This is a genomic window from Emticicia sp. MM, assembly GCF_001649495.1.
In genome coordinates, this window is record NZ_LXHX01000112.1 from 1 (window position 1) to 57,671 (window position 57,671).

The window sequence follows — 57,671 nt, forward strand, 5'->3', positions numbered from 1 at the left end:
TTTCACAGAGCGTATAAACAACTAACTGGTTCTGAAAAATGCCAGTGTCGTGCTGCTCGTTCACAAAGAAACCACTTAGCTTGTTGTTATCATGCTTGGTTATCTCTTAAAATAAAAGCCAAAGAACTTAATCAATCTTTATATCAAATTAGAAGTGGAGTATTTACAGATTTTTTGAAAATGCAATTAAGAAAACCGAAAATTCAAGCTCTTTAAATATCTCCAAGCGAAAGTCCTAAATAAAAATATGGCAGTTTTTAAATAAAATGTGGTTCACTTTTGAAGTGGACCACATTTTATTTAAAATAATTTGTTTTTCTGAACACCGTTCATTTTATTTGCATCGTTAATTAAAGAATAGTATAGCTCCATGGGTGTTGCAGATAGAAAAGAAAGAGAAAAAGTAGAAATGAGGCGGCAAATATTAGCCGCCGCTCAAAAACTATTTTTGGAACAAGGCTACGAAAAAACCAGCATCCGTAATATTGCTGAAGTAATTGAGTATAGTGCGGGTACAATATACCTTTATTTCAAAGATAAAAATGAAATTCTTTTTGCCTTGCATGTAGATGCCTTCAACGCTCTCATGCATGCTATGCAAGCAGGTATTGGCGTAGAAACTGACCCTTTCGAACGCTTAATTTCATTAGGGAAAAGTTACCTCAAATACGCCTTTGAAAACCCCGAATTGTATGATTTAATGTTTGTGATGACCGCCCCCATGGAAACCCTCGAATGCAGAGATGAAATTTGGTGTGACGGCGAACGAGCATTTAATACACTTAAATTAGTGGTAGGAGATTGCATGCAAGCAGGGTATTTCGCTGGTGAAAATGTCGAGACCGTTTCGGTCATGATGTGGAGTTTAGTACATGGCCTTGCAACCTTACATTTACGCCGCCGAACCATGATTTTTCCAGAAGAACGCCGTATTCAACTTCTAGAAGAAGTCTATGACCGATTTGTTGAAATGGTAAAAACATACAAACGCAAATAAGAACCAAATAATGAACCACGCTTTAGAATTTTTTAAACAACACATCGGGAAAAATGCCTCAGAAGTAAGTCCATCTCCGCTAGGTAGATGGCTAAACGGCAAGCTAATTTCAGCAGAAGAAGGCTCTTTAATAGTAGAATTTACCGTTCGTGAAGAGATGACTAATCCTGGTAGAATCTTACACGGGGGAACAATGGCGTCAATGCTTGATGATGTGATGGGAATGACAGTCTTTTCACTTGGTAAAGAAAACTTTTACTCTACTATCAACCTCAATGTCGATTACCTCTTACCTGCCCAAGTTGGAGAAAGTATTTTCGTGAAATCGAAAATTATTAGAGCAGGAAAAACAGTAGTAAATGTCGTATGTGAAGCACGTAATGCACAACAAAAACTATTGGCACAATGTAGTTCAAACTTAGTTGCCACTAGTATAAAAGTATAAGAATTTGGGGTCAGGCCTTAGTCAGGCCCTTTTTTTTGAAACTTCTACTTAACAGTGTTCAGAAACTAATAATTGATTAATGGTGGCTAATAAAGCTAAAATTAACTAAAAGCCTCTTAGAAGGTGATTTTATCCTATGAAAAAGCTATTTTTATTTTATCTATTATTTCCATTGGCCGCGGCAGCACAAACCTCCCCTATACTTGAATCATACATTCAAGAAGGTTTAAAACAAAACTTAGGCTTGAAGCAAGAACGCCTCGAAATCGAGAAATCGCTTGAAAATATCAACCAAGCCAAAGCGAACTTTATGCCTAAGCTTACTTTCAATCCGAATTACACCTTAGCTGCGGGTGGTAGAAAATTATCTTTCCCGATTGGAGATTTACTAAATCCAGTTTATTCAACACTCAATCAACTTACCAAAACAAACAATTTCCCGCAGGTAGAAAACGTGAATCAATTATTAGCACCTAATAATTTTCATGATACAAAGTTTAATTTTCAATATCCTATTTTCAATACTGATATTCGCTATAACCTACTTATTCAGAGAGATTTACTAACTGCACAAGAAGCCAAAAAAAGAATTTTAGAAAACGAAATTCGATACAGTATCACTACCGCTTATTTGCAGTATCTGCAAACACTTGAAGCACAAAAAATCTTTGATGCCTCAAGAAACCTCCTCACTGATTTTGTGAAACTCAATGAAAAATTAGTGGGCAATAATGTGGCCACCAAAGATGTCATCTATTCGGCTGAATATGAAGTAAGTAAACTCGACCAGCAAGTGGCCGTTTTGGAAAAGAATAGAGAAACAGTAAAGGTTTTCTTGAATTATTTGATGAATCGAGAATTAATGACTGAAATAGTTGCTGATACCAATTTAGTAAATAAAATCGGACAAACAGCCGCCCTACCCCAACTTAAAGAAGATGCTCTCAGTAATCGACAAGAACTGAACATGTTACGCACAAACATAAAAGTTAGTGAAACAGCCATTAAATTACAAGAAATGAATGCCCTCCGTCCGCAAGTATTTGTAGGTGGAAGTACGGGTTTTCAGGGTTTTGGCTATACATTCAAAGACCAAGCTTACATTTTAGGACAAATTGGCCTAAGTTGGGATATTTATCATGGCTACGAGAAAAAATCAAAAATACAGCAAGCCAAAATTCAAAAAAACATACTCGATACAAAGTTCGAGGAAGTACAAAAACAAATACAATTGCAAGTTTCTCAGGCATATTTTGAGTTAGAAGCTTCCAAAAAAGCCTTAAATACCGCCAAAGAAGGAACCCTGAAAGCTGAGAAATATTTTAAGGTAGTAGAAAGCAGATACCGAAACGGGCAGGCGATCATGATTGAGTATTTACGTGCCTCGAATGAAGTTATCACCGCTCGTTTGCAAGAGTCAGTAGCTCGATATGATATACTTTTAAAGCAAGCGAATTTGGATAAAGTTGGAGCGGTAAAGTAAATTTATCGAAAGACTCATACCGAGAAAATTGGATTAAAAAAATTGAAAAACTAGGATTCGAACAAAAATAAAATCTATGAAAAATTATATTTTATTAACAACTACAATCGCACTTTTGGCCATTTCTTGTGGAAAAAAACAAGAAACCAAAAAAGAAGAAACCGACGAAACTCTCACGGTTGAAGTTCAGCCTGTAAGCAAAAAATCGTTGAGCGAACCCATCATTGCCAGTGGTGTACTTTCATCAAAATCTGAAATGAAACTAGCCTTTAAAACAGGTGGCATGATTCGTCGAGTATATGTACAAGAAGGACAATTCGTGAAAGAAGGTCAACTATTAGCTGAACTTGATTTATCTGAAATTGATGCACAGGTTCGTCAAGCAAAATTAGGCTTAGAAAAATCTGAACGAGATTTAGAAAGAGTCAAAAAACTTTATGCCGATGAAGCCGCTACCCTCACCAACGTGCAAGATGCCACAACAGGCTATGATGTAGCCAAACAGAGTGTGCAAGTAGCTGAGTTTAACCAAAAATTATCGAGAATTTATGCCCCAACAAGTGGCCGTATTCTTAGAAAAATTTCTGAACAAGGCGAGCTTATCACTCCATTTGCTCCTGCCTTTATTCTTGGTACTGGCGAAAGTGCCTACCTCGTAAATGTTGGTTTAGCCGATAGAGATGTAGTAAAGGTAAAGCTCGGCGATGCTGCAACAGTTTATCTCGATGCCTACCCCAATGAGCCATTCCATGCACGCGTAACCCAAATTGCTCAAACAGTCAATCCTGCTACTGGCACATTTGAAGTAGAATTACAACTCACCCCGAATGGTAAAAAATTAATTTCGGGTTTTGTGGCTAAAGCAGAAATTTCTTCAGCCAAAGGAGCAGCCACATTATCCGTGCCGATTGAGGCATTAGTTGAAGCCGACAAAGACAAAGCTTTTGTCTTCACTCTCAATCCAAACCAAACTGTCAATAAAACACCTGTAAGAATTGGCCATATTTTCGGAAGTAACGTAGCCATAACGTCTGGCATAACTGAGGGCACGCAAATCATAACCAAAGGAGCAAATTTTCTGACCGATAAAGCGAAGGTTAAAATAAATCATAATGAATAATGTAAAATTCATAATGCAAAATGGGTCAAGAAAATAAGCCAAATATCATTTTAGAAAAGTCTTTTGCTTTTTCAGTGCGTATAGTAAAACTATATAAATGGTTTTACAAAAATCATTCTGAAGTCTTACCCTTAGCAAAACAATTACTGAGAAGTGGGACATCAATAGGTGCGAATGCTGAAGAAGCTGATAGTGCATATTCGAAAAAAGAATTTTCCGCAAAGTTTGGTATTTGCTTAAAAGAAGCAAAAGAAACTAAATACTGGATTCGCTTGCTCTATGCTTCAGAATATTTGGATGAAAACATGTTTATTTCACTCAAAAATGATGTTGAGGAATTACAGAAAATAATAACAGCAATATTAAAATCATCAAAAGAATAGTAGCAATGGTATTTTATACATTTTACATTCTTCATTATACATTAAAACCATGCGTTTAGTCGACTTTTCTGTTAAGAACTACCAATTCACTATTATCATCTTCATCATGATTATGGCCATTGGTGTGAGTTCTTTGCTCAATATGCCCAAAGCAGAAGACCCCGCTTTGAAGGCAACTTTTAATAGTATCGTGGTAGTTTACCCTGGTACTTCGCCTGCCGATATGGAGAAACTTATCGTTGACCCAATTGAAGATAAAATGTCTGAAATCAGCGATATTAAGAAAGTTATTTCTACTGCTGATGAGGGGGTTGCACAAGTTCGTTTGGAGTTTGTCCATTCTATTAATTCTGAAGAAAAATACAATGAAGTTGTGCGTGAATTAAACGCCATTCGTTCGAAGCTTCCCTCGGATATTTATAGCATGGATGTACTCCGCTTTACGCCCGAGGGTGTAAATATTATCCAATGTGCTGTAATGTCGGAAACTGCTCAGTACAAAGATTTGGAAAAAGAAGCTGATAGATTGAAAGATAAACTTTTGAAAGTAAAATCAATCAAAACGGCTGAAATCTGGGCATTCCCGAAACAACAAATCACGATTTCGGTGAATTTGGATAAAATGGCTCAGTTCAGAATTCCGTTAAATCGAGTTTTAGGTTCTATTCAGTCCGAAAATGCGAATATTCCTGCGGGAAATATAGAAATCGGTAGTCGTAAATTCAGCGTAAAAACCTCGGGAAGTTATGAAAATATTGAAGAAATAAAGAATACCATCGTAAGTTCATCAGGCACGACCGTTACTTATCTTCGAGATGTAGCCGATGTAAAATTCGATTATGAAGAAGAAACTTACTTGGGTCGTTTAAATGGTAAACGTGCCGTTTTCGTGACGGCAACCATGAAAGATGGAAGCAATATTTTTACAACGGGCGATCAAATTCGACCAATTATTGATGATTTTGCCAAAAGTTTACCAGTCGATATGCGATTCGAACAAAGTTTTGACCAAGTAAAAAGTGTTTCACACCGCCTTTTTGGTTTAGCTCGTGACTTCGGAATTGCTATTCTTTTGGTGCTCATTACCCTTATTCCACTGGGTATCCGTCCGGCCATTATCGTAATGATTTCTATTCCATTATCGTTGGCAATGGGGCTTACGATGCTCGATTTGGCTGGCTTTGGCATCAACCAATTGAGTGTAGTAGGGCTTGTGATTGCCCTTGGCTTATTGGTTGATGACTCTATTGTGGTAGTTGAAAATATTGCTCGTTTCTTACGCACAGGTATGCCACGCCAGCAAGCGGCCATTGAAGCCACCAAACAAATTAGCTTAGCGGTCTTAGGCTGTACGGCAACATTGATTTTCGCCTTCTTACCCCTTTGCTTTTTACCAGAATCGGCTGGAGATTTTATTCGAAGCCTACCGATGGCTGTCATCATGACCATTATTGCATCGCTTTTTGTTTCGCTTACGATTGTTCCTTTTTTAGCGAGTTTACTCATGCCTCGTGAAGAACACGGCGAAAATATCGTACTTCGTTTGATGAAAAAAGGTATTGAAGGTTCATACCGTAAGGTTCTGCACAAAGCACTTGAATACCCCAAAACAGCTTTATTGATTGCACTTTTGATTTTTGGAGGAAGCTTAGCCCTTATTCCTGTCGTTGGTACGAGTGTATTTCCACGTTCAGAGAAACCTCAATTTTTGATTAATATCGAAACTCCACTCGGTACAACACTCCAAGAAACCAATCAAGCAGCTCGTTTTGTAGAAAATGAATTATTAAAACATAAGATTGTCAAGAATTTTGCCACTAACGTTGGAAAATCTAACCCTCGAATTTATTACAATACTTTGCCTATCGGTGGAACTTTATCGAATTATTCGCAACTTTTCGTACAACTACAAGATCATGTAGAAGTGCCTGAGCGTGAGCAATTTATTGATAAACTTCGTGCTACCTTTGATTCTTATGCAGGAGCAAAAATTCGTGTGATTCAGTTTGAGCAAGGAGCTCCATTCGAGGCACCATTGGCTGTGAGAATCATGGGTGAAAATCTTGACTCATTACGTGTTATTTCGGCAAAAGTTGAAAAAGTATTCAAAGAAACCAAAGGTACAATTTACGTAAATAACCCACTTTCTGCACAAAATGTAGATTTACGTGTAAATATCAATAAAGATAAAGCAGGTATGTTGGGCATTCCAACGGCTGATATTGACCGTACTATCAGGATGGGTATTGCTGGTGTGAATCTTGGGATTTACAAAGAAAAAGATGGTGAAGAGATGAATCTTAATGTAAGTTTACCAAGAAATGAACGCCCAAGCATGGATGTGTTTTCTAAGGTATTTGTTACTAACCAAATGGGAACACTTGTGCCTTTGAGCCAATTGGCCACAGTGGGTTTTGAAACTTCACCAAATCGAATTAATCACTATGACCGTGAGCGTTATTCTACGGTTTCGGCCTTTATTAAGAGTGGTTTTCTTACACCAGAAGTAACGAAAGAAGCTGTTGAAAAACTCAAACAAGTAAAATTACCAAAGGGCTATGAAATAAAAATGGCAGGGGAAGTAGAGCGTTCGGCCGAAACTTTTGGTGGACTTGGCACAATCATCATTATCACAATCTTTGGTATTATTGCCATTCTGATTCTTGAATTTAAAACCTTTAAAAGTACGCTTATTGTACTTTCGGTTATTCCATTGGGCTTAATTGGAGCAATTTTAATTTTATTATTTACCGGAAACTCCCTTTCATTTACGGCAATCGTAGGTATCATCGCTCTGGCGGGTATTGAGGTAAAAAACTCTATTTTACTCGTAGATTATACCAATTATCTGCGTAAAGAAAATGGACTTTCGATTGATGAAGCTATCGAAGAAGCGGGCGAAACGCGATTTATACCAATTGTACTAACAACTATGACCGCCATTGGAGGTATGATTCCGCTCATTATGGAGCATTCGCCGCTTTACTCGCCGCTGGCTTTAGTAATTGTTGGGGGTTTAATTTCATCATTGATTCTAACCAGAATTGTTACACCAGTGATGTATAAATTACTTCCACCAAGTTTGAAATAATATTCAAAATGAAAAGTTTTTTATATATTTTGAAATAAATATTAAATTTTCATGGAAAACGAAGATTTCAAAAGTATTTATCTTGAAAACCGAAACGCATGGAGAAGTTGGTTGATAGAAAACCACGCTTCTGAAAAGAATATTTGGATAAAAATATATAAAAAACAAAGTCAAACACCCAGCGTTTATTATGATGAAGCAGTTGATGAAGCCCTGTGCTTTGGGTGGGTAGATAGCTCAATTAAGAAAGGAAACGATGAGTTTTATTATCAGTTTTTTGCCAAAAGAAACCCCAAAAGCAACTGGAGCAGAATAAATAAAGCAAAAGTTGAAAAACTCCTTAGCGAAGGCTTAATGGCCGAAGCTGGCCTAAAAATGGTTGAAATTGCGAAAGAGATAGGTACTTGGACAGCTTTAGATGATGTTGAAAATCTCATCAGTCCGTCCGATTTGCAAGAAAAATTAGACCAAAATCCAACTGCTAAAGGTTATTTTGAAGCTTTTCCGCGTTCGGTAAAACGAGGAATTTTAGAGTGGCTTCTTAATGCCAAACAAGCAGAGACTCGCCAAAAACGTATTGAGGAAATTGTAAGTTTAGCCGAAAAAAACGAACGAGCAAATCAGTATAAACCAAAGGTTTAGATAATAAACATCAATTTATTTAATGTAAAAAAAGTAGTTTAGTTTTAAACCATTTAGTCCGTAGGACTTTCATATTGGTTGTATAAAACCAAAAAAGTATGTTTAGAATGCCGTAGGTATTCAACAAATAGGAACGTTCTCTAATAAAAAATGGATAATTGTAAATATTAAGATACTGTTTTGTAGCACTTAAATTTTCAATTATCCATTCTTATTTATTGATTAGTCTTAGAATGACTTTGCAATATTTGTAAACTCTCTTGATTTTAAAGAAGCACCACCAACTAAACCACCATCAACATCTGGACAAGCGAAAAGTTCTTGAGCATTGGCTCCGTTTACGCTTCCACCATAAAGGATAGAAATTTCATCTGCTACTTCTTGGCCATATTTTGATGCTAGATGGTCTCTCAAAACTTTGTGCATTTCTTGTGCTTGGTCGTTCGATGCCGTTACGCCAGTACCGATAGCCCAAATTGGTTCGTAAGCAATCACGGTCTTCTTCAAATCTTCAGCCGATAAGTGGAAAAGGCTGTTTGTAATCTGACCACAAACGAAATCGAAATGAATACCTTCATTGCGTTGCTCTAAAGTTTCGCCACAACAGAAGATTGGCGTAAGACCTTCTGCTAAAATAGCATCTACTTTCTCAGCCAAAAATGCATCTGATTCATTGAAATATTGACGACGCTCGCTGTGACCAATGATGATGTAGCTTACGCCTACCGATTTCAACATCGGAACAGAAACTTCACCTGTATATGCCCCCGAAGCCTTCGGATAACAGTTTTGTGCACCTAAAGCAACTTTTGGCGTATCAATCATTTTTCCGAAAGAGCTTAAATAAGGAGCAGGTACACAAACAATCACCTGTACATTAGGGTTTGTTACCTCGTCTTTTACCATATTTACTACTTCTGAAAGTAAGATTTGACCTTCTTCAAAAGTTTTGTTCATTTTCCAGTTACCAGCGGCGATTTTTTTTCTCATTGCTCTTAGAATCTTTGGTTAATTTCTAGCCGATAGACTATCTATAACTATCGACATTATATTTTCAACTAATTGATTGTAAACTATTTAAAAACCTATTTTTCTTAAATAGCCTCGCAAAGATACTTGTTTTTTTATTTGTTGGGTAAAACAATTTTCTAAATTGTTTGATTATAGCACAATTCAGAGAATTGTGCTATAACCAAATTTCCATAGCTACATCAGCACGCTCATAAGGCGAGGTAAAGTTTTCTATCCTACTAAAACCCAGTTTTTTATACAAAGCCAATGCAGGAGCAAGCGTCGAATTGGTTTCGAGATAAACACGCTTTGCACCTAAATCACGAGCTTTTTGCACAATTGCCTCACCAATCAACTTGCCAACTCCCAAGCCTCTTGCAGCCTCGGTTACACCCATTTTACAAAGTTCGTAGGCATCATTACCTATTGGTTTTAGTGCAGAAGTGCCTAAATATTCTTCACATCTACGAGCTAAAAGAACCGCTCCACCTGTACTTATAAAATATTTTTCAGGATTTTCGAGCGAGTCTAAATCGCCTTGTTCAACCTTAAAATACTTTTTTATCCACTCATAATTTATCTGCTTAAAAGCCTGTTTATGAGTCTCATTTGATGGGTCAAGTTCTATGATTTCTATTGTTTGCATTTGATTCAGAAATTATAATTTTGCTGCTACATCTCGAATTGTATCTAATAAATACTCGATAGATTGCTCGGTTTTACGGTGGTTGATAATACACGCCCGCAAGACAAATTCACCATTGAGTTTTGTACTCGTAATAAATACTCGTCCGTCGGCCTCAAGGGCAGGAATGAGTTGTTGATTCAATGCCGTGATTTCTTCTTCAGCTGTTAAATTTCCTTTGTATCTAAAACAAGCAACCGCCAAATCAGCCTTCGATTTTAACTCAAAATCGGATGATTCTTCCACAAGTTTGATTAAATAATTGGTCAAATCAATGTCTTTCTGAATCATTTGTTGAATACGGTCAAAACCATAGGCCTTTACCGACATCCAAGCCTTAAATGCTTTGGCATTGCGAGACAGCTGGAAATAATGTTCATTAAACTCTAATCGAGCATTGGCATTTTCTTGCAGTTCGGTAGCTAAATAATCGGCTTCTTTGTAATAGGTATCACGCATGATTCTCCAATTTCTAACCAAAACACAACCAATTTCGAAGGGTTGATAAAGCCATTTATGGAAATCAAGTGCCACGGAGTCGGCTCGCTCCAAACCAGCATATTTTGCTTTTAATGAGGGCAATGATGAAGCCAAACCACCATAAGCCCCATCAATATGTAGCCAAAGATGATATTTTTGGGCAATATCGGCCAACGCATTGAGGTCATCAATTGCTCCAGTGTTTACAGTTCCCGCATTGCCAACAATACAAAATGGTTGAAAACCTTGTTCAATATCTACTTTAATCTGATTTTCGAGAGCCTCTACATCAATCGTTAAATCATTTTGGGTTTTCACTCTACGCAAATGGTCGGTGCCGATACCAATGAGTGATAAGCTCTTATCTACACAATTATGTGTTTCGGTCGAGCAATAAACGGTAAAGGGTTTTACGCCAAATAAACCTTTGCGTTTAATATCAAATTTCTTGAAAAAGATATTTCTTGCCACAGTCAAACCTGCCAAGTTAGCTTCTGAGCCTCCACTTACCATTGCACCGCCTGCTTCTGATGTGTAATCAATCATTTCGGCTGCCCATTTTATCACACGTTTTTCGATTTCGGTCATAGCAGGAGCCAAATGCCATTTCGTATTATTTTGATTTACAGTTGAAAGCAACAACTCAGCAACCGTTGAAATTTGATTTCCCCCCGACATCACATAGGCATACATGTTTTTACCTAAATTACCCGTTGCACTATCAAAAACCTTGGTTTTTACTTCATCAAGTAATTCAAAACTATCTTTTCCTGTTCGTGGTAAAGGTTCATTAAACCAGCCCTCCACCTCTTCTTGTGAACTTACATTAAACCCTTTTATCTCATCTAAATGCTCATATTTATCTAGTACCATTGCAGATACTTTTTGGAGGATATTTGCAAACTCTTCATTACTAAAATCTAAAGTATTATTATTCATAGGTCATTTATTTTATCAATAATCGGTAAATTTTTAGGCCAGAAATCTTTGGCAATTTATAACTTGATGGTGCACTTTCGGGGGGCATGAGGTCAAAGCCATTTCGCTCGTAAAATCTATGAGCCGCCTTTGCCGGTGGCGGCGTATCGAGCCACAATGCCTCATAACCTTTTCCTTTGGCATATTGAAGCAGGGTTTCAAACAATCGTTGGGCTAAATTTTCATCTTTATCTCCACGCATTGATTTATTCAAAAACATTTTTCGAAGAACAGCCTGCCCATCAGTCAGAGGTTCAATACCAATGGTTCCCATCACTTGATTTTCATTATTAAGAGCAATCCAAAAGCAGCCATTTTTATAAAATTCTGCAATATTGGGTAAGTCTGGTTGGTCTTGGGCAGTCAAACCTAAACCAAATTCATCGTTCTGAACACCTAAAACTAAGGTTTCTACCTGTTTTTGGTAACTTTCAGTATATGTTTGAATGGATGTTTTCATATAATTTTCTTTTAGATTTTATTTTGTAGGACAGGTTTCCAACCTGTCAGTATTACTTCGACAGGTTAAAAACCTGTCCTACTTTTTTGATTCCAAGTATTCTTTCATGCGTTCGGTGTGAGATTTTATTGCAAAATATGCCTCCATTTCTTCCAATGCCTTCAAAATATTAGTTGGCTGAGCTTCAACTACTTGGCGGTTTACTTCCCTAATATCATCCCAAATGAGTTGCAATTGGGGCAACATACTGAGGCCTTTTTTGCTTAGTTTTAAAAGGCGTTTGCGAGCATCTTCTTTCGATTTTGTAGAAGTTATCCAGCCTTTTTTCTCTAATTCTTTAGCTAACTGAATCACGCCAGGGTGTGAAATATTCAATTTTTGGGCAATATCCATGATTCCCAACTCCTTTTCTTGCGAAAGCAAATAATAAAGCGGAAACCATTTGGGTTCAAACTCTACTCCATTGCTCCGATAAAACTCTTCACCCGCACGCATGATATAATCACTCATTCGCTTAAGTCGACTGGCAACAATGAGCGGACCTAATTTTGAAAAAACATCTTGCATTGTGTAATTAATTACGTAATTGATTACGTAAATTAAAACCTAATTTTTTATATTTCAAAATAAGCCTTAATTTTTTCAGTATTCAAGCTGAATATTGCTTTGAATTGAGCAATATTCGGGTGGTTAGGGGCTGATTTTTAGGAGATTTTTGTAAAAAATATATTAAAAGAATTATGCTCGAAAAAATGAATACTGACTCGATGGCACGAAGCCTAAATGAAAATGGATATGCTTTGCTCACAAACGTTGTAACCGATGAAATTTGTAACGAATTGGCTCAAAACTATGATGATTCAAAGCTATACAGAAGCTTAATAAACATGAAACGCTACCAATTTGGGAGTGGAGAATACAAGTATTTTAAATATCCACTGCCTCAGATAATCGAACAACTACGCCAGCAGTTCTATGAAGTTTTGGCTCCAATAGCCAACGAATGGATGATTAAATTAGGTATTGATAAGCATTTTCCACCAACACTCGGTGAATTATTAAATGAATGCCACCAAAATGACCAAAACCGACCAACACCATTGATTTTGAAATATGAAAAAGGCGACTGGAATGCTTTGCATCAAGATTTATACGGAGAAGTATATTTCCCTTTTCAAGTGGTCTTTTTTCTAAGTCAAGCCAATGTAGATTATACGGGAGGAGAGTTTTTAATGCTCGAAAATAGGCCAAGAATGCAGTCGAAAGGAATTGTTTTACAAGCAAATAAAGGTGATGCAGTGATTTTTACCACTAATTTTCGACCCACATTGGGTACTCGTGGGTATTATCGAACTTCGATGCGGCACGGTGTGAGTGAAATCCGAAGCGGAAAAAGAATTAATTTGGGTATTATTTTTCATGATGCAAAGTAAGTTTAAAATAGCCAAAAACAGAATTCATTGCCGTCTGCTTTAGCCGACGGATACTATAAAAGAAAACAATATTGGCTTTATAGCTTAAATTAAAGCTTGGGCTAAAGCCAGTTCAATTATTTTACTTTCTTATCCCTTCAGTTAAAACTGACGGCAATGAATAAAACTAATTACTCTGAATATTTACACAATTTGGAAAATTGTGCTACGCCTTGGCCATTTCCCAGCCTATAATTGCTTTTTTACGGGTTGTTCCCCAACGGTAGCCACCAATCCCTCCTACTTTTTGTAGCACCCGATGGCACGGTATGATATACCCCAAACGGTTACTTCCAATGGCCGTTCCGACTGCTCTTTGGGCGGTGGGTTTTCCTATGGCATTGGCAATGGTCTCGTAGCTTACGACTTGTCCAAACGGAATTTTTAGCAGGGCTTCCCACACTTTTATCTGAAAATTTGTTCCACGTAAAAGCAATGTAATTGGCTCTGATTGACTTTGGTTTAAGTAGAAAATTTGGTCGATTAATGGCTTTGTATAGTCATTATCAAAAATGAGTTTAGCTTTTTCAAAATCTTGTTGTAGTTCGGCTATTATATGCTCTTTGCTTTCTGTTTCAAGGAATCGGAAGTCAGTAATTCCTCGGTCAGTCAAGGCAATGAGGCACTCACCAAAAGGTGTTTCATGAATTCCGTATCTTACCGTCAGCCCTTCACCTTTGGCTTTAAATTCGGCGGGCGTCATCGCTTCATACGTTACAAATAAATCATGTAATCGGCTTGAACTTGATAACCCAGACTCAAAAGTAGCCTCAAGAATATTTGCACTGTCGAGCAGTTTTTCTTTAGCAAATTCTTTGGTGAGAAATCGCATAAAACGTTGTGGACTTGTACCCGCCCACTTACTAAAAAGTCTATTAAAATGAAATTCGGAAAGGGCTACATGGTCGGCAATTTCTTTCAAACTTGGCTGAGATTGAAAATTATCTTCAATAAATTGAATAGCTTTTTCAATTCTACGGAAATCTATATTTTCTTGAATTTCTGACACTTCCATTGTATATGATTTTAAATTCTGAATCAAAATTACGGTGGATAGTGCTATTCTACAATCTGATTTTTGCGGAGTTAAGTGGTAAAACGCTGGCAAGGTTTTGAACTTTACCAGTGTTAAAACTGATTTTAAACTAATTCTTTCTTGGCAAAAAGTTGTTTAAGTTTAGCGGAAAGGCTTGGTTTTTCGGCCATTTTAAATTTGACTTTATACTTTTTAATAATTCGAGCGGAAAGAATTCCAAGAATGACACCGGGAGCTGTCCAGGTAAGAATAAACACGAAACTTGGGGTGTTATCAGGTAGGAATCTTGGAACAATATTTACACAAAAAGCAGTAATTGCAGCGGTATAAGCTCCCATCATTTTTCCTGCATGGGCAAAAAACCAGTGCATTTTCTCAGGTTTTACGTAGCCTAAGTATAATCTAAGGTCGCCGTAGGCATTCAAAACACTTACTGTTCCGAAAATAAAAAATAATATATTAAGTGAGCCAAATTGTTTGGCAGGATTAATCGTTAGAAATACACCATAAGCCCACATACAAATACCTGAAATACCTATACTCCAAGCACCTACTTTATCGGTTAAGGTAGGAATTAAGCCTTTTTTCATGGCCAACATACGCTTGCCCGACCAATTTGGATAAAAACTCACAATGCCTATGCCTAAGAAGAACTGATATTTTAGGTTTGTAGGATAAAGTATAAAGAAAATACTTGTTGTAATAAATATCATAAACATCGACCAGTAGAAAACCATTCCCGCGCGATTATGTACCTTTCCCCCTTTATTGGTAATCATAGCTACTAAGCCTGCCAGCAACGACAAGATTCCACACAATACATGAACTGCAGTTGAAGCTTTATAAATGAGCGTTTCCATTGTTAAATATCTTTTGTGTATATGAATAGTTAAAAAGAAAATAAGCTAATAGCAATATTTTTATCTTCGTTTAAATCAAAAGCACATTGCTCGAAATTTGGTGGCCCCATAAGCATAGTTAGGTTTGAAAAACCAAAAGGTTCGGCAGGCATTTGTCCATTCATATCGAGTTTATTATCACCGTTCAAATCTTGGAATAAAACAATGGCATATTTACCTTCCAATATTCCTTCAAACTTTAAGATTATTTCTCCCTCTTTTGTTAATTCGGCAGTGGCTGATTTTATTCCTCCACCTTGTGGAAAACTATTTTCATCATTAGAAATGGTAGCAAAAATTTTTCCTGTTCTTTGTTGAATACCTTTTACTGTGACTACCACACTGTATTTACTTTGAGCAAAAATATTAAATGATATTAGTGTTAAAAAAGTAATAAGGATAGTTGTTTTGAAGAGCGTTTTCATTTGAGTAATCTTTTTTTGTGTTATTTGACTGACACAAATGTAGAATAGCTCAAAAAAATGCACAAATGAAAGGGCTGTGTATCAATACTTTGGGAAGTTTGACAATAAGCAGGGAAGAATAGCAAGCTTTTGGGATGAATATCAAAGCCTTATTTTAAGCGTTCAACTATTTCAGAATATTTTCGGGCAACTGGCACTTGTAATGCAGGAACCTCAAGGTGAAGTTTATAACCTTGTGCATTGCCCGTAACGTTTGCTACTTTATCAAGATTAACAATAAACGAACGATGACAGCGAACAATATTGGGATAATTAATTTGACCTTCAAGACGAGTGAGGCTACTACGGAGAAGTTCTTTTTGAAGGACTCCTTCTTTTTCAAAAACTATAGTCGAGTAATTATCAGATGATTCAATGTAAAGAAGTTTGGTAGCCGAAAGCTCTATAAAATCTTTCTCGTTTTCAGCAATTAATTTAATCGTACTTGATGGGGTGAATGGCTCAGCATGGTGATGTACTTCAATTGGTTGAGTATATTTTTTTAGTTGCACGATATAATTGAGCATTACTCCAAAAGTTGCTGGAAAAACGCCAATAATCATCACGCCAATAAACATCCAAAAGAATGTACCAAAACTAATTTTTAGATGAAAAGCAAAATTGCTATACAGTAAGTTACCGAATGCAATCATCAGAATTAGTAACATAATTGCAAGAATCTCCCGACCAACATTCCAAAATGCTTCATTATGATATTTGGGGAATGTTTTAAAAATTCCCAAACGCAAGATAAGTCCGCATAGAGTTGTAATTAGGCCAAAGCCTATCAAATGCCAAACCTTATTTGGGTCATGCCATTCGCTAACTCCTAACGGTTGAAATACGATTAAAAATAATGCAATAAAAGCACCTTCGCCCAAACTTTGCAGTAGTACGCTGAGTTTTGTTTTTTCTCCAAAAGGGTATGGTTGGCGTAAAATTTTAAGCATTTAATCAATTAAATGGTCGCCAGTTAAGAATTTGGCTAATAAAGCTTGGTAATACTTCAGGATATAATAACACCATCATGATGATTCCAAAAATAGCTCCCCACCAGTGAGCAGAATGATTGATGTAGCCATTTCCGCGACGCATTTCGTAGTAAGTATAAGCTAAATATAAAATGGCAAATATAAAAGCCGGCATTGGTATAAAGAAAATAGCCAATTGAGCCGTAGGAATGAATAAAATTGTACCAAATATAACGGCCGAAACTGCCCCAGAAGCTCCCAGTGAACGGTACCCACTATCTTTACGATGCTTCACAAAAGTCGGTAAATCAGAAACAACAATAGCAATTACATAGAAAAGCACATAAGCTACCGAACCAATTTTAGGGTCATCGAAGCGTTGAATGAATACTTGTTCCATAAACTCCCCAAAACTATAAAGGGTGTACATATTGAAGAACAAGTGCATATAATCGGCATGAACAAAACCAGAGGTTATGAAACGATGGTATTCTTTTCTTCGTTCGACGGCATAGGGGTGCATTAACCAGTTTTCGAGAAAACTATAATTGTTAAATGCATAAAGACTAATACCTACTGTAGCTAAGACAATTAATAAATTTGCTGAAATTTGTTCCATTTTATTTATTTCCAAATCTGAAGAAGCCTTCGCTTTGAGCGAGTATTGCCCAGCGAAGGCTTCCTTCATTATGATTCTCTTTCGATTAGTTGTTTAGTTAACTGAATTAAAGGCGTTTTTCGTTCAATTGGGGCATTGAGTTTTTCTAAATCAGCCAATCCTGTATTAAAATATTTGTTCATCTGGGCCTCAGCTAATGCACGAATACCAAGTGAGTTATAAATCTCGGTCACGGCCTTCACTTTTACTTCTTTATCAAATTCTTTGGCATCAATCCATTTTTGAAGTTCGGCCTCTTCGGCTTTACCCTTACTTAATTCAAGAGCTTTTAATAAAAGCCAAGTTTTTTTATTTTCTATGATATCACCCCCTACTTGTTTACCAAATTTCTCAGGGTCGCCATAAACATCAAGGATATCATCTTTTAACTGAAAGCCGATTCCGATATTAGTGCCAAAATCGTATAATAGTTGTGTTGCTTCTTCACCAGCCTCGGCAATTAAACCACCTAATTCTAGTGCAAAACCCAATAAAACCGAAGTTTTTAAGCGAATCATGTTAATATATTCCTCTTCCGTAACATCATTTCGAGTGGCAAAATTCATATCCCATTGTTGACCTTCACATACTTCAGCGGCCGTACGGTTGAATCTCTTGATTACATGCTTAAAAATCTTGTCATCAACGGCAGTCATGAGTTCATAGGCACACACGAGCATCACATCACCCGAAAGAATCGCCACATTCGGATTCCACTTTTCGTGAACTGTTAGTTGTCCTCTACGAAGCGGAGCTGCATCCATAATATCATCGTGCATGAGTGTAAAGTTGTGAAAAACTTCAACCCCAAGAGCAGGTTTGAGTGCTTTTTGCCAATCATCAGTAAAAATATTGGTGGCCATGACAGTCAGCAAAGGACGCATTTTTTTCCCGCCAAGCGACATCAAATATTCAATGGGTTCGTAGAGTTCAACGGGGCTTTCACCGTATTGAGTTTGGGCAACTTCGGTTTGAATTGCTTTCAGAAAAACTTCTAATGACATAAAAACAAGGGACGAATTTAAATAATCGCTCAAAAGATGAATATAACTTCAAATAACGCCAAACTTAACAAAACTATCAAGTAAATTATGAAGCAGTAGCTGGCATTAAATTAGAAGACTTTGAATATCAACTTATTAAAGTAGGATTTGGTTTAAAATTTCACTCTACCTAAACGCTTATTCAATTTTACTGTTGTGAAAAATAGTGTTGAAAACCAACAAAAACGCCACTACAATTTCTTATAGTGGCGTTTTTATTTTGGTTCAATACTTATTTATAGATTAAACAAAGGTACCACTCCCCGAGCGAAGCCGAGGGGGAGGAGAAAGGAAAATCAAGCATGAATATTCCAAACCCAACCAAATGTATCTTCTACTTTACCTGTACGAATATCGTTCAAGGCATTTTTCAATCTTGTTGACATTGAATCGGCTGTTATTTCTGGTAAAACATAATCTTTACCATTAAAACCAATAGCAGCAAATGGCGAAACCACTACGGCAGTTCCTGCACCAAATACTTCGGTTACACTTCCGCTTTCGATTCCTGAAATAATTTCTTCAACCGATACTCTTCTTTCTTCGACCTCAATACCCATTGATTTCGCAAGCTGAAGCAAAGTATCACGTGTGATACCTTTCAGGATTGTAGTGCTTGTATTTGGCGTAATAAGTTTTCCGTCTTTCACAAACATCACATTCATTGTACCTGATTCTTCGAAATATTTATGTTCGATAGCATCTGTCCACAACAATTGTGTATAACCTTGCTCTTGAGCTAATTTTGCTGGATACAACGACGCTGCATAATTACCTGCACATTTTGCATAACCCACACCACCCGGAGCCGCACGAATAAATTCAGTCTCAACTTTCACTTTCGGTGGAGTCGAGTAATATTTACCTGCTGGACTCATGATAATCATGAAACGGTAATTTAGCGAAGGACGAACACCTAAATATACATCGCTTGCGAACATAAACGGACGCAAATAGAGAGAATTGTCTTCTCCTTTCGGTACCCAAGCAGCATCAATTTTCAATAATTCTTCCAAACCGCCAATAAAAATTTCTTCTGGAACCTGTGCCATACACATACGTTCTGCTGAAATATTGAAACGTTTGAAGTTCTCTAAAGGACGAAACATCAACACCTCATCTTTATCGTTTTTGAAAGCTTTCATTCCTTCAAAAATCGACTGACCATAGTGAAGTGTAGCCAATGCCGGATTGTAGCTAATATCGCCATAAGGCATAATTTTTGGTGTTTGCCATACACCATTGATACAATCTGCTACCAACATGTGGTCGGTAAAAATTGTTCCGAATACAATGTTGTTAGGGTCAAATTGATTGATACGGCTCTCTGCAACCAGCGAAATGTCTATGTTAAGTGTTTCTGTCATAACAAAAATGTTTTTGAATGAATCGCAATTTAATTTGTTCCAGCCTTTCTACAGCTCACTTGTTTGTAATAATCAACAGGTGTGCCATATTTGACGTATTAGTTATTTCTACTTGCGAAGTAACAAATAATATACCACAGTGTCAAGGAAAAATGCAAAAATAGTTGTCAAGACAATCTTTTTATTATTGAGGCTTACCTTCCTCGTATAAAACTTGCAAAACTGTCTGTCCAACAGCCTTTAAAGTAGCTTTATCAATGATTGAAAGATTGTCTTTTTGTGTGTGGTGATAATCTCCAAAAGTATTACCCGTTGTCGGACGTAAATCACAAATATCAATCATTGGAATCTTCGCATTTACGTTTACGGGTACGTGGTCATCTGAAATATTACCAAATTCTTGGTTTAAGAAATATTGGCTGTAACCCAACTGGCTAGCAATACCCCACACATTGTTCATCACAGCAGGAGCGTATTGCATCGAAGTCATATCTTTCGTAAAAGTAGCCCCTTTAGCTCCGACCATATCTAACAAAATCCCAAAATAAGCAGAATAATTAGGTTGATGTAAATTTCTCGACCAATACTCTGAACCCATTAACCATCCTTGATTAGGAATAGTAACCTCTTTTGTATAATCGCTTGGTGGGCCCCAATCTTCTACATCAAACAAAATTACATCAATACCAATATTTGGTTTTTGTGCTGAGCTTTGAATCGTACGTAAAATCTCAAATATTACTGCTACTCCACTCGGACCATCATTGGCAGAATCGAATGGTTTAGTCTTCGCAGTAGAGTCATCATCCGAAAACGGGCGTGTATCCCAGTGTGATGATAATATGATTCGCTTCGTAGCTTGTGGGTTATATACACCTATGATATTTCTTGCATTCAATACTTTTCCATCATAAGTTACAGGCTTAAATTTCTGTTCAATAACCTCACAGCCTAATTTTTTTAGTTCGCTGGCCATCCAATCACCACATTTTACGTGTGCTGATGAATTTGGAATACGGGGGCCAAATTTTACTTGCTTTTCTACATAGCTATACGCCGTATCGGCATTGAATGCTGGGGCAGTTACCAACTTGGCTGCTTCGCTTGTGCTACTGCTCTCGCTACTACTTGAAGACTGTTTACAGCCAACAAATGCTGTTGAAATAGCTAAAATTGATAAATAACAAGTGTATTTTAATAAATTCATAGTAATTTTTAAATGTTGACGAATATCGCCCAATGGAAGTCTGGCAAAGTTAAAAGTTTTGATTCTTTTCTACTAACGTTCAACACAATTAAGTATTTCAAGAATCGTTTTTTTGATTAGCTTTGTGGAATAGAATTCAAGATATCAGACAAGAAACAAGGGAAATTTTACTTGCTATTTTTCTTCTTTTGTCTCATATCTATTGTCTAAATATCTGATAAAAATGACTATAGAAGAAGCACAAAAGATTGTTGATGAATGGATTACGACCATTGGTGTTAGATACTTTAATGAATTGACCAATACGGCTATTTTGATGGAAGAAGTGGGCGAGGTAGCTCGCATCATGGCCCGTAGATACGGCGAACAATCAGAAAAAGAATCGGATAAAAACAAAGATTTAGGCGATGAAATGGCCGATGTTCTTTTTGTGCTTATCTGCTTGGCCAACCAAACAGGTATCAACCTAACAGAGGCTCTTCTAAAGAACTTAGAGAAGAAAACTAAACGTGATTTACACCGCCATCAAAACAATGAAAAACTAAATTCACCAAACTAATGTTTACAATCCTGACCCAAGCATTTCGCCGAACCGCTCAAAACTGGCCCGTAGTTTTGGGAGTATTCTTTATTAATTTTGCTTTGGGCCTAATCATTGCTTTTCCGAGTTTTAGTATTCTTCGGGCTGAGTCTCAACAATCTCTGGCTTTCGAAAAGTTAGTTGGGGGTTTCGACTTTACCGTTTTCTACGATTTCATGCACAAGAATGGAAAATCACTTACTCCCATACTACCAATAAGTTTGGGTTTATCTTTGCTATATTCTATACTTAATGTATTATTTGCAGGTGGTATCATCAGTCAATTTGCTCTTCGGAATCCTTTCCGATTAGGGGCCTTTCTGCAAAATTCTTGGCAGTATTTCCTACGATTCTTGGGTGTATTTTTACTGCAAATTTTCTGTTTAATAATCATACTCATTGCTTCAGCACTTCTATTTAGTTTATTTGATTCTGTAGCTAAAGGAAGTACAGAACCCACTTTCGCCGCATGGATGATTCTGCCGATGGCTTTTGCTTTTTTCTATATTACCTATGTGCTAAATGTAGGTGACTACGCCCGAATTTTGCTATTTCGAGATGAATTATTAAACCCAATTCAAGCTTTTTGGAAAGCCATTGAATATGTTTTTAGGAATCTTAAAGCCATGCAAGTTTACTGGGCAGTTATGGTGTTGAGTTTAATTCTTTCTTTAATCTATTTGTTGATTGAAAGTCGCATTGGAATGACCTCAGGATTTAAGATTATTCTCATGTTTGTAGTGCAGCAAGCTTTTATATTCGGACGAATTTTTATCCGAATTTGGCAGTTGAGTAATGCCTTTGATTTTGTTTCGCTCCGCCCGATTCCGCTTACACCTAAGACGATAATCATTGAACACAAAATTACAGAAGAAACGATACAAGAACCCAAAACCGACGAGAAACAAAACATTGATACTAAACTTTCTGAATAAGAGATTTGTTTTAAGGAAGACTTCCCTCAAAGGGAAGTCTTCCTTAATGTTAATGTTATAAGATTAGTAAAATGGAAGATACAATAGTAAATAGAGTTGCTAAAAGTGGACTACTATCGCTCGACTTAGAAGATTATTATCACGCAGGCGAACGTGTAGTGTATGATTTAAAAGACAATCTTTTCATGGGTCTAATTCTGAAAGAAAAAGATTTTAGAGATTTCATAAAAACCCACGACTGGGCCCAATATACTGGTAAAAATGTAGCCATTACTTGCTCTGAAGATGCCATTGTACCCACTTGGGCCTATTTGTTATTAGCCATTCAATTAGAGCCTTATGCCCACATGGTGGTCTTCGGTACGCTACAAGATTTAGAAACCAAGCTCTATGAAGAAGCCTTAGCAAAAATCAATTTTGAAGAATATGCCGGAACAAGAGTTGTTGTGAAAGGATGTAGCAAAGTAGCTGTCCCCACGAGTGCGTATGTAGAAGTTACCCGTCGCCTGCGTCCTTATGCTCAAAGTATCATGTTTGGTGAGCCTTGTAGCACCGTACCACTTTATAAAAAACCAAAAGTATAATTCTTGCATAATTTTCTGTAATTTTGCGACCCGTTTGTACCACAATTCTCTGAATTGTGTTTATTTCTAATTAATTTCTACGATTTCAAACAACTTAGAAAGTTGTTTTACAAAAATATGGTTCGTGTAAGATTTGCTCCCAGTCCAACAGGCCCTCTACACATCGGAGGTGTTCGTACTGCTTTGTATAATTATCTATTTGCTCGTAAAATGGGCGGAAAAATGTTGCTCCGTATCGAAGATACTGACCAAACTCGCTATGTTCCAGGAGCAGAAGATTATATCTTAGAAGCCCTCAAATGGGTAGGAATCGAAATTGATGAAGGTCAAGGAGTGGGTGGTCCTCATGGTCCGTACCGTCAATCGGAAAGAAAACCAATTTATCGTCAATACGCAGAGCAGCTTCTTGCCGAGGGAAAAGCTTATTATGCCTTTGATACCGCCGAAGAATTAGAAGAAATGCGTAAGCGTTTGGAAGAAGCAAAGGTTGATAATATGTCGTACAATGCCGTAACGAGAATGCAAATGAAAAACTCGCTTACGCTCCCGAAAGAAGAAGTTGAAGCAAGAATTGCCAACGGCGACCCTTACGTTATTCGTTTGAAAGTACCTTTAAAAGAAGAAATTCGCTTCAAAGATATTATCCGTGACTGGGTAGTTGTACATTCATCGACCATTGATGATAAAGTTTTGCTAAAGTCAGATGGAATGCCTACTTATCACTTAGCCAATATCGTTGATGACCACCTGATGGAAGTAACCCACGTAATTCGTGGCGAAGAATGGTTGCCATCGGCTCCCCTCCATATTTTACTATATAAAGCCTTCGGATGGAAAGCTCCAGAGTTTGCTCACTTACCTTTACTTCTCAAACCAGAAGGCAACGGCAAACTTAGCAAACGTGATGGCTTATTGGGTAATTTCCCGATTTTCCCATTAGAATGGACTGACCCATTTACGGGTGAAGTAGCACGTGGTTTTAAACAAGATGGTTATTTGCCAGAAGCTGTTATAAACTTTTTGGCATTTTTGGGCTGGAACCCTGGTACTGAACAAGAGTTTTTTACCAAAGAAGAATTAATCGAATCATTCAGTTTAGATAAGATTCACAAAGCTGGAGCAAGATTCATGATAGATAAAGCCAAATGGTTTAACCAACACTATATCAAATCAAAATCTGAAGGAGAATTAGTTGCTATTATCAAAGAATCAAAAGCCGATTTATCTGATGAACTAGCTGCCAAATTGGTAAGTTTAATGAAAGACCGTGTGACTTTCCCGCAGGAAATCATCACTGAAGTACCTTTCATTTTTGAAGCTCCGAGTATTTATGATGAAGAGGTTGCCAAATCAAAATGGAATGATGATGCTCGAAAAGCTATCGGTGTTATCAAAGAAGCAGTTCTTGCTATGAATGAGGTCGATTTTACAGCACAGCAAATTCATGATACCATCTTCCCTGCCCTCGAAGCAGCTGGCATTAAAGCAGGTAAAGTCATGCAAGCCTTCCGTCTGGCAATAACTGGCGTAGGTAAAGGCCCTGATTTGATGCTTACTCTGGAGATTCTTGGAAAAACTGAGGTCATCAACCGAATAGATAAGGCAGTTGCAGCATTAGGTTAATACGACCTTGATATCATTACTTTATCAATACAATTAACTATTCCTAAGAGCATATATACCTTGTAAAAAGTTATACAGGCTCTTAGGATTATTAATCAAAAAGAAATCAAGAAATACGCACTTACACCGCTTGCGAGTAACAGTGAATAGTAAAATTACCATTGAGACAAGCAATAATTTATCGCTTTTATTGAAATCCTGCTTTCGTTCGGAATAATACCAATAAAATAAGTGTCCAATAATTACTACTTGAATTAAAAAAGATGGTAAATTACCAAAGTAGTAATTAATATACACTCAATTCGAGGACAAGTAAAAGGATAACTATCCCGATTTTTAGCATAGGATTTAGATAGAGTGTTCTGCTATTGACGAGATGGTAGCCAAGCTTATATATTAAAAGGATTTATCATAAAAACTTACTAGAATCATGGCAAAGAAAAAAGCTGATGAAAAACCCAATGCTGAAAAGCCGCGTGTACACAAAGATTTAGATGGATTTGATATAAAAATCAACTCTTTTGGAGAAATTCAGATGAGTTATGATATTGAAAAAATCAATGAATTTCTCAATAAAACCGTTGACGATAAAAAACTCAGAAATCGTAAATGACCAACAAACACCCTAACGGTAGAAAAACTCTATCACACCTTGTTGGCCACTTATCATCATTTTTTGTTTTTCTCCCTCCGAAAGTTTTCTCACTTTAGGGCTCATGCCATTGTCATTGATGTAAATTGTACGAACTATATCTTCGGGTTTAGGCTTGTCTACGCTTTCGGTCATAATATTATAAAGAGCAGATATATACCCTTTAAAATCTTGAATTTCGAAAGGTGCAAAACCCTCTTTTAGGTGTATTTCATGGTCTATTTGTTCGCACCTTTCCAAACGCAAACCTAAGGTTTCAGTGTTAAAGGTCGGCTTATTTATCGTACTGTCAGTAGCTGTACTAAGATATTTTGTTTGGTCAAACAGCTCAATGGGGTAGTTCATCAACAAACCACCATCAACAAATACATCACAACTATCGCTTGTTATAGGATTTTCAATAACTTTTCCTTTAGCATTTAAAAATACTGATTGGTAATAAAGCGGTATAGACATAGATACTCTCACGGCATCACACACTCGCATTTCAGGGTAAGTTTCATAAGAAAAAACTTCCAATCTTTGTTTAGTAAGATTTACCCCCGTGACATACAAATCTCTGTACGGAATACTTTTGGCTAATTCATGAAGTTCAGCAAATGTCAGATTAGGCTTTCCTGTTCGGTCGGTTATGAGTTTCTGAATCGTAGTCAAGAAATTTTCACCTTTATACCAGCCAAATTTCTTTACAAATCTTTCACTGGCTTTTATGACCGACCCACCATCATTAAAAGTTTCGATAGGCGTTTCGGCAATTATTTGAGCAATTTCATCTGCTGAATAACCCACAGCTAATAGACAAGCCTGAATTGCACCTGCGGATGTTCCGCCAACTCGCTGAATTTGTTGTAAAACGCCCCTACTTTCTAATTCTTTTAAGGCTCCTCCATACGCTACACCCTTGATGCCTCCACCTTCCATGATTAAATTTCTATAAACTTTTTGTTGTGCGAACGCTATTACTGAAAACGAAATGAGAAAAATAGTTTTGATATACTTAAGCATTAGTTATATGAGGATTTTGCAGCTTTAACGCAAAGATTCTATGTTCTATTACTTAGTTTCATGAAAGATTTCCAAGAATGACTAACAAACTGATAATAGAGACCACGATTCCCCAAGTAATGAAAAACCGCTTACGTTCTTTTCTTTTCTCTTCTCTGCTCATTTCCTTACTTATCTTAATTCTTTTCCGAAAAGCTTTCATCAAAAAATAAATCCCTCCAGAAAAAATCCCAACTGTGAGAAGTAAAGATAATACAGCTAAAAAACCATAACCACTACAAGCAATTGAACAGGAAAGTATAGTAGCCACATAGGTAAGCCCTAAGCTCAACAAAAATAACAGAACATACACAACTCTACGACCATTATGTGAGGGTTGTTCATCCTGTGAACTCTTATTCTCTGAAAGTGCTCCAACACGAGCTTTGATAGACTTCTCCCAAACTTTCTCTTCGTATTGACTTGTACTATCTGTCCGTACTGATACTCCAGCGTGTACCCATTGACCAACTATATTTTCGCCTACACTTTTATAGTAATTACCCAACAAAAGCGTCAATCCGAATGTACACAAGAATATTACAAAAGTAACTTGATGCCTAATTTTATGATAAATACGCTTATTTACTCGCTCAATAAATTCATGATTCATTTGTAGGAAACTCACCAATAGCACCAACAATAAAACCGAAAGATTGAGTGTTCTTTCTGATAACTTAGGAATAAAATAATAACCGATTAATCCAGCCGATAACCCTTTGGCTATTTCTATCATTACAATTAATAGTCTTGCCATTAAAACATTTTTAGATGCCCACAGCGAAATATTTTTCATATTCATTATCTTTTAATTTTACCTAAATAGCCTCCAAAGATAATTAAAAACCCAAGATTTTTGCATAAAATCTATCTACACCCAATAAAAGTTTTTGACCTAAAATTGGCAAATTAAGCTTAACGAGGCTTTTATTCTGTTTTAATTTATAACTTTGTAGCATTGAATAAAAATTATTAGAATGTACACTCACTCACTCAAGTTACGTAAACCCTTAGCTGTAATTGACCTCGAAACTACAGGTGTAAATGTGGCCAAAGATAAAATTGTAGAACTCTGTATTGCTAAGGCAAAACTTGATGGTACGGTAGAAGTAAAAACCAAACTTATCAATCCGGGTATTCCAATTCCGCTAGAAAGTAGCCTCATTCACGGTATTTATGATGAAGATGTGAAAGATGCTCCTACATTCAAGCAAATCGGTAGAGCACTCGCTCAATTTTTAGAAGGCTGCGATTTAGCAGGTTTTAATAGCAATCGTTTTGATGTACCGATGTTGGTTGAAGAGTTTTTGAGAATTGATATTGATTTCGATGTGAAAAATCGCAAGCTGGTAGATGCTCAAAGAATTTTCCACCTAATGGAACCACGCACGCTTTCGGCAGCATATAAATTTTTCTGCAATAAAACCCTCGACAATGCCCATAGTGCCGAAGCAGATACTTTGGCAACACTCGAAGTACTTTGTTCTCAGGTAGAAAGATACGACGGCGTAAAAGTGAAAAACGATAAAGGTGAAGAGTACGAGCCTGTTAAAAATGATATGGAAGTGCTCCACCAGTTAACCTCAGCCAATATTGTTGATTTTGCTCAACGCATGATTTTAAACAATAAGGGAGAAATTGTGTTTAACTTTGGGAAACATAATGGAAAACCAGTAAAAGCAGTTTTAAAACAAGAACCCCAGTATTATGATTGGATGATTAACGGAGACTTCCCGCTTGATACCAAACGTAAACTCACTGAAATTAAGCTAAAAATGATGCTTGATAAATAGGTCAACCATGATAATATTTTTCCAATGGTAACAATTTTCGCAAAAAGCACACTACAAAAACGAATATTGTTTATTTTTGCGGAAATATTCTTCAACGCCCCTAATTATCAGCCTTATAAGCGTTTCTTAAGAAGAATTAAACGTTAATTAATTAAAGCAATGCAAAGCCAAATACCTGACATTTTTCAGATACCTCTAATAAACTACGTATTATTAGCAAGTATTTTGTTTATCATTGGCATCGTAGGCGTATTAATTCGCCGAAATGCTATCATTATCTTTATGTCTGTCGAATTGATGCTTAATGCGGTTAACCTACTTTTGGTGGCGTTTTCATCGTATCGTTCAGACCCCGCGGGACAAGTCTTTGTATTCTTCATTATGGCCGTAGCTGCTGCCGAAGTAGCCGTCGGTCTGGCCATTATCGTAATGATTTACCGCAACATTCGCTCAATTGATGTTAGCCTTTTAGATAAACTTAAATGGTAAGATGCTATGATTAATCGTAAAATGAGGTTTCATTTTACTACAATCATTATTCATTAGAAATAATTTTTACGATATGTTATTAATAAAACTTATACCTTTATTTCCACTCATCGGTTTCCTAATCAATGGGCTTGGTTTCCGCAAAATATCTAAAGGTCTGGCAGGATGGCTTGGTACAGGTGCGGCACTTCTTTCATTCGTAGGTGCAGTTTCAGCTTATCAGGCATTTATGGCAGGCGGCGAACAGCCAATCATTGTAAATATTTTTGATTGGATTACTGTTGGTTCATTAAATATCAGTTTTTCTTTCCAAATCGACCAATTATCAATTTTAATGCTCTTCGTTGTGACGGGTGTGGGTACGCTCATTCACGTATATTCGATGGGCTATATGCACGATGACGAAGGATTTGGTAAATTCTTTGCCTTTTTAAACCTCTTCTTATTCTCGATGTTATTGCTCGTAATGGGTTCAAACTACATCGTCATGTTTATTGGTTGGGAAGGTGTAGGTCTTTGTTCGTACTTACTAATCGGTTTCTGGAATAAAAATTTCGAATACGGCAATGCTGCTCGCAAAGCCTTTATCATGAACCGTGTAGGTGACTTAGGATTTTTGATTGGTATTTTCTTGATTATCAACCAATTTGGTACAGTTGAATACCTACAAGTATTCGAAAAAGCGAAAGGTCTTTCAATAGGTAATGCCGCTATTATAGCCATTACAGCTTGCTTATTTATCGGTGCGACTGGTAAATCAGCTCAAATTCCACTTTATACTTGGTTACCAGATGCCATGGCGGGTCCGACTCCAGTTTCGGCCTTAATTCACGCTGCTACCATGGTTACGTCTGGTCTTTACATGATTGTTCGCTCAAATATTCTTTATACACTTGCTCCGGGTACACTCGAAGTAGTGGCATGGGTGGGTGCAGCAACAGCTCTTTTTGCCGCAACAATTGGTATTTTCCAAAACGATATCAAAAAAGTATTGGCTTACTCAACAGTGAGCCAGTTAGGTTATATGTTTATGGCGATGGGTGTTGCCGCTTACACTTCTGGTTTCTTCCACGTCGTAACACACGCTTTCTTCAAAGCTTTATTATTCTTAGGTGCTGGTAGCGTAATTCATGCCATGAGCGGCGAACAAGATATTCGCAAAATGGGTGGTCTTGGTGGAAAAATCAAGATTACAGCTATTACATTCCTAATCGGTACGATTGCTATCTCTGGTATTCCTCCATTTGCAGGTTTCTTCTCGAAAGATGAAATTTTAGCTCATGTTTACGAGCACAATAAAATCATGTGGGTATTAGCGGTTATTGGTTCAATGATGACTGCCTTCTATATGTTCCGTTTGTATTTCTTAACTTTCACTGGAAGTTTCAGAGGAACACACGAGCAAGAGCATCACGTACACGAATCACCATTTAGTATGACCCTCCCATTAATGGTTCTTGCTGTATTCTCGATAGTTGGCGGTTTTATGGGTATTCCTGAAATCTTCCATTTCCCACATGCACTTGCCGAGTTCATGAAACCTCTCTTTGCGGGTTCGTTAGCGGTGAATCCTGAGTTTGCAGGTGCTCCAATCGACCACTCTACGGAATGGATGTTGATGGGTATATCAGTGGCAGCAGCGGTAGTTTCTATTTTATTTGCTTATTCTAAGTTTGGTGGAAGCAAGAATGTTCCTGCTGAAGATTCAGCGATTGAAGGCTTCCAAAAGACAGTTTACAACAAGTATTATATTGATGAAGCGTACTGGGCAATTTTTGTAACACCAGTAAAACACTTATCTAATTTATTCGCTTATGTAGTTGAGCCAAAAGGCTTTGATGGCATTGTGAATGGCATCGGTAATTTAGTCGATTCTGTAAGTGGAAAGGTACGTAAGCTACAAGCGGGTGGAACAGGGTTCTATCTATTTGCGATGGTTATCGGCATTGCCGTTATCCTAACAATGAACCTTGGCTACCAAGTAGTAGAAACAATCAAAACATTTGTTGGAATCAAATAAAATTTAGGCCAGATTTACATCTGTTCTATTTCTATTCATAAAAATTACGGTTAAGTAATAATAATAAAATTAATTTCGAATGTTGGCACTAACACTCATACTTATACCCCTTATTGGTAGCCTCGTGCTATTATTACTGAAAGGAAGTAGCGTAAGTACATCTAAAAATACTGCACTCGTGGCATCATTGGCTACATTTGCAGTGGCCATCTATAGTTTCTTGACTTTCGATGCTCAATCATCAATTGGTGTAAAATATAGTTGGATGAAAGACCTCAATATCAATTTTCATATTGCTATTGATGGTATTAGTATCTTGATGGTTTTACTTACTGCCTTCTTGGTTCCATTAATTATCACCTCGACTTTCAAGCATACTTATAAAAATCACGCTTCTTTTTATGCCCTTATCTTATTAGCAGAAACTGCTTTGATGGGAGTATTCATGGCACGTGATATTTTCTTGTTCTACTTCTTCTATGAAGCTGCCTTGATTCCAGTTTATTTCATTGCAGCTCTTTGGGGTGGACAAAATGCACCACGCATTACTTTTAAGATGTTTGTTTACACCATTTTTGGTAGTTTATTTATGTTGGTAGCTATTGTTTTCTTATATATCAAAGGAGCATCGGCCGACATCAATCAATTAGCTACAACTGCTAAATTACTTACTCCTTCAACTCAAAATATGTTATTCTGGGCATTTTTCATTGCTTTTGCTATTAAAATGCCAGTGCTTCCATTTCATACTTGGCAGCCGGATGCTTATTCAGAATCTCCAACTCCAGCAACGATGCTTCTTTCGGGTCTTCTCTCTAAAATGGGGGTTTATGGCTTGATTCGTATCATGTTGCCTTTATCACCAGCTGGAGTAGCAAACTGGGGTCAATATGGAATGATTCTCGCCGTAATTGGCCTAATCTATGGCTCAATCATTGCCATTCAGCAAAACAATATCAAACGCCTAATTGCCTACTCTTCGTTTGCTCACATGGGCTTAATGGCCGCAGGTGTGCTTTCGGGCAATATCAATGGTATCCAAGGAGCTCTGCTTCAAATGTTTGCTCACGGTGTAAACGCAGTTGGTTTATTTTTCATCGTAAAAATCATTTACGACCGCACTGGAACACGTGATTTATCAGCATTGGGTGGTATTACACAAAAAACACCTGCATTAAGCATTTACTTCATGATTATTATGCTTGGTAGCGTGGCTCTTCCTTTAACAAATGGCTTTGTTGGTGAGTTCTTATTGTTGAAAGGTGTTTATGACAAAGATGCTTGTTTAGGAATCTTCGCTGGACTCACAATCATTTTAGGAGCTGTATATATGCTCCGTTTGATGCAACGCTCAATGTTTGGCGAAGCCAACGAAATTACAGCTAAATTTAAGGATGTTAGTGGTAGCGAAATTGCTGTTTTATTACCAATTGCAGCAGTAGTAATCATCACTGGTCTTTTTCCGAATCTATTCTTAAAAGTAACTGAACCTGCTGTTAATTTACTTTTGCAAATGCTCAAGTAATTTATTGGCTTATAGACTAAGGTCGATAAACGATAGTTTTTGAATGAGAGAAGCAAATACTTTTATTCGAATTTTATCAAAAAATAAAAATATCATAAAACTTAATCCTCGCCATTTGGGCGGCAGCCGTAACGGGCTGGGAGTTTATCAAACGAATTATGTATCCAATACTCGTACTCTCTGTTACTGGACTTGTTACCTTGTTTTTAGGTTTCCTAAAATCAAAGAAAATACTTTTGCCAGCTTCATTGCTTTTTGTGGCAGTAGCATTTCTCTCAAATCTTATTGACTGGAATGCCCCAGGTTTGTACTTCTATGATATGCTTGAAGCAAGCAACCTTTCTATTTTATTTAGTTCAATCATTTTGCTTTCTGCATTTTTGATTATGGCTTTATCGAAAGGTTTTATTGATGATGAACACGCTCAACCAGCTGAATACTTCGCTATTTTGCAGTTTTCTTTGGTTGGAGCAATTATGATGACCAATTTCGAAAACCTCATCATGTTGTTTGTTGGCGTAGAGATTCTATCAGTAGCAATGTATATTCTTACAGGTAGTGATAAACGTAATATCAGAGGCAACGAAGCCGCTTTGAAATACTTCTTGATGGGCTCATTTGCAACAGGCATCATGCTATTTGGAATGGCCATGCTTTATGGAGCAAATTACTCATTCAATATTTCAGATGCTCGTAATTTATTGCTTCAACCAGTTACTGACGTTCGTCCAGTATTTTTATATGTAGGTGTTACCTTCTTGTTAATTGGTTTGCTATTTAAAGTTTCAGCAGCCCCTTTCCACTTCTGGACTCCAGACGTTTACGAAGGTGCTCCAACTATCTTTACAACTTTCATGTCAACAGTTGTAAAAACGGCTGGTTTTGCAGCAATCTATCGTATTCTTGAAGAGTCATTCTCTCCGATGTATAGTTTCTGGTGGGTAATGATTGTTGTAATGGCACTTTTGAGCTTATTCATTAGTAACATTACGGCTGTGGCACAAAGTAGCTTTAAGCGTATGTTAGCTTTTTCAAGTATCTCTCACGCAGGATATATGTTATTAGCTTTGGTAGGTTTAAACAATAATTCAGGTGATTCAATCGTATTTTATTCATTAGCCTATGCTTTGGCAACAATCAGTGCATTTGGGGTATTGATGATTGTATCGCAAGACAACTTAGTTGATGGAAGACCAAATGAAAATATTACAGTCTTAAACGGTTTATCTAAGAAGAGTCCTTTCTTGGCAATTGTTTTGGCAATCTCAATGCTTTCATTAGCAGGTATTCCGCTTACGGCAGGTTTCTGGGGTAAATTCTACGTATTTGCCGATGCTGCTTCTCGTGGGCACGTTTGGGTACTTGTTGTGGCGATTATCATGTCGGCTGTTGGTATTTATTACTATTTCAAGCCAATCATTGCAGCTTATATGAAAGACGGTGAAGGGGAAAACATCCAACTATCCTCACTACATAAAATTATACTTGGACTAACAACCCTAGGGTCAGTTTTATTAGGTCTTTTCCCTGACTTAGTACGTGGATTGCTCTCCATCGCTTAATGGTTAAACTATGGAGCTCATCTTAACTCTTACTGGACTAAATTTATTTGTGAAATTACTTAACAAAATAAAGAATAAAGAACTAAGGTCATTTGTCTCTTTCTTCTTAACAGCTGTTTTAGGAGCTGGAACAAACTTTGTTTCCCAGATTCCATATAAGTCGTTATTTTTAACACTTGGGTATTTAGATAAACCTGCTTTTAACTTAAGTGTATTCGCAGGTTATTTAACAGCAACAATTGTTAGTTTTATTCCAGCGAAAGTATTTGCCTTTTCAGCTAAAGAATCGGGAAATTCAAAAAGAGAATCAATTAAGTATCTTATTATAGCAGCCGTTGCATTGGGGATTCAAGTAGGAATTTCATCACTTACGCTTGATTATATCGCTAATCCACTTTTTAGTTCTTCCTCTCTATTTTTAAGAGAAAAAGGCTCACACGTAGTAGGAATGGGCTTCAGTTTTTTTGCTAATTATTATGGCCATAAATTCCTAACATTCAGAAGTACAGGCGTTTATGAAAAAATTAAGGCACGTTCGCCTCGTTAAAATTGTACAAAAACAAGAAACTCTATTTTCTTAAAAGGAATTTAAGTTTTTTTTAAATATTTTTTAAGAAAACGCTTGCATAGTATCTTAAAATTATCTTAAATTTGCAATGCGTTTAAAACCTTAAAACACCGCAAATAAAGACATGAAAAAAGTAATCGCAATCTTATTCGTAGCATGTGTAGCTTCTTTAGCTGCTTGTACTTCTAAAACTGAGCAAGCTGCTGATTCAACTGTAGCTGCTGTTGATACTGCTGCTGCTGCTGTTGATACAACTGCTGCTGCTGACACTACAGCTGCTGCTGACACTACTAAGAAATAATTTTCTTACGAAAAGCATAAAAAAATCCTTGTTCTTACGAGCAAGGATTTTTTTATGGCCATTATTCAAAGATTTTCTACCAAGTCTTGAGATGATGGTTCATTTCTTCCAACAAAAACTTAGAAACACTTCTGTTCTCACTTCCAACCAGCTGGTTGTCAATTCTAGTTATTGGTAATACTTTTTTGGTTGTGCTGGTAGTAAAAACTTCATCTGCTTCGAGCACCTCTTGTAAAGCTACGCTACGTTCTTCAACCTTAAAATTTGCTTTAGCTAATTCAAGAATATAACGTCGGGTAATTCCACGTAAGATTTGGGTATCTGGTGTAGCTATGACATTATTTTTCACAATAAATACATTGCTTCTACTCAACTCGCTAATTTTTCCATCTTTATGAAATAAAACATCAGTAGCACCCGCTTCACGAATATCAGACTGCAATATCATTAGATGCTTATAATCAGTGCTTTTAATTTCTGGATAATCTCTTACATACTCATGTGAGATAACTTTCATACCCGCCTCATATTCTGATTCTTTAACAGGATGAATATCTTCACTAATGATGAGCAAATTCGGCTCAATCATTTTCATCGCATCAGGTGAATAGCCCCCTGTAAGTACGAAACGAATACCACAATCTTCGAGTCCACTTTTTTCAATTAAAGCCATAACTACCGAATAGGCTTTTTCTTTACTTATGGGGTTAGGTAACTTCATCAGTTTCGCCGAACGGTCAAAACGTTCCCAATACCAATCCCACTGAAAAGGACGTCCGTTATAAGTTCGGAAATAATCGAAAAGGCCATAGCCACGCAACAAACCTAAATCAGTAATATGAATGTTTGTATTTTCAACAGAATCAATCTTGTTGTTGAGATAACAATGATGTGCCATCAGCTAAATTGAATATAATAGTAATAAAATAAAAGTGGCACGATTTGAACCGTGCCACAGAAAAATCATTTTCGAGGTTCAAAGAAATCACCTTTGTTCCATGTTGGTCGAGCTTCTGTCTGAGCAACTAAATAACTCACCAAGAAATTCACTCTCGCATAAGTTTTACCTGCCGACCATACAAAGCCATTAGTAATTTCATCGGAAGGTTTATGATAATGTGTCTCACGCCATTTTTTTACGTTTTCAGCCAAATTTAATTTCGGATTACTGAATCTATAACCATACTTTATATGAAGAGCAGGAATACCTGCCTTTACAAAATTATATTGATCGCTACGCACAAAACGGCCTTCGCTTGGGTCTGGGTCTGGCTCCACTTCAAGTTTTGCAATACTTGCGGCATTATCTACTACTTTTTGTAAACTACTATGTTCAGCACCCAGTGGAGCAACCGATTCTAATGGAGCAAGCAAAGTAGGCATATCGGTATTGATATCGGCTACAATTTGACTCTTTTTAACAGTCGGATAAGCTGCAAAATACCCTGAACCTAAAAGCCCCATTTCCTCAGCTGTAACGAGTAAAAACAACAATGAACGCTTAGGTTTTAAAGAAGCTGGCAAAGTAGCGTAAGAGCGTGCGATTTCTAAAGCACAAGCCACGCCTGAAGCGTTATCGTGAGCACCATTATAAATAGAATCACCATTAATGGGTTTTCCTACGCCAAGGTGGTCGAGGTGTGCCGAGTGAATAACATATTCTTTCTTCAATTTAGCATCTGTTCCTTCGAGTTTAGCTACTACATTGAAACTCGTAATATCTTGATGCGTACTTTCATAATGCCCTGAAATCATACTTTTCAATGGCTTACTCACAAATTTTCCTTTTTCGAGTTGTTGCCAAGTGCTATCAAGCATATTATTTTCAGCTCTCATGAGTTCCTGCAAGGTTGGGACAGAAATACCGCCAGCAACCATTATTTTTCCGCCGAGAGCAGAGGCACAGCTTGTACGTTTACCATCTGCTGTAACCGAAGCAGAAATGCCATTCGCAACCATACCATTGGCTGCGGCTTTAAACTGTACCATACTGGTAGTATAATTACAAACCAATACACCAATCGCTCCATTTTTAGCAGCAAATTCTTGGAGCGTAGCAGGATATTGTAGGTGTAGTTTCACATTGGCAGGTAAATTATCTGGAACTCTTCGTAATATGACTACAATTTTACCTTTTACATTGAGTCCTTTATAATCTTCAATATTGATCTGAGGAGCATCAAAGCCAGATCCTACAAAAACTAACGGAGCTGTAAAATCAACACTTTTAAGCTCTGGATGTGGATAAATAGATAAATCGTTACCTAATGTTAATTCTTTCTTTTCTCCATTTGGCAAAGTGAGTGTAAACTTTGCTGCTTCTTTCACCAACTTCGCCTTACGAAGTATTACTTTTTGCGTAAACCCTCCATTTTCACCAGCTGGTTTCAAACCCATTGATTTATATTGTTCAATGGCATAATCTACCGCCATTTGGTAGCCTTCTTTACCCGGCAAACGGCCTTTGAGTTTATCATCTGATAAGTACGCTACGTGTGCTTTAATTTTATTGGTATCAATGTTTTCTAAATGTTTTAAGACTTGCTCAGAAACAATATTTTGGGCAAAACCCGAGAATGTTATACATAAACAAATCGTCAAGAAGATTTTTTTCATAGAATTTAGTTTGATGTTTTTTTTACCAAAAGTAAGGCTTCTTGATTAAAGCTACGCAACGCTTAAAGCATTTTTTACATCTACAGAGAAAACAAAATTCTGAAAAACTATGAAAAAGCATCTTTTAAGCATTTGTCTATTGCTGAGTATTCAAGCATCATTTGCCCAATCTTCTCTTAAGTCAAATACCGACTGGCTTGCTGGACAACTAAACAGACTGGTTACTGACGATTCGCACGGAAAAGAAAAAAACACCAAACCTGTATTTTCTTTTCTTAACGATAAGATGAATATGAATGTAAAAGCCAAAGAAGAAGGCTTTTCGATGAATTTTAATATTAGCTGGCATTTAAGAGATGTACGAAAAGTTAGCTACAAAAAACAGAAAGATGGGTTTTACGAATTGGTATTGGATGTACCAGCCGACCGTGTAAAAGTAGATTTAGGTTTTGGGAAGGATAATACGATTGGTGGCTCATTTAATGTCAATGATGATGACAAAAGAGATAGCCATACTTCATTTACACTCGAAACTAAAGATGAATTGGTGGTGAAAGAAATAGCCTACAGATTTGAAAATGCCGTTCGTGAGGCAAGAAGGTAGAAGAAGCAATAACTATTTATGAAAAATGCCATAGAAGTCGATTAATAAAAATCTTTTCTATGGCATTTATTATTCGAAAAGAACTTGAAACGTTTTTGTCAGTGTCTTCAGATAATAAAGTTTTAAGGGAAGAAACGATAAATTTCTTTCCGATGAGCCACCAAAATAAAAAGAACTGATTTATCTATCTGCAATTCAAAACCTACTCTATAATCTCCAAGCCGAACTCGATAATAAGTTTCGTAGCCTTGCATCTTTTTAATATTGGGTATATCTGTAAGGTTTTCACTATCCTCAAAATTATTAATAAGTTCAAGTAGTTTTTCTTTAACTTTCTTATCTCTTAACTTTTTAAGGCTTTTCAAAAATGCTTCATCAAATTGTACGACCATTGAAAATTACTTTTTGAGTTCAGCCAAAATTGATTCCTTCGACACAATTTTGCCAGTTTTGGATTGCGTCATCATTTTCCCGAGCAACAAATCTTCTGAAACCTCCTTATCGAGAACTTGAACTTTTTCACCCAATTTCTTTGCCAACTCTATCAATAATTTAGAAGTACTTTTTGATTGGGATTGAATGATAATCGTTTCCATAATTATACTATATTGTATGATTTACTGTAATTTTCTATATTTAATACGCTTCGGAGTAACATCAGTTCCTAAGCGTTTTCTACGATTCTCTTCATACTCAGAGAAGTTTCCTTCAAACCAATAAACCTGCGAGTCGCCTTCAAATGCCAAGATATGCGTAGCAATTCTATCTAAAAACCAACGGTCGTGAGAGATAACTACCGCACAACCCGCAAAGTTTTCCAAACCTTCTTCCAATGCACGAAGTGTATTCACATCTAAATCATTGGTAGGCTCATCTAAAAGCAATAAGTTTCCACCTTCTTTGAGCATCATTGCCAAGTGTACACGGTTTCGTTCACCTCCTGAAAGTGTTCCTACTTTTTTCTCTTGGTCAGAACCTTGGAAGTTGAATCTACTCACATAACCACGAGCATTTACTTGTTTATTGCCCAACATTACCCAATCATTTCCTCCTGAAATCAATTCATAAACCGATTTATTAGGGTCAAGTTGGTTATGCTCTTGATCAACGTATGAAAGTTTTACGGTCTCTCCTACTTCAAACTTACCTGCCAATGGTTGTAATTGACCTGTAATTAATTTAAATAAAGTTGTTTTACCTGCACCGTTTGGCCCGATAATGCCAACGATACCATTTTGGGGAAGGCTAAAGTTAAGGTCTTCGTACAATAATTTATCGCCAAAGCCCATTTTTACTCCAGTTGCTTCAATCACCTTATTTCCTAAACGTGGGCCAGGTGGAATAAAGAGCTCAAGTTTATCTTCTCTTTCTTTCACATCTTCGCTCACCATGCGGTCATAAGCAGCCAAACGAGCTTTTGATTTAGCCTGACGTGCTTTCGGAGCCATTTTCACCCACTCCAACTCACGTTGTAAAGTTTTCTGGCGTTTCGATTCTGATTTCTCTTCCTTTGCCAAACGATTTTGTTTCTGTTCTAACCATGAAGAATAATTACCTTTCCACGGAATACCCTCACCTCTATCCAATTCAAGAATCCAGCCAGCTACGTTATCTAAGAAATAACGGTCGTGGGTTACGGCAATAACCGTTCCTTTATATTGGCGTAAATGCTCTTCTAACCAAAGTACTGATTCAGCATCAAGGTGGTTGGTAGGCTCATCGAGCAATAAAACATCTGGTTGTTTCAATAATAATCGGCAAAGAGCTACACGACGCTTTTCTCCGCCTGAAAGGTTTTCAACCAAAGCATCTTCTGGCGGACAACGCAAAGCGTCCATCGCACGTTCTAAACGGGTATCGAGCTCCCATGCGTCAAGATTGTCAAGTTTTTCTTGAACTTCACCCTGACGAGCCAGAAGTTTATCAAAATCAGCATCTGGGTCGGCAAAAGCCTCATTAATTTCCTCAAACTCTTTCAATAAATCTACTACTTCTTGCACCCCCTCTTCAACAATTTGTCGAACCGTTTTAGTTGGGTCAAGTTTTGGTTCTTGCTCAAGCATACCAACAGTATAACCCGGAGAAAAAACTACATCTCCATTGATGTTTTTATCGATACCAGCAATCACTCTCAACAAAGTAGATTTACCAGCACCATTCAAACCCAAAACACCAATTTTTGCTCCGTAGAAGAATGAAAGATAAATATTTTTAAGAATTTGTCGATTAGGTGGAATGATTTTACTCACTCGTTCCATCGAAAAGATAATCTGTTCGCTCATAGTTAATAAAGAATCGAATTAGCGTTCGTGAAATGAATAATGTGTTAAATTTTCAATATTTTTTCCCTAAAAAAGTAGAATTCCTTTATTTTTCAGTAATTTTATATAATTTTTACGCAAATATCGGTAAAGCTATTTGTATTATACAAAAAAACTGCGAATTTTACCAAACAAACCACCATCCCTGACTCACAAGCCATGTGAATTTATTATTATGAACGGCGTAACATTAGAAAACGAATATGCTTACATAAAAGACGGTAAGGTATTCTTGAAAGGGTATTTAGATATGCCCGACCGACAAATAGGAGAAGTAAAACGCACAGAAGAAGAGGCCTTCCAGTACTTCATTAACCGTTACCAAATTGCGGTAAATAAGGTTAATCAACTAGAAACTGAAATCGCCGAGGCTCAAAATAAGGGCTCTTTCTTGACAAAACTCACACAACTCCGTAAACGCTTGCTGAATTTCGACGGCATTGGCGATTTTATTCCATTGCTCAAAACTCTCGATGAGCAAGAAGAATATCTACGAGGATTGATTGTGGGTAACCAAGCGAATAATTTAGCAATCAAACAAGCTTTAATCGAAGAAGCTAAAGAAGCTAAAGAAGATGTCGATTGGACCATTGTAGCGGAAAAACTACAAGACATTAAAACGCGTTGGATTCGTACTGGGCCTGTAGATAAGCCTTACCAAGATGAAATCGAACTTACTTTTAAAGAAGTATTAGATGATTTCTATCAAAGAAGAAAGGCTTTCTATGAAGAGCAAAACCGTATCATTGCTGAACGTATGGAAAAATATGTTGAGCTTGTACGTGGTGCTGAACAACTCTTCAGAATGGGTAACTGGGAATTATCTTTCGCCGAACTTAAGCGTCTCCAAACAGAATGGCGTAATGTGGGCGATGTTCCACCAAAACGACTTAAGTTTGAATTCCGTAGATTCAAGAAACTCACTACTACATATTACGAAAAATATTGTGCAGCTAAGGGTATTCAAATCAAAGTTAAAGTTGATCCTCGTGTAGAAGCTCAGCAGAAAATGATGGAAGAAGCTGAAAGACTTGCTGACTCAAAAGATATTTTTGCAGCAACAGAGCGTGCGAAAGTAATGCTCAACGACTGGAAAAACATCAAGGTTCCTTCACACTTGGCGGTTAGAAACGTTGCAGAACGATTCAGAGCAGCTTGTGATAAGATTTTCGAATTGAGTTATTTGATGAAAGTAGTTACTCGTAAACTACCAAACTTCAACTACTTGAGCGAAAAACAACAAGTACTTACAAAATACCGTGAAATGGAGAGCATTGTGATTCGTGCTAGAGGCGAATTAAAGATTCTCATCGAAAGCCATGAGGGGGTTTCACAAGGACCTGATTTAGACAAAATTACGCAATCAAATATCCAAACTCAAAAGCGTAAGCTCTTGATGAAGGAAGTAATTTTAGAAGAATTACGTCGTGCTGCACAAGCAGTATAAAATTTTTAAAAAAAATATTTGGGAAAACTTGCGTTATTAAATTCGATGCATTAATTTTGCACCATAATTCAAGGATGACCCATGGTGTAATGGTAACACTACGGTTTTTGGTACCGTCTTTCTAGGTTCGAATCCTGGTGGGTCAACTACAAAATATAAAGCAACTGTTTGAATATCAAACAGTTGCTTTTTTGTTTCTCAGCTTTTTAGTTTATCTAATGAATTTTTTATTCGCAGTGTTTGTTAGGCTTTAGTATGGAATAGCTGTTCTCTCGCATAAAAACTAAACTTTTACATGAAATTATTATTACAATATTTAGGCCGCTACCGCTGGCAGGTAGTGTTAGCACTTGTTTTGGCGGCAATCAATCAAAGTTTCTCTCTTCTTGACCCTCTCATCTTTGGGAAAATTGTTGATAAATATGGCGATAAAGCCAAAAACTTCACCCAAGCCGATTACGTAGAGGGAGTACTTACCATGCTCTTAGCCATTATTGGTGTAGCGATGGTCAGTCGAATAGCCAAAACTTTACAAGACTACGTAATGAATATGGTCATCCAGAAATTCGGAGCATCTATATTTACTGATGGCCTCAAACATACACTCAAACTACCTTACCAACAATTCGAAGATCAAAGAAGTGGCGAAACGCTTTCTGTTTTACAAAAGGTGCGTACTGATACCGAAAAATTCATTACACTTTTTGTCAATGTTGCTTTTACTTCATTCATCGGAATAATAGTATTGAATATTTATATCTATCATTTCAATATCAGTCAATGGTTATTTTTAGTCTATTTAGCTAGTGCAGGAGCTTTGGCAGCTTTAACTAGAGTTTTGAGTAGAAAAATAAAGGATATACAAAAAACAATTACCAAAGAAACCACCGCTCTAGCTGGAACGACGACAGAATCGCTCAGAAATATTGAGTTGATTAAAAGTTTAGGCCTTACAAACCAAGAAATCAAGCGTTTGAATCTCAATACCATGAAAATCTTACAACTCGAACTAAAGAAAGTTCGTAGTATTCGTAGTATTGGGTTTATTCAAGGTACGTTTGTGAACTTCATTCGCCAAGCCATTCTTTTCTTGTTATTGATGCTCATTTTCAAAGACCAAATGACGGTTGGGCAATTGCTTACGCTACAATTCTGTTCGTTTTTTGTTTTTGGACCGATGCAAGAAATGGGAAATGTGATTATTGCTTTTCGTGAAGCAGAAGCATCATTAAATAATTTCGATAAACTACTTAAAAACCCAATTGAGGTAACACCTGAATTTCCGACAAAATTGGGTGCGGTTGAAAACCTACAATTTGAGAATGTAAGTTTCAAACACTTAACTGCCCAAGGAAAAGCATTAGATGAAGTAAACTTTGAAGTGAAAAAGGGAGAAACTGTGGCTTTTGTTGGCCCAGCGGGTTCGGGTAAAACCACTTTGGTTAAACTTTTAGTAGGTTTGTATAATCCTTCAGAAGGAAAAGTATTCTATAATGGACTACCTTCGAATGAAATTAATATCGAAGAATTACGCTCACAAATTGGCTTCGTGACTCAAGATACGCAATTGTTTTCGGGCACCATCAAAGAAAACCTATTGTTTGCTCAACCTAATGCTACTGACGAACAAATAATGGATGTTTTACAAAAAGCATCGTGCCAAAATCTCTTAGCCAGAGCTGATAATGGCGTTGATACTGTCATTGGAGAAGGAGGAATAAAGATTTCGGGTGGAGAAAAACAACGTTTATCCATTGCACGAGCACTGTTGAGAAATCCGAAGATTTTTGTTTTTGATGAAGCTACTTCGGCCTTAGATTCACTAACAGAAGAAGAAATTACAAATACTGTAAAAGATGTAACAGCCTTAGGCGAATACATTACGGTGATGATTGCACACCGCTTAAGTACTGTTATGCACGCCGATAAAATCTTTGTTTTAGAGCAAGGAAAAATCATTGAGGTAGGCAAGCACGAAGAGCTTTTGCAAGAAAAAGGCCTGTATTATGCCATGTGGCGTCAGCAAATTGGTGAACGCAAAAATAAGTTGGTTACAGCCTAAAAAATAGTAAGCGTGCCGCATCGCAAAGATGTGGCACGCTTACTATTTCTATTCTTGCATAACTTTTGTTATCTCATTAAGCTTCTGTACTTTACTCTGAAAATCACCTTTGAGTTTATTTCTAATCGCTTGCAAATTATTCAAGGTTTCTTGTAAATTCTCAGGAATAATTTCTTCTAAAATTTCGCGGAAACGCTTGGCAAACGTGGGCGATTTTCCATTTGTGGAAATGGCAATTTTTAAATCTTCTTTCACAACAACCGAACTCAAATAAAAATCGCACAAATCGGGCGTATCGGCAATATTGACTAATATTTTTTTAGCTTTACAATCATCTCTTACTTGTCGATTTACTTCTTTGCTATCAGTTCCTGCCGTTACAATATTTACCCCCTCAAGATGAGAAATATGGTATTTTTCTTGAATCAACGTAAGGTTATGGTGCGAAACTAAAGCCTTTATTTCTTCACGAATTTCAGGAGCAACCAATGTAACTTTTGCTTTTGGTGAATTTCTGAAAATAGCTTCGAGCTTTTCTAAACCCACATTTCCTCCACCCACTACAAGCGTATGTAGTTCTTCAAGTTTTAGAAATACCGGAAATAATGTATTCATTATTATTAATAAATCATGTAAAATGGATAGTGAAAACAATTATGTTCAAATGGTATTTTCTAAAATTTTCACCAACTTTTCTAAACCTACTCTATCTACTTCTGAAAAATCGTTTAATTCATTACTATCAACATCTAAAACCATCGAAACATTGCCATTTTTATCAAAAACTGGCACTACGATTTCAGACTTTGAAGCCGAACTACAAGCAATATGGCCTGGAAACTCTTCAACATTGGGCACAATAACGGTTTCTTTGGTTCGATAACAATAACCACAAACACCTTTATCGAAATTAATACGTGTACAAGCAATTGGCCCCTGAAACGGCCCTAAAACTAGTTGATTTCCTTTTTTGAGATAAAATCCAACCCAAAAGAACCCAAAGGCTTCTCGAAGAGCCGCGGCAAAATTCGCCAAATTGGCAGTTAAATCAGTTTCGCCACTTATAAGTGCTTCTATTTGTGGAGTTATACTTTCATAAATTTCTTTACGAGAGGCATTTTCCGGAATATATAACGTTTCAGCCATAAAGTTTTAAACCTTAATTCATAATACAAAATGACAGATTATAAATCTGTCCTACATTTCAAACCACGGTATTTACAAAGAATCGTTTCAAAGTAGGAGCATCAATCGCTTTGATTTGCCACTTTGTTTTCAAATCTCCTAAAGTAGCCAAAGTATTGTTGTTAAAAATAATCGTTTCGGCTGAAATGAGTCCACCTTCTACCATTTTCTTTGCCTGAAAAACTGAAAAAGCTTTTATTTCATCACCTTCTAAATAAGCTTGCGAGCGGTCGAAGAAATCTATATTTAAAGCTTCGCCCAATTCTTTAAACCAACGAGTAGAAGCATCTATCGAACAACCACTGGCTGCATTCATATTTTGGTCAAGACCAATAATCACGAAACGATTGTATAATACTTTAGCTGATGCCAACAATGCAGCACCATGAGCCGCCCATTGATTAATAGCTGGTTTGAGATAATTCTCAATCGTATTTGCCTCATTGTCAGTCAACTGACGATTGGCTTGATATACCCATATGCGGGCATCTAGCGGAATTTTATCGAAATCTACGTACATAGCAATATGATTAAAAATTTGTGGCACACTTAAGATAGCGTGCCACAATTAGTTTACAAACAATATTTTTATGAAAATAATCTCCGATAAAGTTAGTTTTTGTAGAACAAGTTTTCAAATTATTTTTCATCTCAACAAACAAGTTAAAAACTTGTTCTACCTCTACATCGCTTGCTCTAACAATTCAGCTAGGTCATAGACTTTTACTTCATGCTCACGTTCTTTGTTTTTTACACCATCTGACATCATCACCATGCAAAAAGGGCAAGCCACCGCAATGGTTTTTGCTCCCGTTGAAAGTGCATCTTCAATTCGCTCAATATTTACATCTTTTGTACCTTTTTCTGGTTCTTTAAACATTTGTCCACCGCCAGCACCACAACAAAGTCCGTTGGTTTTGCAACGCTTCATTTCTACGAGTTCAGCATCTAAAGTTTCAAGTAACTGGCGTGGAGCCTCATAGATATCATTGGCACGACCTAAGTAGCATGAATCATGATAAGTAATTTTTTGTCCTTTAAAAGTTCCTCCGCCTTCTAATTTTACTCGACCGTCGTTGATTAGTTGCTGTAAATAGGTTGAATGGTGAATTACTTCATAGTTTCCACCTAATTCTGGGTATTCGTTCTTGAGAGTATTGAAACAATGCGGGCAAGCCGTTACGATTTTCTTTATACCATATCCATTTAACACCTGAATATTTTGTTGGGCAAGCATCTGAAAAGTAAATTCATTTCCTGCTCTACGTGCTGGGTCGCCTGTACAAGACTCTTCCGTACCCAAAACGGCAAAATTTACCCCTATTTTATTTAAAATCTTTACAAAAGAAATCGTAACTTTTTTATAGCGGTCATCGAACGAACCTGCACAACCCACCCAAAACAATACTTCGGGTTCTTGACCATTAGCTGCCATTTCTGCCATTGTTGGCACTTTATATTCGATAGTTTCTGACATGATTTGGTATTGGAAAATTAGTTATTGGTTGACTAGCATTTGATTTATCAAAAATAGTATGCGTGCATAATATTTGCAAGCGTGTAGCCGAAAATTATTTAAGCCTATTTAATGTTATGTTATTTATACGGTACTTTTTCTGATGCAATGATTGAATTTAGTACCTTTGAAATATTCTTTAGGGTGTATTTAATGAAAGTTTTTAAACATTTTTCATTCTACACTCTTCATTTTACATTATAATTTTAAATGGAAGGTCTTTTTTCTGTTGAAACAACCTATTTTGCCGATGTAATTCTACCCGTGCCCATTCCGAGAATGTTTACGTATCGGGTACCACGAAACTTTGTAGAGGATATAAAAGTTGGAGCAAGGGTAATTGTTGAATTCGGGAAAAATCGTGTCGTTACGGCTGTTGTCGGACGAATTCATAACACACCTCCAGCAAAATATCAAGCTAAATATATACTCGAACTACTTGATACAGAGCCACTTATTACCAAACAACAGCTTTGGTTATTTGATTGGATAGCTGAATATTACATGTGTTGTGTGGGTGAAGTGATGAACGTTGCCGTGCCTTCGGGGTTAAAAGTAACCAGTCAATCACGGATTCAACTCAATCCTGATTTTGACCACCCCGAGCTTTTAGAAGCAAATGAAGTTGATTTCTTAGAAATACTCAAAAATCAAACCTCACTTACCTACGATGATGCCATTAAGTTTGTGGGCGAAACCAATATCAATACCCTCATTAAATCATTGATTGGCAAACATGCCATTATTATGTATGAAGAGGTTAAAGAAAAATACAAACCCAAAATTGCAAAGAAAGTACGCTTAAAACGTGTATATGAAGGTGTTGAAGAAGCTGCTAACTTAATTGATTCACTAAGCAAAAATGCGAAGCAGCAATTGGTTATTCTGGAATATTTCAAACAAATTCCCCTTCATCAGCTACGTGAGCGAAATCAACATGGTGTTGATAAATCATTTTTTACCCAAGGAGAAACTTCTGATTCTTCACTCAATAAATTAATTGAGAAAGGCATTCTGGAGCAATTTGAGGTAGTGGTTTCGAGGTTTGGTGATGAAATGCCCGAAGAACCTGTAACGATTCAACTTACAGATGCTCAGCAACAAGCAAGCGACGAAATTCTTACGAATTTTCAAGAAAAGGATATTGTCTTACTCCACGGTATAACGGGAAGTGGAAAGACCGAAATTTACATCGACCTTATCCAAAAAGTACTTGATGGTGGTTCGCAGGTGCTATTTTTATTGCCCGAAATTGCACTTACTACGCAAATAGTTGTTCGTCTAAAACGTGTTTTTGGCGATAGAATGGGTGTTTACCACTCAAAATTCTCTGATAACGAACGCGTAGAAGTTTGGAAAGGAGTACTTGATGGTCGTTATCAGTTTGTGGTTGGTGTACGCTCGGCTGTTTTCTTACCCATGGATAATTTAGGTTTGGTGATTGTGGATGAAGAACACGAAAGTTCATACAAACAATATGAGCCCGCTCCCCGCTACCATGCCCGTGATGTGGGTATCATGCTTGGCCTTAAACAAGGAGCAAAAATCTTATTAGGTTCGGCTACGCCTTCACTCGAAAGTTATCACCAAGCTACGACTGGTAAATATGGTTTGGTTACACTAAATCAACGTTACGGCAATGCACAATTGCCCGATATTCGATTGATTGACCTCAAGGCTGAACGCAAAGCTAAAAACATGAGAAATGATTTTTCGAGTGTCTTATGCCAGCACATTGAAGAAAATTTGGCTAATGGTGAGCAAACTATCATCTTCCAAAATCGCAGAGGATACTCCCCTTATCTGAATTGTCAGGAATGTAATTGGATTGGCGAATGTGAGCAATGTGCGGTGAGTTTAACATATCACCTTAATTCTAAGGAATTACGATGCCACTATTGTGGTCATAAGGAAGAAATCCCGCGGGCTTGTCCAGCTTGTGGTTCGGGTAAAATTCGTACGGTAGGATTTGGTACAGAAAAACTTGAGGATGACCTCAGAATTATGTACCCAGCTGCACGCGTGCAAAGGATGGATTTAGATACTACCCGAACCAAAAATGCTTATCAGAATATTATTGGTGAGTTTGAGCAAGGAAATACCGACATTTTGGTGGGCACACAGATGATTAGTAAAGGCCTCGACTTCGACCGTGTGAGTTTAGTGGGCATTTTTGATGCCGACCGCATGATTCATTTCCCTGATTTTCGAGCGGCTGAGCGAGCGTTTCAGATGCTTACCCAAGTTAGTGGACGTGCAGGCCGAAGAGAGAAAAAGGGTTTGGTGCTTATTCAGACCAACAATACCCAACAGAGTTTGCTACACAAGGTTATTGCAAATGATTATTTGGGTTATTACCAAGATGAAATAAAAGAGCGTGAGGGTTATTTTTATCCACCCTTTACTCGAATTATTTCTGTGACTGTTAAACACGAAGAGCACGATAAAGCAGAAAAAGCTTCGCAATGGCTGGCTAATGTATTATTAGAAAAGCTTGGCAAAGCCCGCGTGCTCGGCCCCGAAAAAGCGATGGTCGAGCGTGTGCGAAATAAATTTTTGTATGACATTGTGCTTAAACTTGAAAAAGACAAGCTAAACATAAAAGCTGCCAAAGTTTTTCTACAAGAAAAAATAGACGAATTGATGACCCTACGTGAATTTAGAGGTGTTTTTGTGGTAGTAGATGTGGATGCGGTGTAAAGTTTGTGAAGGATTAACTGTGTTCGGCTGAATTTTTATTCAGTCGGTGTGTAAGCCGTTCTTAGAACGGCATTGCGAAATAAGTTTCAGACTTAAAATAAGAAGAAAATTATGAGCCAAGGTTATCAAATTATTAACCAGTCAGCAACACATTATTTAACTTTTCAAGTTGTGGACTGGGTTGATGTTTTTTCGAGGCAACGATATAGAGATATTGTACTGGATAGTTTTCGATATTGTCAAAAAGAAAAAGGTTTATGGTTATACTCATACGTGATAATGTCGAACCATGTACATTTGATAGCTGCTTCAAAAGATGAAAAACTTTCAGATTTAATACGAGATATTAAGAAATTTACGGCAGCTAAGATTTTAAAAGCTATTGAAACCGAACCAGAAAGTCGCCGAGACTGGATGTTGAAACGATTTGAGTTCGCTGCAAGAAGCAAATCTAATATGACAAGTTTGCAATTTTGGACACATGAAAATCATGCTGTCGAAATATTTAGTGATAAATTTTTCTTTCAGAAAGCAGACTATATTCATCAAAATCCAGTACGTGCAGGAATTGTAGCTAAAGCGGAAGATTATCTTTATTCTTCTGCCAGTAACTTTATGGATAAAGGTGGACTTATTGACGTTGAATACTATGGAACTAGAATAATTATTGATACAAAGAACGACTGACACAGTTCGGTTTACACTCCCAAAATAGTCTCAAAAATAACAGATTAAATATTGTCTGGCATTTTTACGAGTATATGGAAAAGTTTAACTTTTGTACCGTCTCGCAAATGAACTGTTTGGTAACCCCCCGTTAGGCTGATTTTAAAATCAGTCAAGGTGTTAACTGTTCTTAGAACGGTATTTTCAAAGTACCTCTTTTAAGTTGCGTTCTAAGAACGCATTTCACAATGACTAAATGTAAAACATTTAGCCAAACGCAGTAACTAAACTTCAATCCATCTCTACTAAGAAAAATTTTTCACAGGCGTATTCTAACATTTCCGCTCTGCGAAGAATTCTTCTTCACAGAGGTGTTCTAACATATCCTGATGTCAATCTGAAAATTGTGTTTGGAGAACGAAATTCACCAACATAAGTTGATAATTTCTTAAAACTTGTCGAAAAACATCAAAAATACCTGCCTTGGTTATAGATTTTTCGGGCTTATAGTATTACCTTTCGCTATCAAGACTAATTATCAACAATCATGAAAAAATACCTATCTCTCTTACTAATTTTCTGCTTTTTTCTAACCAGATTCAATACAAGTTTCGCCCAAAAAGTAAGCATCACGGGCATTGATACCTCTCTAAAACCAGGCGATGATTTCTTTATGTACGTCAACGGTAAATGGTATAATTCCGTTGAAATTCCTTCGACCCAATCGGGGGTTGGCTCATACTCTTTTATGAATTATCCGCAACGCATACGCCTACAAGGAATTTTAGACAGTGTTTCGGCTGCAAAAAATCCAATGGGAAGTATCGAACAAAAAGTGGGTGATTTTTACGCTTCAGGCATGGATACCGCCACAATCAATAAAAGAGGTTTCAACCCTATCAAACCTATGCTCAAACAAATTGATGGCATTAAAGATATGGCAGGTATTATGAAGTATGTAACCGCTCAACTCAAGTTCAATAACTATTCTCTCATTGGTTTTCGAGTGGGGCCAGATATAAAAAACAGTTCTATCAATATCGTAAATTTGAGTCAAACAGGTATTGGTTTACCCGAAAGAGATTATTACTTCAGAACTGATTCTTCAACGCGTTTCACGCAAAAATCTTATCAGAATTACCTCAGCACTTTATTAAAGCTTACAGGTGTCGATGCGTCAATGGCCGATAAAATGGCCACCGCCGCTTATGCCATAGAAAGAGAATTGGCAGCATCGCACAAGACAAATATCGAACGTCGAAACGTACAGGCTAATTATAATAAATTGGCGGTTACGGCTATTACTCAAAGACAGCCAAATATTGGATGGCCATTGTTCTTCAAAGAGTTGGGTGTAAAAGTTGACTCTGTGAATATGCAACAACCGGCTTATTATGACCGCCTCAATGGCCTACTAACTTCGGTGTCAATCGAAGATTGGAAAGCATATTTAAGAACCGAAACACTCGTTTCATACGCCGACTTCCTAAGTAAGCCATTTACAAAAGCTTCTTTCGAATACGCTAAAGTTTTATCAGGGCAAGCTACCCAAAAACCAAGAGGTGAAGAAATTACAGAAGCAGTTGACAGGTCACTAGGTCATGGACTTGCTCAATTATATGTAAAAAAGTATTTCCCAGAGGAGGCCAAACGACGCATGAAAGAATTAGTGAAGAATTTGAAAACAGCCTTCGAAAACAGAATCACTAACCTTGATTGGATGAGCGACTCAACCAAAGCGAAAGCTAAAGAAAAACTCTATGCTTTTACCGAAAAAATTGGTTATCCTGATAAATGGAGAGATTACTCGAAAGTGGTCATTAATCGTGGCACCTATTTTGAAAATCGCTTAGCTACTAGCAAAAATGATTTTGTATATGGTCTTTCGAAAATAGGACAACCCGTTGACCGTACCGAATGGGGAACTACACCGCCAACCGTGACAGCCTACAATAACCCACCGTTGAATGAAATAGTATTCCCAGCGGGTATTTTACAACCACCTTATTTTGATATGAACGCCGACGATGCTCTCAATTATGGTGGCATTGGAATGGTAATTGGGCACGAAATCACGCACTCATTTGATGACCAAGGGGCTTTGTATGATAAGCAAGGAAATGTAAAAAACTGGTGGAAAGCCGATGATTTTAAGAAGTTCAAGGCTAAAACTCAACTCGTTATTGAACAATATAATAAGTTTACAGTTCTTGATTCGATGCATGTAAAAGGGGCATTGACAGTTGGTGAAAACACAGCCGATATTGCGGGTATTGCGATAGCTTATGATGCTTTTAAACTAACTGAACAAGCAAAAAGTAATGAAAAAATTGATGGATTTACACCTGAACAACGCTTTTTTATTTCAATTGCTCGAATTTGGCGAGTAAAAACAAAAGATGCCTTTATGCGAACATACGTAAACACTAACCCTCACTCACCTGCCAAATGGCGTGTAAATGGCCCATTAATGAACTTTACGCCCTTCTATAAAGCATTTGATGTAAAACCGGGTGATAAAATGTATAAGCCTGAAAGCGAACGTATTACCGTTTGGTAAAACAGTTTCGAAAAAATATATTTATTTAAAAATTTATAGCACAATTGATTTAGCTCAGTTGTGCTATTTTTTTGAAAGACGCGATAGATGCCTTTTATCGTAAATACTTATCAATTCAGGCGAATTCTCTCTAATTTTTGCCTAAAATTCCTTATATTTGACATTAAGAACATTTATAGCTATGAGAAAAACAGCTCCAATTGGAAAAATGAACACGGCCCGCAAAAAGTTTAAGTCGGCAAAGCCCAATGAACTCAGTGCCTCTGATAAGAATTCGATTCGAAATAATATCAATAAATTGACAAAACAACAATTGGCTTTTAAAATAGGAAAACCTCTTGAAGTCATTGAAAAATTCATTAAAAAAGAGCATTTAGTTTCAGTTCTTGATATTCCTACCCCTCCAACTCCTGTTGAAGTAGCAAAAGTTGAAAAAAAAGAAATTGTAAAAAAAGCTAAGAAAAAAGTCGAGAAAAAAAGTAAAGAAAAAATTAAGGTTAATGCTAAAGAACTCCCTAAAACGGAGTCGCCTAAACCTCAAAAGAGGGCAGCTCGACCACTTAGCGAAAAAGAATTACAGAGGAAAAACTTTATTTTGGCTAACTATAAGAAATATACCATTTATGAGATGGCAGAAAAATTAAATTGCCATCATGCCACAATCAGATTCCATTTAAAAAATAACAAACTCAAAGGTAATGGCAGAAAAGACCTCGTTCCGCCAAAAGTTATTCAGTTTTTAAAGGTAAATTATCATACCATGACGGCTCGCGAAATGAGCATTGCACTAGGTAATGTCAGTTGGTCGCAAGTTAGGTATTTATGCGAAAAAAACGGGTTTATCAGAACACCAGAAGAAACTTCTGCCATCAGATTACGTTGGAATAAAAGCGAGTTTACGAAGAGCGAAGAAAAATACATTTTGGAAAATCATGGAAAGCTTTCTTTTGCAGAAATAGCTCAAAATATTGAGCGAACACGCTCTTCAGTTGTTAAATTATTGAGAGATAAAGGCCTAAAAATAACTAAAGAACAGCACGATGCCCTAAATCGTAAAAACTTCGAAAAAGGTCGTGAAGCAATGCAAGCAAAATTGGCTATACAAAAAGAATCTAAAGAATAGTTTTAACGAATTTCATTACTTTTTGAGAAATATTTTAGAAATTAGGGGCAATTCAACCCTCATAAAATACAACCAATAAATTAATGGAATTCTTAGATTTTCTATACCGAGAAATAGTCGGTTTTTTAGGCTTAGGCGGTGTCATTGAGATACTAAAGTCGGGCGATTTTAGCACATTTCTAACTTTCGATGGCATGTTAAAAGCCATTAGTCCTATTGTCCCCCTTCTTCTTGTACTCGAACTTATCAATGGAATTATTCTTAAAAACCCACACACAAAAGTTTACAAAATTAGTTTTTTAATATTTGTCCTTAATCGCTTTATTGGCCGATTTATCTCAATTGGAGCAACTTCTTACATCATCGCCAATTTTCAAAAATATGCACCATTTCAAACTACTTTCACTTGGTATTGGCTTATTTATGGCTACATCGTATGGGAGTTTTCACACTTTATCTATCATTATTTAGGGCATAAGGTTCGTTTATTTTGGTGCTTACACGCCACTCATCATACTCCCGAAAACATGAATTTATCGGTTTCGCATGCCCACTTTTTCTTAGAAGGCCCCTACGCCGATATTATTCGTAGCTCCATTTGTATTTTTTTTGGCATTCATCCTGCTCTTTTGTTTTTTATCATGTTTATTGATGGCACTTATGGGATGTTTATTCACATCGGCGAAAATTTAATGAAAAATGGTAAATTAGGATTCTTGAATCATATCATTCTTACACCTTCACATCATCGGGTGCACCATGCTCGAAATCCTCTCTATATGGATACTAATTTTTGTAACCTGTTGAATATTTGGGATAAAGTTTTCGGAACTTATCAGCTTGAGGAGGATCATGTAAAAATTGAATATGGTATTACTCGCCCAATGGATTCGGGTAATATTTTAGATGTTTACTTCGGAGAATTCATCGCTCTTTTCAAGGATGTATGGAATGCCCCAACTATAAAAGATAAAATTCTATATATTTTCATGCCGCCAGGTTGGCATCACACTGGCGAACACAAAACCGCTTCAGTAGTGAGGAGAGAATACTTGACTCAAAAATCCTAAAATCAATAAACTTATAAAATTAGACTTTAACTTAAAAATTAAAGTCTAGTACTTTTTATTTTTAGTCTTACTTCTTTTATTTTCACTCAAAATCGAAGATTTTTGCACGAAAAGTATTTTTTTACACAAATCAACAATCAAATTATCTCATAACAATGAAAAAGCTTCTGATGTCTGCACTTTTGTGTGCGAGTCTATTTACGGCTCATGCACAAATGAAAGCAGAGGATGTAAAAACATTCACCCTCAAAAATGGCATGAAATTTTTGGTAATTGAAGACAGTTCCATTCCAAATGCCAACATGTACCTCTTCTATAAAGTTGGGAGCCGCAACGAGTATCAAGGCATCACAGGCCTTTCGCACTTCTTCGAACACATGATGTTTAATGGTGCAAAAAAATATGGTCCAAAGATGTTTGACCGTACTATGGAATTTAATGGCGGAGCCAACAATGCTTACACCACCGAAAATGTGACTGTTTACACCAACTGGTTTCCTGCCTCGGCTACAGAAGTTATTTTTGATTTAGAAGCAGACCGAATTTCAAGCTTAACAATCGACCCTAAAATTGTAGAAAGTGAAAGAGGCGTTGTATTGAGCGAACGTAGCACAGGCCTCGAAAACTCTAAGTGGGAGCTACTTTCGCAGACAGTTCAAGGAATAGCTTTTCTTGAACACCCTTATCATTGGCCAGTAATAGGCTATGAAGATGACATGAAAAATTGGAAACAATCAGATTTAGAACGTTATTTCAAAACTTATTATGCTCCTAATAACTGCATTACTGTTATTTCGGGCAATGTAAAGTTTGATGAAATTAAACGTTTGGCTGAAAAATATATCGAGCCAATTCCTTCTCAGCCTGAGCCTCCGAAGGTAATGATTGTAGAACCTCCTCAAACTGGAGAACGTAGAGTTTTTGTACAAAAGGATGTCTCGACGCCTTCAATTATGATTGCATACAAAGCTCCTGAATCTAAAAATGAAGATTATTACGCTCTAACCTTGCTCAGCGATATCATGAGCAGCGGCAAATCATCTCGTTTATACAGTTCATTGGTTGATAAAAAGCAAATTGCTACCCAAGTTTTTACGAATTTTGGTGAAAGTTTCGACCCAACTATTTTTGGTTTTTATGCTGTGGCTGCGGCTAAAGTGAATGAAAGTGATTTAGAAAAAGCCATTTTCGAGGAAATAGAAAAAATAAAAACAGAAGGTGTGAGCGAAAAAGAACTTCAAAAAGTAAAAAATCAAAAATTGATGGAATTCTACGGTCAAATTGAAACCATCAATGGAAAATCAAATAATATCGGCACTTATGAAGTATTTTTCGGCGACTACAAAAAAATGTTCGATGCTCCTGCCGCTTTCAATAAAGTTACGGTTGACGATATCAAAAATGTAGCTAAAAAGTATTTCAAGAAAACCACACGTACAGTTGGTATTTTGAAAGCTAATACTGAAGAATAATTGGGTTTAACAAAAAAGGCCTATTTTAATTGGTTCAATTAAATAATCAAAATTCATTTGTTCAATTAATCCCTGAATTTATTCTGGGAATTATGCAGGGTTAAATTATTCTAAAATCTTTTGTCTAATCATGTCTAAATATATCAAATTATTCTTTACTACTGCTTTGGCATTCTGCCTAAATAGCAGCCTGATTTTGGCACAAAATTATCAGTTGCCAAAATACCAAAAGTTCAAATTGTCCAACGGACTCACCATCTACTTAATGGAGCAAAAAGAAGTGCCCGTTATTAGTGTTTCTGCCATTCTACCTGCGGGTGCTATCTACGATGGTTCAAAAGCTGGTTTAGCTTCACTAACTGCCACAGCTTTGAAACACGGCACTAAAAGCCTTTCAAAAGGCCAGATAGATGAGGAATTAGATTTTATTGGGGCAAATGTAAATACTTATGCATCTAAAGAATCGGCGGGTTTATCGGCAAAATTCGCTGCCAAAGACAAAGAAAAAGTGTTAAATATCATCAAAGAAATTTTGCTCGAACCAGCCTTTGATAATACCGAATTTGAAAAAGAAAAGAAACGTTTGCTTAACAACCTCGACCAACAACGTGAAAGTCCACGTTCGATTTTACCTGCTTATTTTGATAAATTTATGTATGGAAGTCATGTTTACGGTAATATCATTCAAGGGCAAAAATCAAGCATTAGTCCGCTTACGGTTGAAGATGTAAAAACTTTTTACAAGGAAAATTATTTACCTGAAACTTCAGCTATTGCTGTAGTGGGTGATTTTGATAGTGCAGAAATGAAAAGTACCCTTACTAATCTTTTTGGAGGCTGGAAAAAAGGAACAAAACCACAAGTAAACTTAGCTGCAAAACCAATCAATAAACCTACGAGTAATCGCGTTTTGCTAATCAATAAAGATGATGCACGTGAAACGACTTTCAATATTGGAGCAGCAGGTATTAGTAGAAATAATCCAGATTTTGTAGCTATTGAAGTAGTAAATACACTTTTTGGTGGCCGATTTACTTCAATGCTTAATGACGAACTTCGCGTAAATACAGGCCTTACTTATGGAGCCAATAGCCGTTTTAATCCATTAAAAAATGGTGGAACCTTTGCTATTTCTACATTCACAGCCAATAAAACCACCGAAGCAGCCATTGATAAAGCCTTAGAAGTTTTAGATAAATTACACAAAAATGGTATTGATGAAAATGCCCTGGCTTCGGCCAAAAATTACGTAAAAGGACAATTCCCCCCACGCTATGAAACTGCTGGACAATTATCGGGTTTATTGACACAAATGTTTTGGTATAATTTCGATGAATCATTCATCAATAATTTCGAGAAGAATGTTGATGGATTAACGCTTGAAAAAGCTAAAAGTATAATTAGCACGTATTTCCCGAAAGATAAATTGCAGTTTGTAATGGTAGGGAAATCGTCAGAAATTAAGAAAATAGCAGAGAAATATGGTCCAGTAACCGAAGTACAAATTAAAGAAGAGATTAAGGAGTAAATTGCCTTCGACTTCGCTCAGGGAACAATTCGGTTTTGCTTAAGTAGCACTTTTACTTTTCTTATAAATATTTCTACTACGCTCGATTATTAAAACTTATCGAGCATAGTAGAAATGATTAAAATTATCCATTATTTCTAATTCCTTCTAAAATCTCAGCTCCTCCATTATTCAAAACTTTATTGGCTAATTCTTCCCCTAATTGTTCGGCCTCTGAAGCAGGTTTTGAATCG

The 57,671-nt window shown here is 36.8% G+C and carries 55 protein-coding genes, 1 tRNA gene and 1 pseudogene (1 of these 57 running past the window's edge); 32 read left to right on the forward strand and 25 right to left on the reverse strand.

What is annotated here, in order from left to right; all coding sequences use genetic code 11:
• From A6M55_RS17595 to A6M55_RS14790, 8 genes and pseudogenes are all read left to right on the forward strand, one after another.
• A pseudogene (locus A6M55_RS17595) lies at positions 1–216 on the forward strand (transposase); the annotation flags it as partial.
• 154 nt (positions 217–370) lie between these two features.
• Entirely contained in the window at positions 371–997 is a 627-nt protein-coding gene (locus A6M55_RS14760) for a TetR/AcrR family transcriptional regulator (RefSeq protein ID WP_015028297.1), read from the forward strand.
• Between the two features lie 10 nt (positions 998–1,007).
• Positions 1,008–1,442 (forward strand): PaaI family thioesterase, encoded by a 435-nt coding sequence (locus A6M55_RS14765; RefSeq protein WP_015028298.1) that lies wholly within the window; start codon positions 1,008–1,010, stop codon positions 1,440–1,442.
• 136 nt (positions 1,443–1,578) lie between these two features.
• Positions 1,579–2,925 carry a TolC family protein gene (locus A6M55_RS14770; protein WP_064198318.1) on the forward strand — a complete coding sequence of 449 codons (1,347 nt, stop codon included), beginning with the start codon at positions 1,579–1,581 and terminating at the stop codon, positions 2,923–2,925.
• 76 nt (positions 2,926–3,001) lie between these two features.
• Positions 3,002–4,045, forward strand: coding sequence for an efflux RND transporter periplasmic adaptor subunit (locus tag A6M55_RS14775; RefSeq protein ID WP_064198319.1), 1,044 nt, complete (start codon positions 3,002–3,004; stop codon positions 4,043–4,045).
• Positions 4,046–4,065: 20 nt separating this feature from the next.
• The gene (locus A6M55_RS14780) at positions 4,066–4,428 is read left to right on the forward strand and encodes a four helix bundle protein (protein ID WP_064198320.1); all 363 of its coding nucleotides are present in this window, start codon (positions 4,066–4,068) and stop codon (positions 4,426–4,428) included.
• A 49-nt stretch (positions 4,429–4,477) separates the two neighbouring features.
• On the forward strand, positions 4,478–7,519 hold the full coding sequence (locus A6M55_RS14785) for an efflux RND transporter permease subunit (protein ID WP_064198321.1): 3,042 nt from the start codon (positions 4,478–4,480) through the stop codon (positions 7,517–7,519).
• 51 nt (positions 7,520–7,570) lie between these two features.
• Positions 7,571–8,161, forward strand: coding sequence for a YdeI family protein (locus tag A6M55_RS14790; RefSeq protein WP_064198322.1), 591 nt, complete (start codon positions 7,571–7,573; stop codon positions 8,159–8,161).
• Between the two features lie 228 nt (positions 8,162–8,389).
• On the opposite strand, the gene tpiA is transcribed toward A6M55_RS14790, so the two are convergent.
• The 5 genes from tpiA to A6M55_RS14815 form a co-directional block, all read right to left on the reverse strand.
• Positions 8,390–9,151 carry a triose-phosphate isomerase gene (gene tpiA, locus A6M55_RS14795; RefSeq protein ID WP_064198323.1) on the reverse strand — a complete coding sequence of 254 codons (762 nt, stop codon included), beginning with the start codon at positions 9,149–9,151 and terminating at the stop codon, positions 8,390–8,392.
• Positions 9,152–9,347: 196 nt separating this feature from the next.
• Positions 9,348–9,818 carry a GNAT family N-acetyltransferase gene (locus A6M55_RS14800; protein ID WP_064198324.1) on the reverse strand — a complete coding sequence of 157 codons (471 nt, stop codon included), beginning with the start codon at positions 9,816–9,818 and terminating at the stop codon, positions 9,348–9,350.
• A 12-nt stretch (positions 9,819–9,830) separates the two neighbouring features.
• Positions 9,831–11,276 carry an aminotransferase class I/II-fold pyridoxal phosphate-dependent enzyme gene (locus tag A6M55_RS14805; RefSeq protein ID WP_064198325.1) on the reverse strand — a complete coding sequence of 482 codons (1,446 nt, stop codon included), beginning with the start codon at positions 11,274–11,276 and terminating at the stop codon, positions 9,831–9,833.
• Between the two features lie 7 nt (positions 11,277–11,283).
• Positions 11,284–11,775 carry a GNAT family N-acetyltransferase gene (locus A6M55_RS14810; RefSeq protein ID WP_064198326.1) on the reverse strand — a complete coding sequence of 164 codons (492 nt, stop codon included), beginning with the start codon at positions 11,773–11,775 and terminating at the stop codon, positions 11,284–11,286.
• 78 nt (positions 11,776–11,853) lie between these two features.
• A complete protein-coding gene (locus A6M55_RS14815) occupies positions 11,854–12,342 on the reverse strand; it encodes a MarR family winged helix-turn-helix transcriptional regulator (protein WP_015028308.1) in 489 nt (162 codons plus the stop codon).
• Positions 12,343–12,527: 185 nt separating this feature from the next.
• Here A6M55_RS14815 and A6M55_RS14820 point away from each other — a divergent pair, with 185 nt between their 5' ends.
• Positions 12,528–13,208, forward strand: coding sequence for a 2OG-Fe(II) oxygenase (locus A6M55_RS14820; protein ID WP_229235546.1), 681 nt, complete (start codon positions 12,528–12,530; stop codon positions 13,206–13,208).
• A gap of 205 nt (positions 13,209–13,413) precedes the next feature.
• On the opposite strand, the gene A6M55_RS14825 is transcribed toward A6M55_RS14820, so the two are convergent.
• The 8 genes from A6M55_RS14825 to A6M55_RS14860 form a co-directional block, all read right to left on the reverse strand.
• A complete protein-coding gene (locus tag A6M55_RS14825) occupies positions 13,414–14,262 on the reverse strand; it encodes a methylated-DNA--[protein]-cysteine S-methyltransferase (protein ID WP_015028310.1) in 849 nt (282 codons plus the stop codon).
• A gap of 125 nt (positions 14,263–14,387) precedes the next feature.
• Positions 14,388–15,143: a hypothetical protein gene (locus tag A6M55_RS14830; RefSeq protein WP_064198328.1), complete on the reverse strand. Its 756-nt coding sequence runs from the start codon at positions 15,141–15,143 to the stop codon at positions 14,388–14,390.
• A gap of 29 nt (positions 15,144–15,172) precedes the next feature.
• On the reverse strand, positions 15,173–15,607 hold the full coding sequence (locus tag A6M55_RS14835) for a DUF2141 domain-containing protein (protein ID WP_015028312.1): 435 nt from the start codon (positions 15,605–15,607) through the stop codon (positions 15,173–15,175).
• A 149-nt stretch (positions 15,608–15,756) separates the two neighbouring features.
• A complete protein-coding gene (locus A6M55_RS14840; RefSeq protein WP_064198329.1) occupies positions 15,757–16,596 on the reverse strand; it encodes a LytTR family DNA-binding domain-containing protein in 840 nt (279 codons plus the stop codon).
• A 4-nt stretch (positions 16,597–16,600) separates the two neighbouring features.
• Complete coding sequence (locus tag A6M55_RS14845; protein ID WP_305953144.1) at positions 16,601–17,305, reverse strand: rhomboid family intramembrane serine protease; 705 nt, start codon at positions 17,303–17,305, stop codon at positions 16,601–16,603.
• The gene (locus A6M55_RS14850; protein ID WP_064198330.1) at positions 17,305–18,279 is read right to left on the reverse strand and encodes a polyprenyl synthetase family protein; all 975 of its coding nucleotides are present in this window, start codon (positions 18,277–18,279) and stop codon (positions 17,305–17,307) included. The genes A6M55_RS14845 and A6M55_RS14850 overlap by 1 nt, the downstream gene beginning before the upstream one ends.
• A 335-nt stretch (positions 18,280–18,614) precedes the next feature.
• Complete coding sequence (locus A6M55_RS14855) at positions 18,615–19,685, reverse strand: branched-chain amino acid aminotransferase (RefSeq protein WP_015028316.1); 1,071 nt, start codon at positions 19,683–19,685, stop codon at positions 18,615–18,617.
• A gap of 184 nt (positions 19,686–19,869) precedes the next feature.
• Positions 19,870–20,892: a M28 family peptidase gene (locus A6M55_RS14860; RefSeq protein ID WP_064198348.1), complete on the reverse strand. Its 1,023-nt coding sequence runs from the start codon at positions 20,890–20,892 to the stop codon at positions 19,870–19,872.
• Positions 20,893–21,115: 223 nt separating this feature from the next.
• Between A6M55_RS14860 and A6M55_RS14865 the strand changes: the two genes are divergently transcribed.
• From A6M55_RS14865 to A6M55_RS14885, 5 genes are all read left to right on the forward strand, one after another.
• Positions 21,116–21,451 carry a nucleotide pyrophosphohydrolase gene (locus A6M55_RS14865; RefSeq protein ID WP_064198331.1) on the forward strand — a complete coding sequence of 112 codons (336 nt, stop codon included), beginning with the start codon at positions 21,116–21,118 and terminating at the stop codon, positions 21,449–21,451.
• Entirely contained in the window at positions 21,451–22,407 is a 957-nt protein-coding gene (locus tag A6M55_RS14870) for a hypothetical protein (protein ID WP_064198332.1), read from the forward strand. The genes A6M55_RS14865 and A6M55_RS14870 overlap by 1 nt, the downstream gene beginning before the upstream one ends.
• Positions 22,408–22,478: 71 nt before the next feature.
• Positions 22,479–22,991 (forward strand): DUF2480 family protein, encoded by a 513-nt coding sequence (locus A6M55_RS14875; RefSeq protein ID WP_064198333.1) that lies wholly within the window; start codon positions 22,479–22,481, stop codon positions 22,989–22,991.
• 117 nt (positions 22,992–23,108) lie between these two features.
• A complete protein-coding gene (gene gltX / locus A6M55_RS14880) occupies positions 23,109–24,614 on the forward strand; it encodes a glutamate--tRNA ligase (RefSeq protein ID WP_064198334.1) in 1,506 nt (501 codons plus the stop codon).
• A 430-nt stretch (positions 24,615–25,044) separates the two neighbouring features.
• Entirely contained in the window at positions 25,045–25,227 is a 183-nt protein-coding gene (locus A6M55_RS14885; RefSeq protein ID WP_015028322.1) for a hypothetical protein, read from the forward strand.
• Positions 25,228–25,239: 12 nt separating this feature from the next.
• Here the strand turns inward: A6M55_RS14885 and A6M55_RS14890 are convergent, their stop codons facing one another.
• Positions 25,240–26,271, reverse strand: a complete 1,032-nt coding sequence (locus tag A6M55_RS14890) for a patatin-like phospholipase family protein (protein ID WP_082893047.1) — start codon at positions 26,269–26,271, stop codon at positions 25,240–25,242.
• Between the two features lie 58 nt (positions 26,272–26,329).
• The gene (locus A6M55_RS14895; protein WP_015028324.1) at positions 26,330–27,106 is read right to left on the reverse strand and encodes a hypothetical protein; all 777 of its coding nucleotides are present in this window, start codon (positions 27,104–27,106) and stop codon (positions 26,330–26,332) included.
• A gap of 181 nt (positions 27,107–27,287) precedes the next feature.
• Here A6M55_RS14895 and A6M55_RS14900 point away from each other — a divergent pair, with 181 nt between their 5' ends.
• The 7 genes from A6M55_RS14900 to A6M55_RS17495 all read left to right on the forward strand — a co-directional run bounded on the left by A6M55_RS14900 (position 27,288) and on the right by A6M55_RS17495 (position 34,568).
• Entirely contained in the window at positions 27,288–28,103 is an 816-nt protein-coding gene (locus A6M55_RS14900; RefSeq protein ID WP_015028325.1) for a 3'-5' exonuclease, read from the forward strand.
• A gap of 159 nt (positions 28,104–28,262) precedes the next feature.
• Entirely contained in the window at positions 28,263–28,592 is a 330-nt protein-coding gene (gene nuoK / locus A6M55_RS14905) for an NADH-quinone oxidoreductase subunit NuoK (RefSeq protein ID WP_015028326.1), read from the forward strand.
• A 73-nt stretch (positions 28,593–28,665) separates the two neighbouring features.
• The gene (gene nuoL / locus A6M55_RS14910) at positions 28,666–30,612 is read left to right on the forward strand and encodes an NADH-quinone oxidoreductase subunit L (protein ID WP_015028327.1); all 1,947 of its coding nucleotides are present in this window, start codon (positions 28,666–28,668) and stop codon (positions 30,610–30,612) included.
• A 79-nt stretch (positions 30,613–30,691) separates the two neighbouring features.
• Positions 30,692–32,137 (forward strand): NuoM family protein, encoded by a 1,446-nt coding sequence (locus A6M55_RS14915; RefSeq protein WP_064198335.1) that lies wholly within the window; start codon positions 30,692–30,694, stop codon positions 32,135–32,137.
• Between the two features lie 158 nt (positions 32,138–32,295).
• The gene (locus A6M55_RS14920; RefSeq protein ID WP_015028329.1) at positions 32,296–33,699 is read left to right on the forward strand and encodes an NADH-quinone oxidoreductase subunit N; all 1,404 of its coding nucleotides are present in this window, start codon (positions 32,296–32,298) and stop codon (positions 33,697–33,699) included.
• Between the two features lie 10 nt (positions 33,700–33,709).
• Positions 33,710–34,246, forward strand: a complete 537-nt coding sequence (locus A6M55_RS14925) for a GtrA family protein (protein ID WP_015028330.1) — start codon at positions 33,710–33,712, stop codon at positions 34,244–34,246.
• 145 nt (positions 34,247–34,391) lie between these two features.
• Positions 34,392–34,568 (forward strand): hypothetical protein, encoded by a 177-nt coding sequence (locus A6M55_RS17495; RefSeq protein WP_015028331.1) that lies wholly within the window; start codon positions 34,392–34,394, stop codon positions 34,566–34,568.
• A gap of 76 nt (positions 34,569–34,644) precedes the next feature.
• Here the strand turns inward: A6M55_RS17495 and A6M55_RS14930 are convergent, their stop codons facing one another.
• A complete protein-coding gene (locus A6M55_RS14930; protein WP_015028332.1) occupies positions 34,645–35,466 on the reverse strand; it encodes an aminotransferase class IV in 822 nt (273 codons plus the stop codon).
• 65 nt (positions 35,467–35,531) lie between these two features.
• On the reverse strand, positions 35,532–37,184 hold the full coding sequence (locus tag A6M55_RS14935; protein WP_064198336.1) for a M28 family peptidase: 1,653 nt from the start codon (positions 37,182–37,184) through the stop codon (positions 35,532–35,534).
• 109 nt (positions 37,185–37,293) lie between these two features.
• Between A6M55_RS14935 and A6M55_RS14940 the strand changes: the two genes are divergently transcribed.
• Positions 37,294–37,788, forward strand: coding sequence for a hypothetical protein (locus tag A6M55_RS14940; RefSeq protein ID WP_015028334.1), 495 nt, complete (start codon positions 37,294–37,296; stop codon positions 37,786–37,788).
• 122 nt (positions 37,789–37,910) lie between these two features.
• Here the strand turns inward: A6M55_RS14940 and A6M55_RS14945 are convergent, their stop codons facing one another.
• The 3 genes from A6M55_RS14945 to ettA are packed head-to-tail and all read right to left on the reverse strand — an operon-like array spanning position 37,911 to position 40,070.
• Positions 37,911–38,180 (reverse strand): type II toxin-antitoxin system RelE/ParE family toxin, encoded by a 270-nt coding sequence (locus tag A6M55_RS14945; RefSeq protein WP_064198337.1) that lies wholly within the window; start codon positions 38,178–38,180, stop codon positions 37,911–37,913.
• A gap of 6 nt (positions 38,181–38,186) precedes the next feature.
• The gene (locus A6M55_RS14950) at positions 38,187–38,384 is read right to left on the reverse strand and encodes a hypothetical protein (protein WP_015028336.1); all 198 of its coding nucleotides are present in this window, start codon (positions 38,382–38,384) and stop codon (positions 38,187–38,189) included.
• Positions 38,385–38,405: 21 nt separating this feature from the next.
• Positions 38,406–40,070: an energy-dependent translational throttle protein EttA gene (gene ettA / locus A6M55_RS14955; protein ID WP_015028337.1), complete on the reverse strand. Its 1,665-nt coding sequence runs from the start codon at positions 40,068–40,070 to the stop codon at positions 38,406–38,408.
• Between the two features lie 214 nt (positions 40,071–40,284).
• Between ettA and A6M55_RS14960 the strand changes: the two genes are divergently transcribed.
• From A6M55_RS14960 to A6M55_RS14970, 3 genes are all read left to right on the forward strand, one after another.
• Positions 40,285–41,556: a DUF349 domain-containing protein gene (locus A6M55_RS14960; protein ID WP_015028338.1), complete on the forward strand. Its 1,272-nt coding sequence runs from the start codon at positions 40,285–40,287 to the stop codon at positions 41,554–41,556.
• Between the two features lie 75 nt (positions 41,557–41,631).
• Positions 41,632–41,702 (forward strand) — tRNA-Gln (locus A6M55_RS14965).
• 149 nt (positions 41,703–41,851) lie between these two features.
• On the forward strand, positions 41,852–43,618 hold the full coding sequence (locus tag A6M55_RS14970; RefSeq protein WP_064198338.1) for an ABC transporter ATP-binding protein: 1,767 nt from the start codon (positions 41,852–41,854) through the stop codon (positions 43,616–43,618).
• Positions 43,619–43,666: 48 nt separating this feature from the next.
• On the opposite strand, the gene A6M55_RS14975 is transcribed toward A6M55_RS14970, so the two are convergent.
• The 4 genes from A6M55_RS14975 to A6M55_RS14990 all read right to left on the reverse strand — a co-directional run bounded on the left by A6M55_RS14975 (position 43,667) and on the right by A6M55_RS14990 (position 46,280).
• Positions 43,667–44,233 carry a bifunctional precorrin-2 dehydrogenase/sirohydrochlorin ferrochelatase gene (locus A6M55_RS14975; protein WP_015028340.1) on the reverse strand — a complete coding sequence of 189 codons (567 nt, stop codon included), beginning with the start codon at positions 44,231–44,233 and terminating at the stop codon, positions 43,667–43,669.
• 45 nt (positions 44,234–44,278) lie between these two features.
• Positions 44,279–44,764 (reverse strand): GAF domain-containing protein, encoded by a 486-nt coding sequence (locus tag A6M55_RS14980; RefSeq protein WP_064198339.1) that lies wholly within the window; start codon positions 44,762–44,764, stop codon positions 44,279–44,281.
• A 58-nt stretch (positions 44,765–44,822) separates the two neighbouring features.
• On the reverse strand, positions 44,823–45,371 hold the full coding sequence (locus tag A6M55_RS14985) for a hypothetical protein (RefSeq protein WP_229235547.1): 549 nt from the start codon (positions 45,369–45,371) through the stop codon (positions 44,823–44,825).
• Positions 45,372–45,485: 114 nt separating this feature from the next.
• Positions 45,486–46,280 carry a (Fe-S)-binding protein gene (locus tag A6M55_RS14990; RefSeq protein WP_064198340.1) on the reverse strand — a complete coding sequence of 265 codons (795 nt, stop codon included), beginning with the start codon at positions 46,278–46,280 and terminating at the stop codon, positions 45,486–45,488.
• 249 nt (positions 46,281–46,529) lie between these two features.
• Here A6M55_RS14990 and priA point away from each other — a divergent pair, with 249 nt between their 5' ends.
• From priA to A6M55_RS15025, 7 genes are all read left to right on the forward strand, one after another.
• Complete coding sequence (priA, locus tag A6M55_RS14995; RefSeq protein ID WP_064198341.1) at positions 46,530–49,019, forward strand: primosomal protein N'; 2,490 nt, start codon at positions 46,530–46,532, stop codon at positions 49,017–49,019.
• A 111-nt stretch (positions 49,020–49,130) separates the two neighbouring features.
• Positions 49,131–49,706 carry an REP-associated tyrosine transposase gene (locus tag A6M55_RS15000; protein WP_064198342.1) on the forward strand — a complete coding sequence of 192 codons (576 nt, stop codon included), beginning with the start codon at positions 49,131–49,133 and terminating at the stop codon, positions 49,704–49,706.
• Between the two features lie 526 nt (positions 49,707–50,232).
• Positions 50,233–52,245, forward strand: a complete 2,013-nt coding sequence (locus A6M55_RS15005; RefSeq protein WP_064198343.1) for a M13 family metallopeptidase — start codon at positions 50,233–50,235, stop codon at positions 52,243–52,245.
• A gap of 181 nt (positions 52,246–52,426) precedes the next feature.
• On the forward strand, positions 52,427–53,368 hold the full coding sequence (locus tag A6M55_RS15010) for a hypothetical protein (RefSeq protein ID WP_064198344.1): 942 nt from the start codon (positions 52,427–52,429) through the stop codon (positions 53,366–53,368).
• Positions 53,369–53,451: 83 nt separating this feature from the next.
• Positions 53,452–54,438, forward strand: a complete 987-nt coding sequence (locus A6M55_RS15015; protein WP_064198345.1) for a sterol desaturase family protein — start codon at positions 53,452–53,454, stop codon at positions 54,436–54,438.
• 155 nt (positions 54,439–54,593) lie between these two features.
• Complete coding sequence (locus A6M55_RS15020) at positions 54,594–55,910, forward strand: pitrilysin family protein (protein WP_064198346.1); 1,317 nt, start codon at positions 54,594–54,596, stop codon at positions 55,908–55,910.
• A gap of 130 nt (positions 55,911–56,040) precedes the next feature.
• Complete coding sequence (locus tag A6M55_RS15025; protein ID WP_064198347.1) at positions 56,041–57,438, forward strand: pitrilysin family protein; 1,398 nt, start codon at positions 56,041–56,043, stop codon at positions 57,436–57,438.
• Positions 57,439–57,562: 124 nt separating this feature from the next.
• Here the strand turns inward: A6M55_RS15025 and hemC are convergent, their stop codons facing one another.
• A protein-coding gene (hemC, locus tag A6M55_RS15030) for a hydroxymethylbilane synthase (RefSeq protein ID WP_015028351.1) crosses the window boundary here: on the reverse strand, positions 57,563–57,671 show its end. It continues 827 nt past the right edge of the window; the window shows 109 of its 936 coding nt (coding positions 828–936); its start codon lies off the right edge, out of view — the gene reads right to left on this strand; it ends in the stop codon at positions 57,563–57,565.

Coding starts and splice junctions, on each gene's coding strand:
- A6M55_RS14855 (WP_015028316.1), bottom strand. CDS start 19,685: ATGACAGAAACACTTAACATAGACATTTCGCTGGTTGCAGAGAGCCGT.
- A6M55_RS14820 (WP_229235546.1), top strand. CDS start 12,528: ATGAATACTGACTCGATGGCACGAAGCCTAAATGAAAATGGATATGCT.
- A6M55_RS14840 (WP_064198329.1), bottom strand. CDS start 16,596: ATGCTTAAAATTTTACGCCAACCATACCCTTTTGGAGAAAAAACAAAA.
- A6M55_RS15010 (WP_064198344.1), top strand. CDS start 52,427: ATGAGAAAAACAGCTCCAATTGGAAAAATGAACACGGCCCGCAAAAAG.
- A6M55_RS15020 (WP_064198346.1), top strand. CDS start 54,594: ATGAAAAAGCTTCTGATGTCTGCACTTTTGTGTGCGAGTCTATTTACG.
- A6M55_RS14780 (WP_064198320.1), top strand. CDS start 4,066: ATGGGTCAAGAAAATAAGCCAAATATCATTTTAGAAAAGTCTTTTGCT.
- A6M55_RS14890 (WP_082893047.1), bottom strand. CDS start 26,271: ATGCTTAAGTATATCAAAACTATTTTTCTCATTTCGTTTTCAGTAATA.
- A6M55_RS14805 (WP_064198325.1), bottom strand. CDS start 11,276: ATGAATAATAATACTTTAGATTTTAGTAATGAAGAGTTTGCAAATATC.
- A6M55_RS14835 (WP_015028312.1), bottom strand. CDS start 15,607: ATGAAAACGCTCTTCAAAACAACTATCCTTATTACTTTTTTAACACTA.
- A6M55_RS14980 (WP_064198339.1), bottom strand. CDS start 44,764: ATGGCTGAAACGTTATATATTCCGGAAAATGCCTCTCGTAAAGAAATT.
- A6M55_RS14885 (WP_015028322.1), top strand. CDS start 25,045: ATGGCAAAGAAAAAAGCTGATGAAAAACCCAATGCTGAAAAGCCGCGT.
- nuoL (WP_015028327.1), top strand. CDS start 28,666: ATGTTATTAATAAAACTTATACCTTTATTTCCACTCATCGGTTTCCTA.
- A6M55_RS14765 (WP_015028298.1), top strand. CDS start 1,008: ATGAACCACGCTTTAGAATTTTTTAAACAACACATCGGGAAAAATGCC.
- A6M55_RS14770 (WP_064198318.1), top strand. CDS start 1,579: ATGAAAAAGCTATTTTTATTTTATCTATTATTTCCATTGGCCGCGGCA.
- A6M55_RS14785 (WP_064198321.1), top strand. CDS start 4,478: ATGCGTTTAGTCGACTTTTCTGTTAAGAACTACCAATTCACTATTATC.
- A6M55_RS14975 (WP_015028340.1), bottom strand. CDS start 44,233: ATGAATACATTATTTCCGGTATTTCTAAAACTTGAAGAACTACATACG.
- gltX (WP_064198334.1), top strand. CDS start 23,109: ATGGTTCGTGTAAGATTTGCTCCCAGTCCAACAGGCCCTCTACACATC.
- A6M55_RS14930 (WP_015028332.1), bottom strand. CDS start 35,466: ATGGCACATCATTGTTATCTCAACAACAAGATTGATTCTGTTGAAAAT.
- A6M55_RS15015 (WP_064198345.1), top strand. CDS start 53,452: ATGGAATTCTTAGATTTTCTATACCGAGAAATAGTCGGTTTTTTAGGC.
- A6M55_RS14810 (WP_064198326.1), bottom strand. CDS start 11,775: ATGAAAACATCCATTCAAACATATACTGAAAGTTACCAAAAACAGGTA.
- A6M55_RS14925 (WP_015028330.1), top strand. CDS start 33,710: ATGGAGCTCATCTTAACTCTTACTGGACTAAATTTATTTGTGAAATTA.
- A6M55_RS14850 (WP_064198330.1), bottom strand. CDS start 18,279: ATGTCATTAGAAGTTTTTCTGAAAGCAATTCAAACCGAAGTTGCCCAA.
- A6M55_RS14945 (WP_064198337.1), bottom strand. CDS start 38,180: ATGGTCGTACAATTTGATGAAGCATTTTTGAAAAGCCTTAAAAAGTTA.
- A6M55_RS14950 (WP_015028336.1), bottom strand. CDS start 38,384: ATGGAAACGATTATCATTCAATCCCAATCAAAAAGTACTTCTAAATTA.
- A6M55_RS14760 (WP_015028297.1), top strand. CDS start 371: ATGGGTGTTGCAGATAGAAAAGAAAGAGAAAAAGTAGAAATGAGGCGG.
- A6M55_RS14860 (WP_064198348.1), bottom strand. CDS start 20,892: ATGAATTTATTAAAATACACTTGTTATTTATCAATTTTAGCTATTTCA.
- A6M55_RS14990 (WP_064198340.1), bottom strand. CDS start 46,280: ATGTCAGAAACTATCGAATATAAAGTGCCAACAATGGCAGAAATGGCA.
- A6M55_RS15025 (WP_064198347.1), top strand. CDS start 56,041: ATGTCTAAATATATCAAATTATTCTTTACTACTGCTTTGGCATTCTGC.
- A6M55_RS15005 (WP_064198343.1), top strand. CDS start 50,233: ATGAAAAAATACCTATCTCTCTTACTAATTTTCTGCTTTTTTCTAACC.
- A6M55_RS14825 (WP_015028310.1), bottom strand. CDS start 14,262: ATGGAAGTGTCAGAAATTCAAGAAAATATAGATTTCCGTAGAATTGAA.
- A6M55_RS14870 (WP_064198332.1), top strand. CDS start 21,451: ATGTTTACAATCCTGACCCAAGCATTTCGCCGAACCGCTCAAAACTGG.
- A6M55_RS17495 (WP_015028331.1), top strand. CDS start 34,392: ATGAAAAAAGTAATCGCAATCTTATTCGTAGCATGTGTAGCTTCTTTA.
- A6M55_RS14875 (WP_064198333.1), top strand. CDS start 22,479: ATGGAAGATACAATAGTAAATAGAGTTGCTAAAAGTGGACTACTATCG.
- A6M55_RS14960 (WP_015028338.1), top strand. CDS start 40,285: ATGAACGGCGTAACATTAGAAAACGAATATGCTTACATAAAAGACGGT.
- A6M55_RS14915 (WP_064198335.1), top strand. CDS start 30,692: ATGTTGGCACTAACACTCATACTTATACCCCTTATTGGTAGCCTCGTG.
- ettA (WP_015028337.1), bottom strand. CDS start 40,070: ATGAGCGAACAGATTATCTTTTCGATGGAACGAGTGAGTAAAATCATT.
- A6M55_RS14920 (WP_015028329.1), top strand. CDS start 32,296: ATGTATCCAATACTCGTACTCTCTGTTACTGGACTTGTTACCTTGTTT.
- nuoK (WP_015028326.1), top strand. CDS start 28,263: ATGCAAAGCCAAATACCTGACATTTTTCAGATACCTCTAATAAACTAC.
- A6M55_RS14900 (WP_015028325.1), top strand. CDS start 27,288: ATGTACACTCACTCACTCAAGTTACGTAAACCCTTAGCTGTAATTGAC.
- A6M55_RS14845 (WP_305953144.1), bottom strand. CDS start 17,305: ATGAAGGAAGCCTTCGCTGGGCAATACTCGCTCAAAGCGAAGGCTTCT.
- A6M55_RS14815 (WP_015028308.1), bottom strand. CDS start 12,342: ATGCAAGATGTTTTTTCAAAATTAGGTCCGCTCATTGTTGCCAGTCGA.
- priA (WP_064198341.1), top strand. CDS start 46,530: ATGGAAGGTCTTTTTTCTGTTGAAACAACCTATTTTGCCGATGTAATT.
- A6M55_RS14830 (WP_064198328.1), bottom strand. CDS start 15,143: ATGGAAACGCTCATTTATAAAGCTTCAACTGCAGTTCATGTATTGTGT.
- A6M55_RS14775 (WP_064198319.1), top strand. CDS start 3,002: ATGAAAAATTATATTTTATTAACAACTACAATCGCACTTTTGGCCATT.
- A6M55_RS14935 (WP_064198336.1), bottom strand. CDS start 37,184: ATGAAAAAAATCTTCTTGACGATTTGTTTATGTATAACATTCTCGGGT.
- A6M55_RS14940 (WP_015028334.1), top strand. CDS start 37,294: ATGAAAAAGCATCTTTTAAGCATTTGTCTATTGCTGAGTATTCAAGCA.
- A6M55_RS14800 (WP_064198324.1), bottom strand. CDS start 9,818: ATGCAAACAATAGAAATCATAGAACTTGACCCATCAAATGAGACTCAT.
- A6M55_RS14970 (WP_064198338.1), top strand. CDS start 41,852: ATGAAATTATTATTACAATATTTAGGCCGCTACCGCTGGCAGGTAGTG.
- A6M55_RS14895 (WP_015028324.1), bottom strand. CDS start 27,106: ATGAAAAATATTTCGCTGTGGGCATCTAAAAATGTTTTAATGGCAAGA.
- tpiA (WP_064198323.1), bottom strand. CDS start 9,151: ATGAGAAAAAAAATCGCCGCTGGTAACTGGAAAATGAACAAAACTTTT.
- A6M55_RS14865 (WP_064198331.1), top strand. CDS start 21,116: ATGACTATAGAAGAAGCACAAAAGATTGTTGATGAATGGATTACGACC.
- A6M55_RS15000 (WP_064198342.1), top strand. CDS start 49,131: ATGAGCCAAGGTTATCAAATTATTAACCAGTCAGCAACACATTATTTA.
- A6M55_RS14790 (WP_064198322.1), top strand. CDS start 7,571: ATGGAAAACGAAGATTTCAAAAGTATTTATCTTGAAAACCGAAACGCA.